Origin of the sequence: Halodesulfovibrio sp., from assembly GCF_015482765.1 — a bacterium.
GTDB lineage: Bacteria > Desulfobacterota > Desulfovibrionia > Desulfovibrionales > Desulfovibrionaceae > Halodesulfovibrio.
Map to the genome: position 1 here is coordinate 57,672 of NZ_JADMLB010000071.1, position 56,005 is coordinate 113,676.

Annotated in this window: 64 protein-coding genes and 1 tRNA gene (2 of these 65 only partly in view); 47 read left to right on the forward strand and 18 right to left on the reverse strand. The window is 45.9% G+C overall.

What is annotated here, in order from left to right; translation table 11 throughout:
• The 4 genes from QZY95_RS13750 to QZY95_RS13765 all read right to left on the reverse strand — a co-directional run.
• On the reverse strand, positions 1-823 hold the 5' portion of the coding sequence (locus tag QZY95_RS13750) for an MlaD family protein (RefSeq protein WP_290924501.1). Its footprint begins 101 nt before the window's first position; only the first 823 of its 924 coding nucleotides appear in the window; the start codon lies at positions 821-823; the stop codon falls past the left edge of the window.
• A 1-nt stretch (position 824) separates the two neighbouring features.
• Positions 825-1,601: an ABC transporter ATP-binding protein gene (locus QZY95_RS13755; protein WP_290924503.1), complete on the reverse strand. Its 777-nt coding sequence runs from the start codon at positions 1,599-1,601 to the stop codon at positions 825-827.
• Positions 1,602-1,603: 2 nt separating this feature from the next.
• Positions 1,604-2,737, reverse strand: a complete 1,134-nt coding sequence (locus QZY95_RS13760) for an ABC transporter permease (RefSeq protein WP_290924505.1) — start codon at positions 2,735-2,737, stop codon at positions 1,604-1,606.
• A 178-nt stretch (positions 2,738-2,915) separates the two neighbouring features.
• A complete protein-coding gene (locus tag QZY95_RS13765) occupies positions 2,916-4,616 on the reverse strand; it encodes a SulP family inorganic anion transporter (RefSeq protein WP_290924507.1) in 1,701 nt (566 codons plus the stop codon).
• Between the two features lie 720 nt (positions 4,617-5,336).
• Here QZY95_RS13765 and QZY95_RS13770 point away from each other — a divergent pair.
• Positions 5,337-6,512, forward strand: a complete 1,176-nt coding sequence (locus tag QZY95_RS13770; protein WP_290924509.1) for an aromatic amino acid transport family protein — start codon at positions 5,337-5,339, stop codon at positions 6,510-6,512.
• Between the two features lie 67 nt (positions 6,513-6,579).
• On the opposite strand, the gene proX is transcribed toward QZY95_RS13770, so the two are convergent.
• The 10 genes from proX to QZY95_RS13820 all read right to left on the reverse strand — a co-directional run bounded on the left by proX (position 6,580) and on the right by QZY95_RS13820 (position 17,151).
• Entirely contained in the window at positions 6,580-7,599 is a 1,020-nt protein-coding gene (proX, locus tag QZY95_RS13775) for a glycine betaine/L-proline ABC transporter substrate-binding protein ProX (RefSeq protein ID WP_290924511.1), read from the reverse strand.
• 45 nt (positions 7,600-7,644) lie between these two features.
• Positions 7,645-8,478 (reverse strand): proline/glycine betaine ABC transporter permease, encoded by an 834-nt coding sequence (locus QZY95_RS13780; RefSeq protein ID WP_290924513.1) that lies wholly within the window; start codon positions 8,476-8,478, stop codon positions 7,645-7,647.
• A gap of 1 nt (position 8,479) precedes the next feature.
• Entirely contained in the window at positions 8,480-9,727 is a 1,248-nt protein-coding gene (gene proV / locus QZY95_RS13785) for a glycine betaine/L-proline ABC transporter ATP-binding protein ProV (protein WP_290924515.1), read from the reverse strand.
• Positions 9,728-10,476: 749 nt separating this feature from the next.
• Entirely contained in the window at positions 10,477-11,640 is a 1,164-nt protein-coding gene (gene dsrP, locus QZY95_RS13790) for a sulfate reduction electron transfer complex DsrMKJOP subunit DsrP (protein WP_290924517.1), read from the reverse strand.
• A gap of 9 nt (positions 11,641-11,649) precedes the next feature.
• On the reverse strand, positions 11,650-12,426 hold the full coding sequence (gene dsrO, locus QZY95_RS13795) for a sulfate reduction electron transfer complex DsrMKJOP subunit DsrO (RefSeq protein WP_290924519.1): 777 nt from the start codon (positions 12,424-12,426) through the stop codon (positions 11,650-11,652).
• A complete protein-coding gene (gene dsrJ, locus QZY95_RS13800) occupies positions 12,426-12,806 on the reverse strand; it encodes a sulfate reduction electron transfer complex DsrMKJOP subunit DsrJ (RefSeq protein ID WP_290924521.1) in 381 nt (126 codons plus the stop codon). The genes dsrO and dsrJ overlap by 1 nt, the downstream gene beginning before the upstream one ends.
• Before the next feature lie 2 nt (positions 12,807-12,808).
• Positions 12,809-14,419 carry a sulfate reduction electron transfer complex DsrMKJOP subunit DsrK gene (dsrK, locus tag QZY95_RS13805; RefSeq protein ID WP_290924523.1) on the reverse strand — a complete coding sequence of 537 codons (1,611 nt, stop codon included), beginning with the start codon at positions 14,417-14,419 and terminating at the stop codon, positions 12,809-12,811.
• Between the two features lie 2 nt (positions 14,420-14,421).
• Complete coding sequence (dsrM, locus tag QZY95_RS13810) at positions 14,422-15,423, reverse strand: sulfate reduction electron transfer complex DsrMKJOP subunit DsrM (protein WP_290924525.1); 1,002 nt, start codon at positions 15,421-15,423, stop codon at positions 14,422-14,424.
• Between the two features lie 30 nt (positions 15,424-15,453).
• Positions 15,454-15,990 carry an RsbRD N-terminal domain-containing protein gene (locus tag QZY95_RS13815; RefSeq protein ID WP_290924527.1) on the reverse strand — a complete coding sequence of 179 codons (537 nt, stop codon included), beginning with the start codon at positions 15,988-15,990 and terminating at the stop codon, positions 15,454-15,456.
• A 243-nt stretch (positions 15,991-16,233) separates the two neighbouring features.
• Positions 16,234-17,151 carry a hypothetical protein gene (locus QZY95_RS13820; RefSeq protein ID WP_290924529.1) on the reverse strand — a complete coding sequence of 306 codons (918 nt, stop codon included), beginning with the start codon at positions 17,149-17,151 and terminating at the stop codon, positions 16,234-16,236.
• Positions 17,152-17,322: 171 nt separating this feature from the next.
• Here QZY95_RS13820 and QZY95_RS13825 point away from each other — a divergent pair, with 171 nt between their 5' ends.
• Complete coding sequence (locus tag QZY95_RS13825) at positions 17,323-18,084, forward strand: YgjP-like metallopeptidase domain-containing protein (protein WP_290924531.1); 762 nt, start codon at positions 17,323-17,325, stop codon at positions 18,082-18,084.
• 109 nt (positions 18,085-18,193) lie between these two features.
• Here QZY95_RS13825 and sat read toward each other — a convergent pair whose 3' ends face one another.
• The gene (gene sat, locus QZY95_RS13830; RefSeq protein WP_290924534.1) at positions 18,194-19,471 is read right to left on the reverse strand and encodes a sulfate adenylyltransferase; all 1,278 of its coding nucleotides are present in this window, start codon (positions 19,469-19,471) and stop codon (positions 18,194-18,196) included.
• Positions 19,472-20,139: 668 nt separating this feature from the next.
• On the opposite strand from sat, the gene rpsL reads away from it, so the two are divergent.
• From rpsL to QZY95_RS14040, 42 genes are all read left to right on the forward strand, one after another.
• Complete coding sequence (rpsL, locus tag QZY95_RS13835) at positions 20,140-20,511, forward strand: 30S ribosomal protein S12 (protein ID WP_020001415.1); 372 nt, start codon at positions 20,140-20,142, stop codon at positions 20,509-20,511.
• Positions 20,512-20,534: 23 nt separating this feature from the next.
• On the forward strand, positions 20,535-21,005 hold the full coding sequence (rpsG, locus tag QZY95_RS13840; RefSeq protein ID WP_020001416.1) for a 30S ribosomal protein S7: 471 nt from the start codon (positions 20,535-20,537) through the stop codon (positions 21,003-21,005).
• Between the two features lie 15 nt (positions 21,006-21,020).
• Positions 21,021-23,096, forward strand: a complete 2,076-nt coding sequence (gene fusA, locus QZY95_RS13845) for an elongation factor G (protein ID WP_290924542.1) — start codon at positions 21,021-21,023, stop codon at positions 23,094-23,096.
• A gap of 730 nt (positions 23,097-23,826) precedes the next feature.
• Positions 23,827-24,144, forward strand: coding sequence for a 30S ribosomal protein S10 (gene rpsJ, locus QZY95_RS13850; RefSeq protein WP_010938597.1), 318 nt, complete (start codon positions 23,827-23,829; stop codon positions 24,142-24,144).
• A gap of 12 nt (positions 24,145-24,156) precedes the next feature.
• A complete protein-coding gene (rplC, locus tag QZY95_RS13855; RefSeq protein WP_290924555.1) occupies positions 24,157-24,786 on the forward strand; it encodes a 50S ribosomal protein L3 in 630 nt (209 codons plus the stop codon).
• A gap of 12 nt (positions 24,787-24,798) precedes the next feature.
• On the forward strand, positions 24,799-25,419 hold the full coding sequence (gene rplD, locus QZY95_RS13860) for a 50S ribosomal protein L4 (RefSeq protein WP_290924557.1): 621 nt from the start codon (positions 24,799-24,801) through the stop codon (positions 25,417-25,419).
• A 12-nt stretch (positions 25,420-25,431) separates the two neighbouring features.
• The gene (gene rplW, locus QZY95_RS13865) at positions 25,432-25,722 is read left to right on the forward strand and encodes a 50S ribosomal protein L23 (RefSeq protein WP_290924559.1); all 291 of its coding nucleotides are present in this window, start codon (positions 25,432-25,434) and stop codon (positions 25,720-25,722) included.
• 3 nt (positions 25,723-25,725) lie between these two features.
• Positions 25,726-26,556, forward strand: a complete 831-nt coding sequence (rplB, locus tag QZY95_RS13870; RefSeq protein WP_066851495.1) for a 50S ribosomal protein L2 — start codon at positions 25,726-25,728, stop codon at positions 26,554-26,556.
• 9 nt (positions 26,557-26,565) lie between these two features.
• Positions 26,566-26,847 carry a 30S ribosomal protein S19 gene (rpsS, locus tag QZY95_RS13875; RefSeq protein ID WP_020001422.1) on the forward strand — a complete coding sequence of 94 codons (282 nt, stop codon included), beginning with the start codon at positions 26,566-26,568 and terminating at the stop codon, positions 26,845-26,847.
• A gap of 15 nt (positions 26,848-26,862) precedes the next feature.
• Positions 26,863-27,195, forward strand: a complete 333-nt coding sequence (gene rplV / locus QZY95_RS13880) for a 50S ribosomal protein L22 (protein ID WP_290924563.1) — start codon at positions 26,863-26,865, stop codon at positions 27,193-27,195.
• A gap of 9 nt (positions 27,196-27,204) precedes the next feature.
• Positions 27,205-27,846, forward strand: a complete 642-nt coding sequence (gene rpsC, locus QZY95_RS13885; RefSeq protein ID WP_020001424.1) for a 30S ribosomal protein S3 — start codon at positions 27,205-27,207, stop codon at positions 27,844-27,846.
• Complete coding sequence (gene rplP, locus QZY95_RS13890) at positions 27,846-28,259, forward strand: 50S ribosomal protein L16 (protein WP_290924566.1); 414 nt, start codon at positions 27,846-27,848, stop codon at positions 28,257-28,259. Before rpsC ends, rplP begins: the two co-directional genes overlap by 1 nt.
• A 1-nt stretch (position 28,260) precedes the next feature.
• On the forward strand, positions 28,261-28,449 hold the full coding sequence (gene rpmC, locus QZY95_RS13895; protein WP_020001426.1) for a 50S ribosomal protein L29: 189 nt from the start codon (positions 28,261-28,263) through the stop codon (positions 28,447-28,449).
• A 1-nt stretch (position 28,450) separates the two neighbouring features.
• On the forward strand, positions 28,451-28,717 hold the full coding sequence (gene rpsQ, locus QZY95_RS13900) for a 30S ribosomal protein S17 (RefSeq protein ID WP_290924569.1): 267 nt from the start codon (positions 28,451-28,453) through the stop codon (positions 28,715-28,717).
• A gap of 9 nt (positions 28,718-28,726) precedes the next feature.
• Positions 28,727-29,095: a 50S ribosomal protein L14 gene (gene rplN, locus QZY95_RS13905; RefSeq protein ID WP_066851506.1), complete on the forward strand. Its 369-nt coding sequence runs from the start codon at positions 28,727-28,729 to the stop codon at positions 29,093-29,095.
• Positions 29,096-29,103: 8 nt separating this feature from the next.
• A complete protein-coding gene (gene rplX, locus QZY95_RS13910; protein WP_290924572.1) occupies positions 29,104-29,427 on the forward strand; it encodes a 50S ribosomal protein L24 in 324 nt (107 codons plus the stop codon).
• An 11-nt stretch (positions 29,428-29,438) separates the two neighbouring features.
• The gene (gene rplE, locus QZY95_RS13915; RefSeq protein ID WP_160716063.1) at positions 29,439-29,978 is read left to right on the forward strand and encodes a 50S ribosomal protein L5; all 540 of its coding nucleotides are present in this window, start codon (positions 29,439-29,441) and stop codon (positions 29,976-29,978) included.
• A gap of 12 nt (positions 29,979-29,990) precedes the next feature.
• Positions 29,991-30,176 carry a type Z 30S ribosomal protein S14 gene (locus tag QZY95_RS13920; RefSeq protein WP_020001431.1) on the forward strand — a complete coding sequence of 62 codons (186 nt, stop codon included), beginning with the start codon at positions 29,991-29,993 and terminating at the stop codon, positions 30,174-30,176.
• Between the two features lie 17 nt (positions 30,177-30,193).
• The gene (rpsH, locus tag QZY95_RS13925; RefSeq protein ID WP_074215182.1) at positions 30,194-30,574 is read left to right on the forward strand and encodes a 30S ribosomal protein S8; all 381 of its coding nucleotides are present in this window, start codon (positions 30,194-30,196) and stop codon (positions 30,572-30,574) included.
• Positions 30,575-30,585: 11 nt separating this feature from the next.
• Positions 30,586-31,122, forward strand: coding sequence for a 50S ribosomal protein L6 (gene rplF / locus QZY95_RS13930; protein ID WP_290924579.1), 537 nt, complete (start codon positions 30,586-30,588; stop codon positions 31,120-31,122).
• Between the two features lie 14 nt (positions 31,123-31,136).
• On the forward strand, positions 31,137-31,493 hold the full coding sequence (gene rplR / locus QZY95_RS13935) for a 50S ribosomal protein L18 (protein WP_290924581.1): 357 nt from the start codon (positions 31,137-31,139) through the stop codon (positions 31,491-31,493).
• Positions 31,494-31,510: 17 nt separating this feature from the next.
• A complete protein-coding gene (rpsE, locus tag QZY95_RS13940; protein ID WP_020001435.1) occupies positions 31,511-32,002 on the forward strand; it encodes a 30S ribosomal protein S5 in 492 nt (163 codons plus the stop codon).
• 8 nt (positions 32,003-32,010) lie between these two features.
• On the forward strand, positions 32,011-32,181 hold the full coding sequence (rpmD, locus tag QZY95_RS13945; protein WP_020001436.1) for a 50S ribosomal protein L30: 171 nt from the start codon (positions 32,011-32,013) through the stop codon (positions 32,179-32,181).
• On the forward strand, positions 32,181-32,630 hold the full coding sequence (gene rplO, locus QZY95_RS13950) for a 50S ribosomal protein L15 (protein ID WP_290924584.1): 450 nt from the start codon (positions 32,181-32,183) through the stop codon (positions 32,628-32,630). The genes rpmD and rplO overlap by 1 nt, the downstream gene beginning before the upstream one ends.
• A 7-nt stretch (positions 32,631-32,637) precedes the next feature.
• On the forward strand, positions 32,638-33,951 hold the full coding sequence (gene secY / locus QZY95_RS13955) for a preprotein translocase subunit SecY (RefSeq protein ID WP_290924586.1): 1,314 nt from the start codon (positions 32,638-32,640) through the stop codon (positions 33,949-33,951).
• 2 nt (positions 33,952-33,953) lie between these two features.
• On the forward strand, positions 33,954-34,721 hold the full coding sequence (gene map / locus QZY95_RS13960) for a type I methionyl aminopeptidase (protein ID WP_290924588.1): 768 nt from the start codon (positions 33,954-33,956) through the stop codon (positions 34,719-34,721).
• Positions 34,722-34,842: 121 nt separating this feature from the next.
• On the forward strand, positions 34,843-34,956 hold the full coding sequence (gene rpmJ, locus QZY95_RS13965) for a 50S ribosomal protein L36 (RefSeq protein ID WP_020001440.1): 114 nt from the start codon (positions 34,843-34,845) through the stop codon (positions 34,954-34,956).
• Positions 34,957-34,974: 18 nt separating this feature from the next.
• Positions 34,975-35,346, forward strand: a complete 372-nt coding sequence (rpsM, locus tag QZY95_RS13970; protein ID WP_290924590.1) for a 30S ribosomal protein S13 — start codon at positions 34,975-34,977, stop codon at positions 35,344-35,346.
• Positions 35,347-35,507: 161 nt separating this feature from the next.
• Positions 35,508-35,897 (forward strand): 30S ribosomal protein S11, encoded by a 390-nt coding sequence (gene rpsK, locus QZY95_RS13975; RefSeq protein WP_020001442.1) that lies wholly within the window; start codon positions 35,508-35,510, stop codon positions 35,895-35,897.
• A 17-nt stretch (positions 35,898-35,914) separates the two neighbouring features.
• Positions 35,915-36,541 (forward strand): 30S ribosomal protein S4, encoded by a 627-nt coding sequence (gene rpsD / locus QZY95_RS13980; protein WP_290924592.1) that lies wholly within the window; start codon positions 35,915-35,917, stop codon positions 36,539-36,541.
• A gap of 13 nt (positions 36,542-36,554) precedes the next feature.
• Positions 36,555-37,598: a DNA-directed RNA polymerase subunit alpha gene (locus QZY95_RS13985; RefSeq protein ID WP_290924594.1), complete on the forward strand. Its 1,044-nt coding sequence runs from the start codon at positions 36,555-36,557 to the stop codon at positions 37,596-37,598.
• Positions 37,588-38,043 (forward strand): 50S ribosomal protein L17, encoded by a 456-nt coding sequence (gene rplQ, locus QZY95_RS13990; RefSeq protein ID WP_290924596.1) that lies wholly within the window; start codon positions 37,588-37,590, stop codon positions 38,041-38,043. The genes QZY95_RS13985 and rplQ overlap by 11 nt, the downstream gene beginning before the upstream one ends.
• 89 nt (positions 38,044-38,132) lie before the next feature.
• A complete protein-coding gene (locus tag QZY95_RS13995) occupies positions 38,133-39,074 on the forward strand; it encodes a selenium metabolism-associated LysR family transcriptional regulator (protein WP_290924598.1) in 942 nt (313 codons plus the stop codon).
• Positions 39,067-40,128, forward strand: coding sequence for a selenide, water dikinase SelD (selD, locus tag QZY95_RS14000; RefSeq protein WP_290924600.1), 1,062 nt, complete (start codon positions 39,067-39,069; stop codon positions 40,126-40,128). Before QZY95_RS13995 ends, selD begins: the two co-directional genes overlap by 8 nt.
• Before the next feature lie 197 nt (positions 40,129-40,325).
• Positions 40,326-40,410, forward strand: a tRNA-Leu gene (locus tag QZY95_RS14005).
• Between the two features lie 81 nt (positions 40,411-40,491).
• Complete coding sequence (tig, locus tag QZY95_RS14010; protein WP_290924602.1) at positions 40,492-41,805, forward strand: trigger factor; 1,314 nt, start codon at positions 40,492-40,494, stop codon at positions 41,803-41,805.
• 264 nt (positions 41,806-42,069) lie between these two features.
• Positions 42,070-42,672 carry an ATP-dependent Clp endopeptidase proteolytic subunit ClpP gene (gene clpP / locus QZY95_RS14015; protein WP_290924604.1) on the forward strand — a complete coding sequence of 201 codons (603 nt, stop codon included), beginning with the start codon at positions 42,070-42,072 and terminating at the stop codon, positions 42,670-42,672.
• 11 nt (positions 42,673-42,683) lie between these two features.
• Positions 42,684-43,934 (forward strand): ATP-dependent Clp protease ATP-binding subunit ClpX, encoded by a 1,251-nt coding sequence (clpX, locus tag QZY95_RS14020; protein ID WP_290924606.1) that lies wholly within the window; start codon positions 42,684-42,686, stop codon positions 43,932-43,934.
• Positions 43,935-44,088: 154 nt separating this feature from the next.
• Complete coding sequence (gene lon, locus QZY95_RS14025) at positions 44,089-46,563, forward strand: endopeptidase La (protein WP_290924608.1); 2,475 nt, start codon at positions 44,089-44,091, stop codon at positions 46,561-46,563.
• 170 nt (positions 46,564-46,733) lie between these two features.
• On the forward strand, positions 46,734-47,552 hold the full coding sequence (locus QZY95_RS14030) for a FlgO family outer membrane protein (RefSeq protein WP_290924610.1): 819 nt from the start codon (positions 46,734-46,736) through the stop codon (positions 47,550-47,552).
• Positions 47,553-47,560: 8 nt separating this feature from the next.
• Positions 47,561-47,854: a hypothetical protein gene (locus tag QZY95_RS14035; protein ID WP_290924612.1), complete on the forward strand. Its 294-nt coding sequence runs from the start codon at positions 47,561-47,563 to the stop codon at positions 47,852-47,854.
• An 11-nt stretch (positions 47,855-47,865) separates the two neighbouring features.
• Entirely contained in the window at positions 47,866-48,510 is a 645-nt protein-coding gene (locus tag QZY95_RS14040) for a FlgO family outer membrane protein (RefSeq protein ID WP_290924614.1), read from the forward strand.
• Positions 48,511-48,804: 294 nt separating this feature from the next.
• Here QZY95_RS14040 and QZY95_RS14045 read toward each other — a convergent pair whose 3' ends face one another.
• Genes QZY95_RS14045 through QZY95_RS14055 form a run of 3 tightly spaced genes read right to left on the reverse strand, consistent with a single transcriptional unit; the run spans position 48,805 to position 51,562 of the window.
• A complete protein-coding gene (locus QZY95_RS14045; RefSeq protein ID WP_290924616.1) occupies positions 48,805-49,605 on the reverse strand; it encodes a metal ABC transporter permease in 801 nt (266 codons plus the stop codon).
• 5 nt (positions 49,606-49,610) lie between these two features.
• Positions 49,611-50,432 (reverse strand): ABC transporter ATP-binding protein, encoded by an 822-nt coding sequence (locus QZY95_RS14050; protein ID WP_290924618.1) that lies wholly within the window; start codon positions 50,430-50,432, stop codon positions 49,611-49,613.
• A 2-nt stretch (positions 50,433-50,434) separates the two neighbouring features.
• Complete coding sequence (locus QZY95_RS14055) at positions 50,435-51,562, reverse strand: zinc ABC transporter substrate-binding protein (protein ID WP_290924620.1); 1,128 nt, start codon at positions 51,560-51,562, stop codon at positions 50,435-50,437.
• Between the two features lie 719 nt (positions 51,563-52,281).
• Here QZY95_RS14055 and ispG point away from each other — a divergent pair.
• From ispG to xseA, 3 genes are all read left to right on the forward strand, one after another.
• A complete protein-coding gene (gene ispG, locus QZY95_RS14060) occupies positions 52,282-53,361 on the forward strand; it encodes a flavodoxin-dependent (E)-4-hydroxy-3-methylbut-2-enyl-diphosphate synthase (protein WP_290924622.1) in 1,080 nt (359 codons plus the stop codon).
• A 2-nt stretch (positions 53,362-53,363) separates the two neighbouring features.
• The gene (locus QZY95_RS14065) at positions 53,364-55,091 is read left to right on the forward strand and encodes a proline--tRNA ligase (RefSeq protein ID WP_290924624.1); all 1,728 of its coding nucleotides are present in this window, start codon (positions 53,364-53,366) and stop codon (positions 55,089-55,091) included.
• Positions 55,092-55,368: 277 nt separating this feature from the next.
• A protein-coding gene (gene xseA / locus QZY95_RS14070) for an exodeoxyribonuclease VII large subunit (RefSeq protein ID WP_290924627.1) crosses the window boundary here: on the forward strand, positions 55,369-56,005 show its 5' portion. The gene runs 758 nt beyond the window's last position; the window shows 637 of its 1,395 coding nt (coding positions 1-637); its start codon is at positions 55,369-55,371; its stop codon lies beyond the right edge, outside the window.

Here is a 56,005-nt window from a genome sequence, read left to right on the forward strand (position 1 = left end):
TGCTTTCATTAATAAGGGAGTTTATGTCATCCAGTCCGCTTTTACTGAACCTTGTTAATCCCGGTTCCATGTTTTTAACCAGCAGATCAATTCGTTTAACCAGCACACCTATTTTGTCCGTTGTCGGTGTAAGTTGCTTCGCAACGTATCCGTCAATAGTAGAAGCGGCATGTTTAGTTTTTTCCATGGCCTGTTCTGTTTGTGCTGCGGCGTTTTTAATGTTCTCAAGAGCAAGCTGGATGTTTTCTTCGCTTTTTACGAGGGTGTCTGAGAACGAGTTGATGTTTGCAAGAAATTCTTTGATGTTCTGGCGGTTTTCCTCATCAACAACTTTCCGTAGATCTTTGAGAAGCTTTTTCCCTGTGGTCAGCATTTCAGGTAATACCTTGAACATTTCTTCGATTGGTGAAGGAACAGTTTTGATAAGGGGAATGTTACCCTTGTAGATAGGTTTCAGCAGAGGACTTGCTGCGGTTCCGCCGGAAATGAAAACTGCCGACTGTCCTGTGATGCCGATAGGTACAAGCTTGGCTCGGGAATCGTCTCTGATAGGTGTCATCGGCTTCACAAGAATACGAACGCGAATATCTTCCGGACGATCCTGACTGAGAATAATATCTGTAACTTTCCCCACCCGTACGCCGTTTAACAGTACAGGGTTAGAAATGGATAGTCCGTCCACACTGTCTTTAAACAGAATGTCATAAGGAATATCCGTTGTTTCTGCTCTGCTTCCGACTCCCCACAAGATGAAAGCAAAACCGAGAATGAAAGAGGCGATAATAAAGGCGCCGACCATAATGTAGTGTGCTCGTGTTTCCATGTTATTTCTCCCCGCACTTCGCCGAATTGGCGCTGCGCCCGCGTGGCCCGTTGAAATAGTCCTGTATCCATGGATACGGATTTTTTGAAAGTTCTTCGACTGTTCCTGTTGCGTAGATGCGCTTTTCCGCTAAAACAGCAACTCTGTCACAAATTGTATTGAGTGTGTCTAAATCGTGTGTGACAAGAAATACTGTAAATCCAAGAGCATGTTGTAGAGTTTTTAACAGGTCATCAAATGCTCCGGCTGTTATCGGGTCCAGTCCTGCTGTAGGTTCATCCAGAAGCAAAATTTCCGGATCCATGGCAAGCGCTCTGGCTAAACTGGCTCTTTTACGCATACCGCCTGACAACTCTGAAGGCATAAGGTTTGCCGACTCAATGGGAAGCCCAGCCATAAATATCTTGAGTAAAGCAATTTCTCTGCGAGTATTGTCGCTGATTTTTGTATATTCCTTCAGTGAAGCATCAACATTTTCTAGAACTGTCAATGAGGAGTAGAGAGCGCCGTCTTGAAAGAGAACTCCCCAACGTTGTTCGACTGAATGTTTTTCTTCAACTGTAAGGGTATGGTATTCTTTGCCGAATATTTTAATGGAGCCGGCTGTATGTTTGTTTAAGCCAAGTATGGTTCGTAATAAAACAGACTTGCCGGAGCCGGAGCCTCCAATGACGCCAAGAATTTCTCCACGCCGGAGTTCTAAATTTACCCCGTCGTGGATAATATTTTTTCCGAACTGTGTTCGGACATTTTCTAAAGAAAGAATAACGTCATTCATGGTTAAATCCCGATGGCGGCGAAGAAGATTGCAAAGCCGGCATCAATAACAATGACAGCGAAAATGGACTCAATAACCGATGTGGTTGTGAGTCTGCCGACAGACTCTGCGCTTCCGGTAACTTGCAGTCCTTGGAAACAGCCGATGGTTGCAATAATAATCGCAAAGAACGGTGCCTTGACCATCCCGACGTAGAAATCCCAAATATTAAGTGTTTGATGAAGACGTACGACAAAGCCGTGGAGGCTGATGTCTAATGTTTGCCATACCATGAGCGCCCCGCCTAAAAGTCCCATGATGTCTGCAATGAACCCGAGAATAGGAAGCATGATGAGAAGTGCTAAAACACGCGGGATGACCAGCGTGTCAACGGGATTTAAGCCCGATGTTTTCATTGCGTAGATTTCTTCATTGGAGATCATTGCACCAATTTGTGCTGTGAAGGCAGAACCGGAACGACCGGCGATGACGATAGCTGTGAGAAGAATTCCCAGTTCACGAAGAACCGAAATTTGAACAAGCTGAATTACAAAAACTTGCGCACCAAATTTTTGGAGCTGCTGTGCTCCCATATACGCGAGCACCATACCGATAAGAAATGAAAGCAGGGCAATAATCGGGATGCCGCGAATACCTACGTGTTCCAGATGATAGAACAGAGCTGTTAAGCGAAAACGTTTTGGGTTGAATATAGAGCGTACCAGTGTGGTCACCACTTCACCAAGAAAGCCGACGATATTAATGGTGATTTTGAGCTGGTCAATAAAGCAACGTCCTGTATCGTAAAATAAGGTGATTATAAACGGGTCGCTTTTATCTTTTGCTTTTTCTTCAGATCGTTTTTCTACGGTGGTCAGCAGAATTTTATCTTTCTCTTTCGCTCCGGTAACGGAACAATCTTTTCCTTTTGCTTTGGCCTGCCGTTTGTACTGCTCAATTATCCATGCACCGTTCGTATCCAGTTTGGTAATATTCGTCAGATTGAGCACAATCGAATGCGCAGCATTCAGCAGGGAGCTCAAAAATAAACGCTCCACTGAATCCAGATGCAAAGTTGTCCAAGTGCCTGAAAGAGATATTGTTGTTTCTTCAGGGTTGCTCAGGACTTCAAAAGAAGGTGATTGCTGTGTAGTCATGGCTCTCGCTGGGGTAATAGTAAAAAAATCTATGAGTACGATAGCATACTCAGTGTGTTAATCGGAATGCTATACACCGAAAAATACAGAATACCCTGAAAAGACAATGACTAATTGGAAGAATGGAACAAAAAAAGCCCTGCACAGTGTTTGTGCAGGGCTTTTTAGGTGTGAGAACTTATGCAACCGCGGGAGTCGTGGTTGCTGTTGACTCAGCGTCTTGAACCAGTTTGTGGGCTTTTTTCCACGCTGTCCCAAAGGAGTGGCAGATGTCATCTTTACTTATGAATTTAAGCAATCCGAAACGAACCATTTGCCGTTGAATAGAGTCATCAACTCCGGAAAAGAGTACATGCACGTTGAGCTGCTGCATTTGCAGAAGAACAAGCTCAATGGCGTGCAGCGCTGTTGCATCAATAGTATGAACATGGCGCATTCTGAAAATGATAACGCGCGGTGGCTTACGCATTAATGAAAAGGTTTGTGAGAAGCGGTCTGCACATCCAAAGAAGAACGGGCCGTTGATTTCATAAATTTCAATTTCACTGTTCCATGAAGGTGCATGTTTAACCGGTGCAGCCTTTGTTCGTTCCCAGTTCTGGAACTGAGTCGCGTCGCTGATTCGACCAATTAACAGCAGCGCAGCGAGAACGACACCGAATTGCACGCCAACTGTAAGGTCAATAAGAACTGTGAGTAAGAAGGTTGAAACCATAACAGCGGCGTCAGACTTAGGAGCTTTGAGGATATGGATGAACTTTGGCAGTTCACTCATGTCCCATGCAACATAGGTAAGAACACCTGCAAGGCTTGCAAGCGGGATGGCAGAAGCAACCGGAGCAAAGAATTTTACAAATAATGCAAGAACGATTGCGTGAACCATACCGGAAACAGGTGAGAATGCACCAGCACGGATGTTTGTAGCTGTTCGGGCTATAGCACCGGTAGCCGGAATGCCGCCAAAGAAAGAAGATGCAATGTTAGCAACACCTTGCCCGATAAGCTCGGTAGAAGAGTGATGGCGTTCGCCTGTCATACCGTCAGCAACAACTGCGCTTAACAGAGACTCAATGGCAGCAAGCAGCGCAATTGTGATTGCATCTGGAAACATGGTGACAGCAAGGCCGGTGAGGTTTTCCGGAAATGCAAATGTTGGCAGAGCTGCGGGAATACCGCCGAATCGGGTTCCGATTGTAGCAACGTCGAGTCCGCCTAAAAGTGCTACCGCAGAGGCAGCAAGAATGCCTGCTATATGCGATGGAAAGCGTGGGAAAAATTTACGGGTAAGGAAAATTGTAACAAGTGTGACACCGGCAACAGTGATGGAATCAATGTGAGCAGTAGGTGATGCTTGTGCCAAAGTTGTAACTTTGGGGATAAAGGACGCCGGAATCTCTGAAAGCTGCAGTCCGAACAAATCCTTAATCTGGGTTGTAAAGATAAGGAGTGCGATACCGGTCGTAAATCCTGTTGTCACAGGGTATGGAATGAATTTGAGCAGTCTGCCAAGACCACAAAATCCCATGACAAGCAAAATAACGCCCGCCATACAAGTGGCAACAACAAGCCCTTCATATCCGTGTCTTGCGATAATGCCTGCAACAATAACAACAAATGCACCTGTAGGACCGCCAATCTGGAAGCGTGAACCGCCAATGGCAGAGATAATAAATCCAGCTACAATTGCTGTAAAAAGGCCTTTTTCCGGAGTACAGCCGCTGGCGATGGCAAAAGCCATAGCTAATGGCAAGGCGACAATGCCTACTGTTGAGCCGGAAACGACATCTTTGACAAATTGTGAAAGATTATAGCCTGAAGAGAGGGTATTGAGTAACGCAGGGCGAAATGTTCGCCTGCTGAAGAGAGCGTGTGAACGCACAGTGTATCCTCCATGAGATAATTAAACACATAGGGTAGGACACAGGCGCGGTCCGTTTGAAATTTCGGATCGGTCTGGAGGTCTTCGCCGTATATTGAATATAAAACAACTTGAAAAACAAGGGGTCTACGATTCAATAACTGTTTGTAATACATTGAAAAAATAAAACAAAAAGTACGCGCGTACTCACTTTTTAAAAGCGAGACGAAGGGTTAATAGTGAGTTTTTCTGAATGATGCAAGGAAGATTTTTGTACAAAAATGACAACGTCGAATTAAACATTAATGTTAAACTGCAAAACAAAAATGTAGATTCACTGTACATTATTGTAAAAAAGACTATTGTACCGCTGCTATGTACGGTTTTCTATAACAGGTTGAAAGTGCTGTTTTTTGTCAGAAACGTAAAAAATATGCATTACAGTGCTTGACCTTGTCTCACCTGAGCGTGTACTTGGTGCTGACTATAAAGATTAATCGCGCAACTGTACAAGCTAGTATCGTTACTGTCTCGCTGCACACAACTTTGTTGGTTTTACATTATAAAATAATAGTAGCCCTGCAAAGAGCGGATAGTGCCGTCACGCTTTTTATTCTTTCAAGTATCACTAGTAAAAGTGTTAACCGCTCTGTTTCAAAAATGGTTGAAGCAGGGAACGGGCACTGTTGTTTGTTCTAAGGTGTAGGCGCGAGCACAAATGACCTATGGGGGTTATACATTATGAAGTCACAATCTCTGGACGCAGTCTGTGTTGTAGCCGGTACCACGATTGGTGCGGGCATGCTTGGTTTACCAATGGCTATTGGTTTTCTAGGCTTTAAAGTCAGCATGGTACTGCTTCTGGTCATGTGGGCTCTGGCATTCTACACTTCGCTTCTTTTGCTTGAAGTAAATCTTCAGCTCGGTGCGGGCTTGAATGTAAATATGATGGTTAAGAAAGTTCTTGGCAGATGGGGGCAGGTAATTGCCGTTGTTTGTCTGGCTTTCCTTTTATATGCAGTTCTTGTGGCATACGTAACAGCAATGGGTGGCATTATTGCCCGTGCAATTGGTGTCAACGGTGATCCGTTCAGCACCGGTGTTTGTGCCGTAGCCTTTGCTGTGGCCATGGCAGTCATTATCTTCCTTGGCACTAATGCTATTGTACGCTTCAACAGCTTGTTCTTCCTGAGCATGCTTGGCGCTATGGCAATTGCTTTTGCGACTCTTAGCACAACTGTTGATGTTCATGTTCTGATGGATGTAGCTCCGGATTACAAATACCTTGTAGGTGCTATTCCGGTTTTATTTGCTTCCTTCTCTTTCCACTTCTGTATCCCTAGCGTGACATCCGTTGTAGGTACAAATACCAAGCAGCTCGTCCGCATTATGTTCTGGGGAACTTTGCTTCCTCTTCTTTGTTACATGCTGTGGTTGTTCCTTTCTCTCGGTAGCGTGCCGATGGATCAGATCGTAAACATGAGCGGTAGCGTTGACTCCTTGATTAAGTCTATGTGCAACGGTTCTGTTGTTATTCAGACTATTCTTTCTGTCTTCGCGGCATTTGCTCTTATTACTTCTTTCTTCGGGGTCGCACTGTCTTTATTTGACCTGATGGCGGAGACCCTGCGTCGCGGTAATACAAGTAAAGAGCGCCTTGGAACAACATTCATTGTATTCATTCCAGTACTGATTGCATCCCTGCTTGCTCCGGGTGGCTTTATTGCTGCGCTGGCTCATGCTGGTGCTGCATTAGCAGTTATTTGTATCTTGCTGCCATGCGCAATGAGTTACAAACTTCGTCGTGAAGCAAAATCTGCTGCAAAGAAGATTGCGTACATGACTCCAGGTGGTAGCATGGGTATTGCAACCGCAGCTGTATGCGGCGTTGTTATCCTTGTTGCAAACTACATCTAGTTCTCTGATATAAAAAAGCAGCCCCGCTTTCTTTTGAAGGCGGGGCTTTTTTTATTTGGGGAAGTCACTAGCGAATGGTACGGCGTGCTTGATCGAGCCAGCTGTTCCAAACGTCTTGGTTCTCTTCAATCCACTTGTTAGCGTGGCGTTCAATATCCCTTGGCGACTTTTCACCTTCCATTAGTTTTGCATACTGGGTGCTTAAGTCAGAAATATTGATAGTGAACAGTTCAAGAAATTTTCGTGCAGGAGGATTCTGTTCAAGGAATTTATTGTTTGCCACAACACGGATGTCTGCAACGCTGAATCCCATATTAATCGGGTTAGTTGCTGCACCGTCGACATCGTTTAAGCGCATAAGTTTTTTGGCATCCTTGTCGTCAGATGTCGGGATATTAAATGGAACATTGATCCAAACAACATCCTCACCCGGTTTGAGTTTGTATACTGTCCAGCTTGGAGTCCATGTGTAGTAAAAAATAGGTTCACCGCTGTTGAATGCGGCAATGTTTGCTGCCATGCCTGCTTCGTACGAAGCACTGACTTGTTCGACATCGTCTTTAAGACCATATTCTTCAAGGTGCCTTTTTATAACTTTAACGCTTTCCCAACCATGAGGGGCACCTGTGAGGTCTGCCTTCCCGTCACCGTCTTTATCGAAAGCTTTGCGAACTTCTGGACGTTTAAAGTCTTCCAACGATTTAATATTAAGAGCGTCTGCATGCTTTTTATCGACCATATAGCCTTGTAGAGCCTGTTTTTCGAGAACATAGCCGATGGGAGAGATCGTATCTTTAAAACGCTCTAAGTGATTGTTTTGAAGCGGAAGCCATGCGTTTGCCCAGTAGTCAACATCGCCGAGAGAGAGTGTTTTGTAAAACAGCGCTACAGGAAGTTCTTTAGGCTTTTTTACGGTGTAGCCAAGTTCTTTCAAGCCTTTTTCAACAATAAGGGCATGAAAGTAGCCTGTAGACCATGTAGCACGTGCTGGCCGGATCGTAATGCCTTTACCAGGGTGCATGTTAATGGCGAATGCAGGAACCGCCAGACATACAAAGAGTACTGTGAATGCAATTTTTTTTAACATAGGGGACATCCTCCAAAGAAAGTGTTTCTCCGTAAAAAATACAGCTTAGTATCGTTTTTTTGCAGCAGCTTGAGTGATTCTATCGAGCATGACAGCCATGAGTACGATTCCAATACCACCGATTGCAGCAATACCAATGTCCAATGAGTTAAGTCCCAGTACTACCGGTGAGCCAAGACCGCCTGCGCCGATAAGAGCAGCCACAACAACCATGGACAGTGCCATCATGATAGTTTGGTTTAATCCTGCCAGTATTGTTGGAAGTGCCAAAGGGATTTGTACTTTAGCAAGTACCTGCCAGTTTGTTGCGCCGAAGGCTTCAGCTGCTTCAACAAGTTCTCGTGGAACTTGTCGTATGCCGAGTCCTGTTAAACGGACAATTGGTGGTAGCGCGAAAATAATGGTGGCAAGAACACCGGCGGCGTTGCCGATAGAAAAAAGCATTACAATAGGAACAAGGTACACGAATGACGGCGTCGTTTGCATTGCGTCGAGAATTGGTCGAATAATTCGTTCAAAACGGTCATTTTTCCCAGCACAGATGCCGAGGGGAACCCCCGCGATAATGCAGAAAAGTACAGACGATACAACCATAGCTAACGTGGTCATTGTATCTTCCCATAGTCCTAGTAATCCGACAAAGACTAGTGACAGAACAGAGAATAGGGATACTCTCCATCCGGCAATACGCCACGCAATGAGTAATACAGCCGCAATAATGATGAGGGGGTGAAGTGCGTTCAGCCCATGGTCAATACCATTAAGAGTTTGTTCAACCGGCCATTTAAGTTTGAGGAAAAGAGCCCTGTGATTATCCACGAGCCAGTTGATGCCGTCGGTTATCCAGACATCCAGCGGAATAACTTTATCTTCAAACATGCTAGGCTCCTTCTGTTGTCAGTATGTCCGTATTATCTGTGTTGTCACTGCTTCGATGCAAGGTGTTCAGGAAGCGCGCCTTGGAAACAACACCTTTAAACTTGTTGTTACTATCTGTCACAGGCACAGGGTTCTGGCTTTGTGCCACCAGTGGAAGAATATCTTGCATGCTGTCATCTTCGTTAACAGCCTCAATATTTTGAAGGAAGGCATCCCGCAGTGTTCTGTCGGGATTTTTTTCTTTGAGCAGTTCGACGATTGAATCTGTAGAGACAACCCCTTGCAATCTGTGTTGCGGGTCGAGCACAAACGCATAGTCACGTTCACTTGCACTAAGTATTTCATGTGCAGCTCTTAAGTTTCCGCCCTTTGTAATGATAATAGTAGGGTGGGACTTTGATACTATGTCTTTTGCGCTGAGAACACTGGTGGGATCTACCCCTTTGAAGAATGCCTTTACATAATCGTTGGCTGGATTTTGCAGGACGTCTTCAGGTGTTCCCACTTGAATGAGCTTGCCGCCTTCCATGATGCCTATGCGGTCACCAATGCGAAGAGCTTCATTAAGGTCATGCGAAATGAAGATAATTGTTCGTCGGTATTTTTCTTGAAGCATTAAAAGCTCGTCCTGCATTTCAGTACGAATGAGGGGATCAAGAGCAGAAAAAGCTTCATCCATGAGCATAATTTCTGGATCAACAGCCAGCCCACGGGCAAGCCCGACACGTTGTTGCATGCCGCCGCTAAGATTCTCTGGCTTACAGTTTTCCCAACCGGATAAACCAACTTGCTCTAACGCTTGAAGAGCTCTTTTAGAACGTTCCTGTTTTGCCACTCCGGCAAGCTCAAGGCCAAACGCTGCGTTTTCTAAAACAGATAGGTGCGGCATAAGGGCGAAGGATTGGAACACCATACTCATATTATGGAGTCTGAACTGAACCAGTTCATCATGCGTCATGGTAGTAATATTTTTTCCACGCATGGTAACGCTTCCGGAGTTTGGTTCAATCAGCCTATTCAGCATACGGACGAGTGTAGATTTTCCCGAGCCAGAAAGCCCCATTATGACGAAAATTTCTCCTTCATACACTGAAAATGATGCGTCATGAACGCCTACGGTTAGTCCTGTTTTTTGAAAAATATCTTCTTTAGAGATGCCTTGTTCTAGTAACGGCAAGGCTCGTTTAGGATTCGCTCCAAAAATTTTAGTAAGATGTTCAACTTCAAGCATCACCTGTGGGGATGTCATTTAACTTCCTTTGTCTTACAAACCGTAGAAAGAGCCTTGATTCATAATAGGTTCGTTATACACCTGAGCCAGAAAAAGCATATTTGCATTTAAAAAAAGGCACTATGCAATGCGGGTGTCTCATTTTACCCCGAAAATATGCAACTTCATACAAGGTAAGCAGCAGCAATTGTAATACGCCGCAGGTTCTGGAGTTCGGAGGGGGGGGAGCGTGAGTTGAAAAGGAAAACGAGACATATTGCCGCATTTTTAGGCGCTTATATGAAAGCCATATTGCTCTGCTGCTTATAAACTAGGTAGCGTAGTCTAAAACATGCTCGATGTGTATTAAATTCCAAAGAAAAATTATGTCATTATAGGTGGGACTGAAATGAACAAAGACTTTGAGCTGGGAAGGAATTACGAAGAAAATATTGAGTGTAAAACAGAACGCAATGCTGCTTTATTCTGTTTCTTTTGATTGCGGGAGGGTGACATAGCATCAATATTGCGTTGTGCTAGTGTGTTGATCAGGTCAGGAAGTTCTACAGGAGTCCTTTCATGGGTTGCCAGATCATTGTTATAGAAAGGGGAAGGAAAAGAAGTAGGGGCATTGTCATTAGAGGAGCTACAATGACGTGCGTGTTGTAATAATGTGGTTGGGATATATTTTTTCATAATGTGTTAAAATTGAACGAATAAAAAATTTGTATGTATAAAAAAAGGGTCTGTCTAAAAGACAGACCCTAATTTTTCTTGGAAAAGAAAGATTACAGAGTGCCTGCTTCTTTCTTAACGTCGATAGCGATTTTCCAAAGGATGGACACAATGAATGCACCCACACCGAAGATGCCGAGAGAGATCAGCAGCTCAGGTACAGTAGGAGCGTATGTTGCCCAAGTCTCAAATGGTGATGGTGCGAAACCACCAACGATGAGACCAAGACCTTTGTCAATCCAAGTTGCGAGAACGAGCATGCCGAGAGCCCATGGAAGGATCTTCATGTTTTCGCGCAGGGAAGTAGGAATGAGCAATGCAAGGCTAGCGATAGCGAAGATTGCGCCAATCCACATCCAGTAAGTTACCCAAGGAAGACCCTGTTCTGTACCTGCGAAGAGGTAGTGAAGCGGGTGCATGTGACCTGGGATGTTGGAGTAGAATGCGGTGAATACTTCACAGAGGAAGAAGAACACGTTGATGCACATTGCGTAGGTAATGATAATGGTAAGAGTTTTAATAGCTTCTTTACCAATTTCAAATTTAGCAAGTTTCTTCACAACCATAAGGAGGAGAAGAAGAAGTGCTGGACCTGCGCAGAATGCAGACGCGAGGAAGCGAGCAGCCAGAATAGCAGTGAGCCAGTAGTGACGACCCGGAAGACCCTGTGAAAGGAACGCAGTAACGGTGTGGATAGAGAACGCCCAAATTACAGAGGTGTAAATGAGGTATTTTACCCAGTTAGGGTAAGCAACCTGGAAACGTTCGCACTCAAGAGTTTTCCAACCGATGATAGCGTTAAGGCAAAGGTACCCGATAAGAACCAGCATGTCGTAGAACATAACGGAGTTCGGAGTCGGGTGCAGCATTACGTTCAGCATACGCTGAGGCATACCCATATCAACAACGATAAAGAGCATACACATAACAACTGCGCCGATTGCCATGAATTCACCAAAAATGATGATCTTTTTAAAGTGCTTGTAGCCGTGGAAGTATGCTGGGAGAACCAGCATAACAGCGGAAGCAGCAATACCTACAAGGTAGGTAAACTGGGCAATGTAGAAGCCCCAGGTTACGTCACGGTTCATGCCTGTAAGGCCGAGACCGTATTTAAGCTGGAACAAGTAGGTGATTACACCAACGCCGATAATACCGCCAAGGAAAGCCAACCACATGTAGTACTTTGGAGATCCTTTCAAAACTTTTTCGAGCATGATGGCCTCCTAAATTATGTAGAATACACCAGGCTCAGTGCCTAATGCAGGTTTACGACGGAGGGTGTAGTTCTCTTCAAGCAACTTACGAACTTCAGACTCAGGGTCGGAAAGGTCGCCGAAGTGAATTTTACCCGGAGCGGCTTCAACACAAGCTGGAAGCTTGCCTTCATCAAGACGTTCAACGCAGAAGTTACACTTTTCAACTACACCGATCATACGGGTAGGGAACTTAGGGTTGATGTCTTTGATGTAAGGACGAGGATCAGTGAAGTTGAATGAACGCGCGCCGAATGGGCAGCCAGCCATGCAGAAACGACAACCGATGCAGCGATGGTAGTCCATAGCAACGATGCCGTTCTCAAGCTTGTAAGTAGCCTGAGTTGGACATACGCGAACACATGGAGGGTTTTCGCAATGGTTGCAGAGCATGAAGTATTCGCGATCTTCAATTTCTTTAGACTGATACTTGTTTTTAGTTTCAGTGAAGGTGTGCTCGTATGCGTCTTTCCAAATCCACTTGATTTCAGATTTACCTGGAATGTTCGGGATGTTGTGCGCATGGTTACAAGCATTGATGCAAGCATCAAAGTCTTCTTTAGAAGCAAACTCACGAGTATCGATAACCATAGCCCAGCGCTTAGCTTTAAGCGCAAGAGCGTCTTCTTTATAACTAGGTTTAACAGCAGCAGCTGCTTTGGTCATGCCACCAGCGGCAAGCTGAGCACCAAGACCTGCAACAGAAAGGCTGGCAACCTTAAGGAATTGTCTTCTGCTACGTTTCATTATTCATTCCCCTTAGGCGGAACGTGGCAAGTCCAACAGTATGGTTCCACGGCGTTCTCAAGGTGACAGGTGTCACAGAACTCAGCCTTATTGGTATGACAGCTCATACAGGTTTTCTGCAGGCTTGCTTCCCATGTTGCACCGTTAGATGCAACATAAACACGCTTGCCGTCACGAAGTGCAGAGTCGCGCCACTGGTTCAGAAGAGTCATGTGCTCAGCGCGCATAAACTCAACAGGCTCAATGCACTGCTTTTGGTCAGCAGGCAGGCTCAGTTTAGGACCATTGTAGTCTTTGGAAGCCAGATTGCCCCAGAAAGGGTAAGAAAAAACGGCTAAAAAGATTACCAGTCCGGAGATAACATACTTGCTGTTATACATGATTATTCATCCTCCATTCCTGGCAGTTCTTCCTGCCTGAGGTCCATGGTACGCTTTTTCTCGCCTTTCATTACGAGGGCGTTAGCGACAAGCTCGTGTACGCCGGCAATATCTACGCCCGGTGCCCAGTAATCAGCAAGCGGAGGCAGAGTTGCACGGTCAATAGCACAAACACAAGACATCATGTTAACACCATGTTTTTCCTGTACGTAACGCAGAGCGTTACCACGAGGAAGAGCACCACGCATGCGGATTTCCATAATCTCATCAGTGTTGAGACCGGAACCAGCGCCACAGCAGAAGGTCTGCTCGCGAATGGTGTTTTCAGGCATTTCGTAGAAGTTATTACAAACTGCGCGCATGATTTCACGTGGTTCTTCAAGAAGACCCATAGCACGAGCCGGGTTACAGCTATCGTGGAATGTTGTCTTGAGATGATCGTTACGTGAAGGATCAAGGCGAATTTTGTTGTGCTTAATGAGGTCAGCGGTGAACTCAGCAATGTGAACCATTTTGGTTTCACGTGCGTTTTCAAACACGGTACCGGTAATTGGGCTTACTGGTGTTTCCATGCAAGAAGGAGTTGGGCCGTTCATAGTAGACATGTACTGGTTGATAACACGCCACATGTGACCACACTCACCACCGAGAATCCACTTGGAGCCTAAGCGTTCTGCTTCAGCGTACATCTTAGCGTTCAGTTTCTTCATCATGCTGGATGATGTGAAGAGACCGAAGTTACCGCCTTCAGATGCGTATGTGGATAAGGTGTAATCAAGCCCGATTTCTTCGAAGAGCATCAGGTAACCCATAAAGGTGTAGATGCCCGGCTCCGCAAATGCGTCACCAGAAGGGGTGATGAAGAGAACTTCATGACCAGGTTCGTTGAAAGGAGGGTTGATTGAGATACCGGTAACTTCTTCAATGTCTTCACAAAGGAATTCTACAATTTCTTTGAAAGCATGAGGAGTAATACCAAGGTGGTTACCTGTACGGTTACAGTTACTTACAGGGTCCATGATCCAGTGCAGACCAAGACCGAGTTCATGCAGCAACTCACGAGCCATCATGGTAACTTCAGCGGTATCAATACCGTATGGGCAGTACAGGGAACAGCGACGACATTCAGTACACTGGTAGAAGTAGTAGAACCACTCTTTAATTACGTCTTTGTCGAGCTTGCGTGCACCGGCAAGTTTACCAAGGATTTTACCGGCAGTGGTAAAGTCTTTACGGTAAACAGAACGGAGCAGCTCTGCACGCAGTACAGGCATGTTTTTAGGGTCGCCGGAACCGATGAAGTAGTGACACTTATCAGCACAGGCACCACAGCGAACACAGATGTCCATGAAAAGTTTAAGAGAACGATATTTTTCAAGACGTTCTTTCAAACCATTGTAGATGATCTCTTCCCAGTTTTCAGGGAGATGCCAATCTTCCTCAAATGGATTCCAATCGTGTGGATTAGGCATTCCAAGAGGTTCCATGGTTGCTTTTTTAGCTGGATAAGCCACTGCGCCTTCAGTAATTTCAGGCTTAGTGTCCATCCAGTTTTCACTTGGCATATCGTAGCTGACTTTAATCAGCTCTTCTGCGGATGGTATGTTAGACATAACTACTCCTTATCCTCCGGCTTTTTCACTACCGGGAGACCTGCCTCAAACATAGGCACCCTGAACTCGTTTTCGTATTCTTCGTATGTGCGGTACACTTTTTCCGGGTTCCATGGGTTCACGTGCAGCTTCATACGAGTGTCGTTTGCCATGTTACGGGTTGGGCTAAGGAATACGCCGCCAGCATGCATAAGCTTACTGAACGGGAAGTACATAAGGAGTACTGTGAGGAAGAACATGTGCACGTAGAAAATGCTGCCGATTTTTGCCAGAGCTGCTGTGTCCGGTGCGAAGTGGAGCAAGCTCATAACGAAAACTTTAACAGTAGCAATGTCTACTTTCAGGAAGTAGCGCATTGCAACGCCGGTAGCACAGAGGCCGAAAATCAGGAAAAGTGGGAAGTAATCGCTCAAAAGAGAGATGTAACGCACTTTCTGATTAAAGAGACGGCGACCGATCAGGTATGCAAGCGCTACAAGAATCAGTGGACCAGTCATGTACAGACGTGGAGCACCAATCTGCAGGATGCCGTCGAACATTTCGATAGCGTTTACGAAAAACGGTACCGGCTCGGCGAAGAACCTGAAGTGACGTACAAAAATAATAAGGAAAGAGTAGTGGAAGATGAGTGCGAAGAGCCACAGGAACTTTGAGGACCAGTAGACTACGCGGTCGCCTTCGATTGAAACGTTAGTGTTGCGGAACAGGGAGCGAAACATAAGTACTTCAAGGATCATGCGTCCCCAAACACCCTTGCTATTGCTAGGGTTATCGAGGGTGGCAGGCTTAATCCAAGGAAGGGACTTCTGTTGGCCACCTGTAGTAGGAATGCTGAACGGAACAGGGCGCTTTGCCCAGTCGATAATCCGCCATGCGAAACCTACAAGGAATACGATTACTGCAGTGTAAGGTAAACAAACTGCCAGAACATATTGGAATCCCATCATTGATCCCATCCAGGCAAGTATACCTAAAGCAATAACCGCGAGAAGTGAAATAATCATTCCGTTACCTCGCTGCTAGGCTATTGGTTGTTACGATTCCGGTTCCCCAACCGGTTTCTCCAATATACGTTCTGCTCTCTTCAAGAGCTGAAAGTGCTTCCTTTTGAATTCATCAACGCGCATTCTCTGCACTTTATCTCGGCATTCCGAATAAATACGGAATCCCACAAGTGCCAGAGAATCTATTTTAGATTCTAGTTCCAGAAGATCAGCAAATTCTTCGGACTTAGAAAGTTTGGGGACAATGTGTTTTCGGATGATGTTTTTTAAAACGAACAGAACAGACATTGCCTGATCCGCATCGAATTTTTGGATAGCGCGAACCTGAATAAGTTCGTTTACTGCCGGTGTAACGACATCGCTGTCCATGTTGTCATCCACGAGTGCATCAATAAGTGCGGCAGTTGCTATTTTCGTTTTGTTACCCACAGGGTTTGAAAAAGCATTCTCCTGACTACGCAGAAAGCCGACTGTGTCAATTTCGTAGGTACCGAAGATGGCAGATACCCATGCATCGGTAATCTCTTGTTTATGTTCAGATAAAAGAGCTTGTAACTGGTGTCGCATAGACATACTTCGCTTGGTCTAAAAGGATTCCAGCGGGAGACCCTATAAAGCGTTTTTCACTATTTGTCCAAGTAATTTGCCAAAAAAAAGTGTGACAACAGGGGACGATAGTGCTTACCCGCTGACCCTCGGTTTCAAATGATTTTTTTCACATAATGTGATTATATGGTTGCGTCAACATATTCAAATGAATTGATTGGACAACCAGCCTGCCAAAAAAAGAAAATAACTAAGGAATGTTACCTACTCGCATGGGATGTTTCCGTCATCAGTGCAGCCGGAAAAGTCATCCGTGAAATCAAGCACATCCCCCTTAGTTTCTTGTGTTTGTTGGTTAGAAAGTAAATTACTTGGCACACCGTTTGTTATGAGTACAGGAATGCGCGTAACGCCCATGGAGGCAAGTTTTGATTTATTTCTAAAAAGATTCCATTGAAGTTTAAATCGGGTAGTTAATGGTAGTGAGATTGAGTCAGATGAAGATCGTGCCGCGCGGTTGAATGCGACATACATTGATGATCCATCAGCAATGGCTTGCTGCATGATAAATATTTTTTCGATGTCAGCATCTTCTTCGGCGATGGGATAGTAGGCAATTTTTCCGGAATCTTTTTGAGAAAGTTTCGGAACCAGTTTTAGGCAGGCTTGGCAGCTAGGAGAGAAGAAAACTTGAACGTCTGGTTGTTGCTCGCCATAAATTGTCCATGTGCCCATTTCTTCATTAACCGTGGCAAAAATATTTGGTGTGAATACCAGTGTCCAAACAATAAAAATTGGAAGGACGAGTGCTGCACGGCGTTTGAGGGTTGCGCATTGCAGAAAGAATACTAAAAAGAGAATGATCGCAAAACCAAGACACGGTACACACGGTGCTGTAAATACCATGAGCAAAAGAAAGCCGAGATCAATAATAACGGCGACTAAAGCAAGTATGAGTGCGGTTGTGTGAAGTTTGAAGAGGTTTAATAGTGCAAGAGTGGTGAACAGTGCTGTTCCGATCCACCATAACGAAATTCCGAATACTGAAATGTCTTTGAAAACTTCGCAACCTGTTGTGATACAAATAGCATCGAAGTTTTGTGTGGCATTCAGTGCGCAAAAAATTGCTCCGGCAATTGCAACAATTGCAGGGCCGAAAGCAGGTCGCTTGGAAAGGGACATGCAAAAATCTCCAGATGGTTGCAGTAGATCATTAAGTCCTGCGGCTAGAATTTTCTAATGAGCAGGCATCGTGCCGTGAGCCTGATTAGCCGCAAGATTTTGGAGACTGTACTGTGATTGCAAATGCGGGTAAAGAGATTAGCTGTTTTTTTACGTTTAAGGAGTCGTGTTTTGATTTTTTGTGCTGATGGAACAATAAAATATACTGTAATTCGAAGCAAAAGAGCGAAACACGTTCGACTAAAAGTTTCTAGAAACAGCGGACTTCAAGTGGTAGTTCCCTTGAGTTTCAAAGAAAATTTATTACCTCAGATCGTAGAAAAACGGGCTGATTGGATTAGAAATGTTGCTGAGAAACTTGAGATTCCAGAAGATGTTTCCTCATTACCGCCGATGATTCCTGATGAGATAGATTTACTTGCTATCGGAGAAAAATATAGCGTCCGGTACATGTCTGAAGAAGAACTTTCGGAAAAAAGAGTTGATGCAGATAAAATAATCCGCACATCAAACAATCATCTTTCGGTTGAAATGGAGAACTGTATTTACCTGCCGGAAGGGCTTGCAGAAGAGGGCTGTGTTGATCTTCTCCAATCTTGGCTCATCAGGAGTGGGAAAGAATGTTTACCAGATTTGCTGGATAAGGCTTCTGAAGCACATGGTATTCCGTATAAAAAGCTTCAGGTGCGCATGCAGAAAGGTCGGTGGGGGAGTTGTTCAGGCAGAGGAACAATTTCATTGAACGCTCGACTGTTGTTATTACCAGCCGAGTTGCTGGAGTATATTTTATTGCATGAACTTGCGCACGTGCATCATCCTAATCATTCACAAGCTTACTGGAGCTACCTTCAAAGTTTAGACCGACAGGCATTAGGTCATGATGCCGATATGGTAGATGCCTGGCGCTATATTCCTAGATGTTTTTCTATGTAAGATCAGGGTAGAGACTCTTCGCACTATATATAATGATAAGTTGAGGTAGAAAAGAAAAAGGGGGGGATCGGAAATCCGATCCCCCCTTTTATAGTCAGTGCAGTTGAAACTACATGGAGTCGCCAGAAGCAGCGCCCTGCATTTTAACTTCAACTTTTTCAGTAAGACCTTCGTAGTATTCGCGAAGGATAACGAGAACTTCGTCACGACCAAAGTGATCTGGAATTTCTGCGCCTTCGGAAAGAGCTTTACGGAGTTTAGTACCGGAAAGAATTACGCGATCTTCTTTAGTGTGTGGGCAAGTACGCAGGGAAGCCATGCCGTCACACTTGTAGCAGTAGAAGGTCCAGTCAATTTTCATTGGCTTACAAAGCAGTGCTTTGCCTTCTTCAGCTGGGGTAGGAATACGATCGAAGATTTCCTGAGCTTCGAAGAGACCGTAGAAGTCACCAACGCCAGCGTGGTCACGACCGATGAGCATGTTGTTAACGCCGTAGTTCTGACGGAAAGTAGCGTGAAGCAGACCTTCACGTGGGCCAGCGTAACGCATGTCGAGTGGGTAGCCAGCCTGAATTACGTTGTCTTTTACAAAGTAGTGCTCAACGAGAGTGTCGATAGCTTTTACACGTACGTCTGCAGGAATGTCACCTGGCTTGAGGTTACCGATGAGGGAGTGAATGAGTACGCCGTCACAAACTTCGATAGCGATTTTTGCGAGGAATTCGTGAGAACGGTGCATTGGGTTACGGAGCTGGAGAGCAGCAACTTCAGACCAACCACGTTCTTCGAACATTGCACGAACTTCTGCAGGACGGAGGTAAACACCTTTGTACTCTTCTGGGTATTCGCCTTCAGAAAGAACTTTAACTGGACCAGCAAGGTTCACTTCTTTCTGAGCCATAACCATTTTTACGCCTGGGTGATCTTCAAGAGCGATTTTCCAGAAAACGTCGTCAGCAGACTCTTCGCCTTCACCTTTGAAAACTTTGTCGCATTCCCATTTTTTGTCTGCTTCGGTCATTTCAAATTTTTCTTCTACTTTCATAGTAGCGAAAACAATACCGTTGCGAACGAGAGCGATTTCTTCACCAACTGCGATTGCGTCAGCTTCTTCTTTGGAAGCGTCAAGGGTAACTGGTACAGGCCAGAAAGTACCGTCTGCGAGAGTGAAGTTTTCACATACGTTCTTCCAGTCTTCTTTACCCATGAAACCGTTCAGTGGGGAGAAGCCACCGATACCCATCATGATAAGGTCGCCTTTTGCACGAGCGGAGATGTCGAGCTTTTTGAGGCCTTCAGCTTTTTTTACTTCAGCTTCGAGTTCTGCGCCTTCGAGCAGGCAACAAACGAGACCTTTACCACCATGTGGGGCTACCAGTTTAGACATAACTTCCTTCCTCCGGAATATAAAAGTTTGTAACTTGTGAATTACCGATTTGGTTTTTCATAAAGCCAATCTTGTAGTCACACCAAGTAGATAGACGATTGCGCTTGTGTCTGTAAAATTCTATTTAGTGCTTGAGAATGGTTTGTGAAAAAATAGACAAAAAGTCAAGGGTAAAAATTGACCTTTTTTATTCTTTTAAAAACAATAGGTTAAGATAGTGCTCATGTGTCAAGAAAAAATAAAATAACAGGTAAAAAGTCGTCGCTTGAGAATAATAGTACAAATGAAGATAAAAAACGGGTGTTTTCTGATAGTTGTCGGTAGGTATTTTTTGTGAAAAAGAGAACAAGCAGGCAAAAAAGGTTGTTAGAACGATTTGCTAGGTCGTTAACATTATTATATGCGAAAAAAATAGTAAAAATCACTTGAACCCCACAAGAAAAAGACGTAAGTACCTGATTCGAAATTTCACGGGTCTGACTGTCGATGCCGAGCGGGCTGCTGGGCTGCATCGGGTCCCCGTTTGGAATAGATGAGCTGCTAGCTAACTTTTAGTTCTCCACTGAAGGTTGGTTGGTGCTTTTGTTGTGATTTGAGTTGCACCACACAACGGGGCTGCTCATCCTGTACTAAGCGAACGACTTTGATTAATTCCCATTGGAGGAAAAATGCCCACTATCAACCAACTTATCCGTAAGGAACGTAAGAAGGTTGTAAAACGTAAGAAAACCCCAGCGCTGCAGGCTTGTCCACAGCGTCGTGGCGTTTGTACTCGTGTTTACACCACTACACCTAAGAAACCTAACTCCGCGCTGCGTAAAGTAGCTCGTGTACGCCTCACTAACGGCATCGAAGTAACTGCCTACATTCCTGGTGAAGGTCACAACCTGCAGGAACACTCTGTAGTTATGATCCGTGGTGGTCGTGTAAAAGACTTACCAGGTGTACGTTACCATATCGTACGTGGTACTCTCGATACCGCGGGTGTTGCAGATCGTCGCCAGGGCCGTTCTAAGTACGGCGCTAAGCGTCCTAAGTAAGTAGTTAATGGAGTAATATAGATATGCCTCGTAAAGGACCCGTACCTAAGCGTGAGATTTTGCCAGATCCAGTTTATGGAAGCCGTCTGGCCGCTCGTTTTGTAAACCGTCTTATGCTTGACGGTAAAAAGAGCACCGCAGAAAAAATCTTCTACAAAGCACTCGACGTTCTCGCTGAGAAAACCGGCGAAGACGCAATCCGCGCTTTCGAGAAGTCAATTGAAAATGTAAAACCTCATCTGGAAGTTAAGTCTCGCCGCGTTGGTGGTGCAACTTACCAGGTTCCAGTTGAAGTTCGTCCTGACCGTCAGGTTTCTCTCTCCATCCGTTGGATCATCACCTATGCACGCGGTCGTGGCGAGCAGGGCATGGTTGCACGTCTGTCTGGCGAACTGCTTGACGCGTTCAACAGCCGTGGTGGTGCTGTGAAGAAGAAAGAAGATACCCATCGTATGGCAGAAGCTAACAAAGCTTTTGCTCACTTCCGTTGGTAATCTGAGGAGCTTGCTGTGTCTGCTAAAGTAGCTGTATCAAAACAGAGAAACATTGGTATCATGGCCCACATTGATGCGGGCAAGACTACCACTACTGAACGTATTCTTTACTACACCGGCGTGTCTCACAAAATTGGTGAAACACATGACGGTGAGTCCAACATGGACTGGATGGAGCAGGAAAAAGAGCGTGGTATTACTATTACCTCTGCTGCTACTACCTGTTTCTGGAAAGATTACAGAATTAACATCATTGATACACCGGGCCACGTTGACTTCACTATGGAAGTAGAACGTTCCCTGCGTGTTCTTGATGGCTCCGTATGTGTATTTGACGCTGTTGCTGGTGTTGAGCCTCAGTCTGAGACTGTATGGCGTCAGGCTGACCGTTATGGTGTACCTCGCATCTGCTTCATCAACAAAATGGACCGTATCGGTTCCGATTACTGGCGTGCAGTAGGCATGATCTCCGATCGTCTCGGTGCTAAGCCTATCTCTCTCCAGATTCCAATCGGTGCTGAAGACCACTTTGAAGGTATCATCGACCTCGTAACCGGCGAAGCTATCTACTACGATAAAGCTACCAAAGGTGCTGAGTTCGAAATCAAGCCTGTTCCTGCAGACCTGCAGGACCTGTTTGACGAAAAACGCCTTGAAATGATGGAAGCAGCAGCAGAAGAAGACGAAGAACTCTTCGAAAAATACCTCGGTGGCGAAGAACTCTCCGCTGAAGAGATTAAATCTGCTTTGCGTAAAGCTACAATCGCACGTTCTATCGTGCCTGTATTCTGTGGCTCTGCATTCCGTAACATGGGTGTTCAGCCATTGCTTGACGCGGTAGTAGACTTCCTCCCAAGCCCAGTTGATATCCCAGCAATGGAAGGTAGTGACCCTGATAACGAAGAAGTGAAAATTCCTTGTCCATGTGACGACAAAGAACCTTTCTCCGCTCTCGTTTTCAAACTCGCTTCTGACCCATACATCGGTCACCTTTCCTTCAGCCGTATCTACTCCGGTAAAATTGAAACTGGTATGACCATTTTCAACGCTAACACCGGTAAGAAAGAGCGTGTTGGTCGTCTTCTTAAGATGCATGCTAACAAGCGTGAGGATATCAAAGAAGCATACGCTGGCGACATCGTAGCTGTTGTTGGTCTGAAAAACGTATCTACCGGTGACACCATCTGCGCGATGGATCGTCCAGTAGTTCTCGAGTCTCTCGATATTCCAGATCCAGTTATCGAAGTTGCTATTGAGCCTAAAACAAAAGCTGACCGTGACGCTCTGTCCGCAGCTCTTGCTAAGCTCGCTAAAGAAGATCCATCCTTCCGTGTTAAAGGTGATGACGAAACTGGTCAGACCCTTATTTCCGGTATGGGTGAGCTTCACCTCGACATCATCGTTGACCGTCTTACCCGCGAATTTAGCGTTAACGCTAACGTTGGTAAGCCTCAGGTAGCCTACCGTGAAACTATCACTAAGGTTGCTAAAGAAGATCACAAGTACGCTAAGCAGTCTGGTGGTCGTGGTCAGTACGGTCATGTTGTTATTGAAATCGAGCCTAACCCAGAGAAAGGTTACGAATTCACTAACTCCATTACCGGTGGTGTTATTCCTAAAGAATACATCCCAGCTGTTGACAAAGGTATTCAGGAAGCACTCAAAAGCGGTGTTTACGCTGGATTCCCAACTGTTGACGTTAAAGTTAACCTCGTATTCGGTTCTTACCACGATGTTGACTCCTCTGAACAGGCATTCTACATCGCTGGCTCTATGGCGATTAAAGCTGCTTGTAAGAAAGCTGGTCCTCAGATCCTTGAGCCTATCATGGGCGTAGAGGTTGTTACACCTGAGGAATACCTTGGCGACGTAATGGGTGACCTTAACGGTCGTCGTGGTCGCGTACAGGGTATGAACACCCGTGCTAACGCTCAGGTTATTGATGCGATGGTTCCGCTTTCCGAAATGTTCGGTTACGCAACTGACCTTCGTTCAAAAACTCAGGGTCGTGCGAACTTCACCATGCAGTTCGACCACTACGAGCCTGTTCCTAACTCTATTGCTGAAGAAATCGTAAGCAATAAAGATTAGTACCTGAGAACTCAGGCGATATAATGCTCCGGTCACCGTAAGGTGGCCGGAGCTTTTCTGGTTAGAAGGGGTAGGCTCAGTATATTTCTTCACTTCGTAAAAAAAATGCGAAAAAGGTGTTGACGTTAGAGCCTGTCTCACATATAAGTCTTTCTCGCTTGAGGGGAACAACGTTTTTCTCAAGCACAAAACTCCTCCTCACAAATTTGGAGGTTAAGGATGGGTTGAGCCCATTCTGCTGTTTTTTGACATTTGCAGGCGTTTCATGATGCTGCATTATGTCGTGCCGTTCCAGTAAAGACCGTGTTTTACTGTAAGGTGCACATACAACTTAAAGTGTATTTAATCACTTGCATCTTGGAACCCCTGCGGGCCCCCTGTGTATATTGTATCTATCAATCATACTCAGGCTAGGCTGACGACATTTGGGCGTTCTTCGCAAATAGTGGAGTAGAGGTCTTTTGATGTTGTCAGGCTAGGCTGGCTTGTCACTCATCACAATCCCTCTCTTCTTTTCTCCATTATTTACGAATAACAAATTTCGGACTCATAACGAGTTCACCTGTCCTCTGTCGTTACTAGGACAAGATGCATCTGTTCAGCCGTTACTTTACAGAGATTTCATCTTGTACCGTCGTGAGGAAATTTCTGCTTATTGCAGTTTGGATCATTCCCCTCACGGAATGATCACAGGTAAGGGTCTCGTATCCCTAATATGGAGTAATAAACTATGACAACTGTTAGCAGTGATCGTATCAGAATTAAGCTTAAAGCTTACGATTACCGCATCCTTGATAAGGCTGTGGCTGAGATCGTTGATACGGCGCGCAACACGGGTGCAGGGGTTGCTGGTCCAATCCCACTCCCAACAAACATTCACAAGTTCACGGTCAACCGTTCTGTACACGTAGACAAAAAGTCTCGCGAGCAGTTCGAAATGCGCATCCACAAGCGTCTTATGGATATCCTTGAGCCGACTCAACAGACCGTTGACGCTCTCGGAAAGCTCAGTCTACCTGCTGGCGTGGACGTTGAGATTAAACTCTAGCGAGAGGTAATCATGACTGAGAAATTAGGAATCTTGGGCCGCAAAGTTGGCATGACCCGTATTTTCGCTAACGATGGTTCTGCTGTTGCAGTTACTGTTATCGAAGCTGGTCCATGCCCAGTAATCCAGAAAAAAGATGCGGCTACTGACGGATATAATGCAGTACAGATTGCTTTCGGTGAAGCTAAAGAAAAGCACGTAACCAAAGCAATGCGCGGTCACTTTGAAAAAGCTGGTCGTGGTCTGTTCCGCAATACTTGCGAAATTCGTCTCGAGGAAGCACCAGAACTGGAAGTTGGTCAGGATCTTTCTGCAGACATGTTTGCTGCAGGTGAAAAAGTTCGTGTGACCGGCACTACAATTGGTAAAGGCTTCCAGGGCGTAATGAAGCGCTGGAACTTCGCTGGTATGCCTGCATCCCACGGTCACGAAAAAGTGCACCGTTCCCCAGGCTCCATTGGTCACGCAACATTCCCAGGTAAAGTGTTCAAAGGCAAAAAAATGCCTGGTCACATGGGTAACGTTCGCCAGACCACATCTAACCTCGAAGTCGTCGCTGTTCGCGCCGATGAGAACCTCATCCTGGTTAAGGGTGCAGTACCTGGTCCTAAGAACGGCCTCGTACTGGTACGTAAGCAGTAAAGGGGTACTACAGTGGCTGTTGTAAAATTATACGATCAGAACAAAGCAGAAGCTGGTGAAATCACCTTGGCTCCTGAAGTGTTCGAGGTCGAGGTAAAACCCGAGATCCTGAACCTTGTTGTACGCGCTCAGCGTGCAGCTAAGCGTGCAGGCACCCACGCAGTTAAGGGCCGCTCCGATGTTCGTGGCGGTGGCGCTAAACCTTGGCGTCAGAAAGGTACTGGCCGCGCTCGTGCTGGTTCTTCCCGTTCCCCAATCTGGCGTGGTGGTGCTGTGACTTTTGGTCCTCAGCCCCGCGACTATGGGTTTAAGGTAAATAAAAAGGTTCGTCGCCTTGCTATTAAAATGGCTCTGTCTTCCCGCCTTGCTGGTGAGAATCTCATGGTTGTTAATAGCATCGAACTGCCTGAAGTAAAGACTAAGCTCATGGCTGGTGTTACTGAAGCACTCGGTCTGAACAAAGCACTCATCGTAGCGAAAGACCTCGATGAAAAGCTCGTTCTCTCCGCACGTAACCTTCCAGGTATCACTGTACAGTCTGTTGAGCAGCTGAACGTATACGACGTGCTCCGTCATAAGCAGCTTGTTCTGCTCGAAGGCGCAGTTGAATCCGTTCAGGAACGACTGAAGTAGAGGTAGGGTCACATGAATTATACTAAGATCCTCATCAAGCCGCTTGTCTCAGAAAAAGCTACCTTCCTCAAAGAAGAAGCTCAGCAGGTTACTTTTTTTGTAGCACCATCTGCTAACAAAATTGAGATCAAGAAGGCTGTAGAAGAAGCCTACAACGTAAAAGTTGCAGGTGTTAACGTAGTGAAACGTCGCCCACAGCCTAAAGTGCGTCATGGCCGTACTGTCGGTCAGACTTCTGGCTTCAAAAAAGCGTACGTGACTCTGGCCGCAGGCGAAAAAATCGAATTCTTCGAGGGAGTGTAAGCAATGGCTGTTCGTAAGCTTAAGCCTACTTCTCCGGGTCGTCGCTCCCAGACTATTTCCCTTTTCGAGGAAATCACTCGTAGCACCCCAGAGAAGTCTTTGACTGAAGGCCTGTCCAAAAAAGCAGGTCGCAACAACTACGGTCGTATTACTCAGCGTCGTCGTGGCGGTGGACACAAGCGTCTTTACCGTATCATCGATTTTAAACGTAACAAGTTCGATATCCCTGCAACTATTGCACACATCGAATACGACCCTAACCGTTCCGCTCGTATCGCACTTCTGCACTACGCAGACGGCGAGAAGCGTTACATCATTGCTCCAGTTGGCGTAAAACAGGGTGATGTTATCATCGCAGGTGAAACTGCAGACATCAAACCTGGTAACGCTCTTCCAATGAGCAAGATTCCGGTTGGTACCATCATTCACAACATCGAGCTTGCTCCTGGCCGTGGCGGACAGTTCTGCCGTGCTGCTGGTGCATATGCACAGCTCGTTGCTAAAGAAGGTAAATACGCACTGTTGCGCATGCCTTCCGGTGAAGTTCGCAAGGTTCTGTTAACCTGTATCGCAACTGTTGGTCAGGTTGGTAACGTAACTCACGAAAAAATTCGCATCGGTAAAGCTGGCCGTAACCGCTGGCTCGGTAACCGTCCGAAAGTTCGTGGTGTTGCAATGAACCCTATCGATCACCCACTCGGTGGTGGTGAAGGTCGCAGCTCTGGTGGTCGCCATCCGGTTACCCCATGGGGCGTACCTACCAAAGGCTACAAGACTCGCGACAAGAAGAAAGCTTCCAATAAGCTTATCGTTAAGCGTCGCGGTCAGAAGTAGGAGTAGAAAATGCCTAGGTCTCTTAAAAAAGGTCCTTTTGTCGACGACCATCTTCTCCGAAAAGTTGAGAAGGCTCAGGAAAGTGGCGATCGCCGCGTGATCAAGACTTGGTCCCGTCGTTCCATGATTCTTCCTGAAATGGTAGGCCTTACCTTTGCGGTTCATAATGGTAAGAAATTCATCCCTGTATTCGTGACCGAGAACATGGTTGGTCACAAATTCGGTGAATTCTCCCCGACCCGCACTTACTACGGCCATGCTGCCGACAAAAAGAGCAAGGCTAAACGCTAGGGCAGGTGAAGTAATATGCAAGCTCAAGCTACCGCCAAGTTCGTACGCGTATCTACACGCAAAACCCGTCTTGTTGCTAAAAACATCGTGGGTCTGCCAGTAGAAGACGCTGTAAATATCCTGAAGTTCACCCCGAACAAAGGTGCAGCCGTTATTTACAAAGTGCTGCACTCTGCAATCGCCAACGCCGAACAGGTGCCTGGCTCTGATGTGGATGCTCTCGTGGTGAAACAGGTTATCGTCAACGAGGGTCCAACCTGGAAACGCTTTATGCCTCGTGCACAGGGTCGCGCAACTCGCATCCTGAAGCGTACCAGCCACATCACTGTCATTCTCGAAGAAAGTTAGGATACAGTTATGGGACAAAAAGTACATCCATATGGTTTCCGTCTTGGTTTTAACAAGAACTGGAGATCTCGCTGGTTCAGCAAAAAAGAATATCCTGCCTTTGTCTTCGAAGATAGCAAAATTCGTAAGTACGTAAAAAAGGCCCTGTATCATGCAGGTATTGCTGACATTGAAATCGAACGCGCTGGCGGAAAAGTTCGTCTTATCCTTAGCACAGCACGTCCGGGTATTGTCATCGGCCGTAAGGGCGTAGAAATCGAAAAGCTTCGTGCTGATCTTCGTGGTAAATTCCAGCGTGAATTCTCCATCGAAGTTAACGAAATCCGTCGCCCTGAAACCAATGCACAGCTTGTAGCTGAAAACATTGCTATGCAGCTGGAACGCCGTGTTGCTTTCCGCCGCGCTATGAAACGCACTGTTTCCATGGCTCGCAAGTTTGGTGCAGAAGGTATCAAAGTGTCTTGTGCTGGCCGTCTGGCAGGCGCTGAAATCGCACGTACCGAATGGTACCGCGAAGGTCAGGTTCCGCTTCAGACTCTCCGCGCTGATATCGATTACGGTTTTGCAGAAGCTTCTACCACTTACGGTATCATCGGTGTTAAAGTCTGGATCTACAAAGGCGAAATCCTTGACAGTGAGGTAGGGCAGTAATGCTTCAGCCTAGAAAGACTAAATTCCGTAAGCAGCAGACTGGCCGCCTTAAAGGCAAAGCCACTCGCGGTAATACCATTGCTTTCGGTGACATCGGTTTGAAAGCGCTCGAACATGGCAAGATCTCCAACCAGCAGATTGAATCTGCTCGTATTGCGATGATCCGTCACATTCGACGCGGTGGTAAAGTTTGGATCCGCATTTTCCCGGATCACGTGAAAACCTCTAAGCCTCTTGAAGTTCGTCAGGGTAAAGGTAAGGGCGCACCATGTGGTTGGTACGCACCTGTTAAGCCTGGTCGTATCTTGTACGAAATCAAGGGTGTTGATATCGAGCTTGCTAAAGAAGCGCTGAAACGTGCATCTTACAAGCTCCCTATCAAGACTACTATCGTGGTTAAGGAGGGGCTCTAGAATGAAAGCCGCAGAACTTAAAAAACTTAGCGTTGAAGAACTCAACACTAAGCTGGAAGAAGCACGCAAGGAACTTTTTGACTTGCGTTTCAAGCATGCAACTGCACAGCTTGATAACACTTCCGGTATTCCTGCTACAAAACGTGCTATTGCACGTATTTTGACCATTTTGAAGGAAAAGGGAGCGTAAAATGTCCGAAGCTATTGAACAGCGGAAGGGTCGCGCGCTCGTTGGTACTGTTGTGAGTGACAAGAACGACAAAACTATTGTTGTTCGCGTTGAGACACTCGTGAAACACCCACTTCTCAAGAAGTACATTCGTCGTCGTAAGAAGTTTACTGCTCACGACCCTAACAACGAATGCAAAATGGGTGATAAAGTAAAAATCATCGAGTTCCGTCCACTCAGTCGCAACAAACGCTGGCATCTCGTTTCTGTTTTGGAAAAAGCCGTTTAGGGGTTTGCTATGATTCAGGTAGAATCTACTCTTGAAGTAGCGGACAACTCCGGTGCCAAAAAAGTTGCTTGTATTAAAGTTCTCGGCGGTTCTAAACGCCGTTACGCTTCTGTAGGCGACATCATCGTAGTATCCGTGAAAGAGGCTATGCCTCATTCTAAGGTGAAAAAAGGTGACGTGATGAAAGCTGTTGTTGTGCGCACGAAGAAAGAAATTCGTCGCGTTGACGGCACTTACATCAAGTTCGACACCAACGCAGCAGTTGTGCTGAACAAACAGGGCGAACCTGTAGGTACACGTATCTTCGGTCCAGTAGCTCGCGAACTCCGCGGTAAAGGCTACATGAAGATTGTATCTCTCGCACCTGAGGTATTGTAGGAGTAACCATGAAACAGTATCGTATCCATAAAGACGACAAGGTCATGGTAACCTCCGGTAAGGACAAAGGCAAAATCGGCAAAGTTACCAAGATCCTTCGTAAGAAAGATCGCGTAATTGTCGAAGGTGCTAATATGGTTAAACGCCACACTAAGGCGAACCCATATGCACAGCAGCCTGGTGGAATCGTCGAAAAAGAGATGCCAATTCACGTTTCTAACGTTATGGTTCTCTGCGGTGCATGTGCTGAGCCTACTCGTGTAGGTTACCGCCGTACCGAAGACGGTAAAAAAGTGCGCTTCTGCAAGAAGTGTAACGAAATCCTTGGGTAGGGTGAAAGACGATGACCCGTCTGAATAAGATCTATAATGAAAACGTGGTGCCGGCCTTGCAGAAAGAGTTCCAGTACAAAGGACCTATGCAGGTTCCCGGGCTGGAAAAGATCTCCCTCAATATCGGCCTTGGTGAAGCAAGCACAAACAACAAAATCCTCGAAGATGCTGTTGTTGCACTTACCGCCATTGCCGGTCAGAAGGCCGTTGTTACTCGTGCTAAGAAGTCTATCGCTGCATTTAAACTGCGTGAAGGCATGCCTATCGGCTGCCGTGTAACTCTTCGCGGTGCAGTAATGTGGGATTTCCTCGATAAGCTCGTTAACTTTGCACTGCCTCGTGTACGTGACTTCCGCGGTATCCCTGATCGTGGTTTTGATGGTCGTGGTAACTTTACTCTCGGTATCAAAGAACACACCATCTTCCCTGAAATGGAAGCTGACCGTGTTGACAATGCCTTTGGTATGAACATCACCATCGTTACTACCGCTTCCTCTGACAAAGAAGGCAAATTCCTGCTTGATCAGCTCGGAATGCCTTTCAAGAAGTAAGGAGAACCAAAGATGTCTCGTAAGTCTCTTGAAGTAAAAGCTGCGCGCAAACCTAAGTTTAGCGCGCGTGCATACAATCGTTGTCCTATTTGTGGACGCCCGCGCGCATTCATGCGTCGCTTCGGCATTTGCCGTATCTGCTTCCGCCAGATGTCTCTGCGCGGTGAGCTCCCAGGCGTTCGTAAATCGAGCTGGTAAGTCACAAGGAGTTTTAGATGCTGACTGATCCTATTGCTGACATGCTTACACGTGTCCGCAACGCGCACTTGGCCCTTCATAAGGAAGTGAGTGTGCCGCGCTCGAAGATGAAGGAATCCATTGCCTCCATCCTCAAGGCTGAGGGATACGTAAACGACTACACTGTTGAAGATCGTGAAATCAAGATCACTTTGAAATACGTTAAAGGTAAAGCTGTAATCGCTGGCCTTAAACGTATCTCTAAGCCAGGACGTCGTGTTTACGTTGGTGCTCAGGATGTACCGTCCGTTCAGAACGGTCTCGGTATTTGTATCCTGTCCACTTCCCGTGGTGTACTAGAAGGAAACGCTGCCAAAGAAGCTAATGCTGGCGGCGAAATCCTCTGCGAAATCTGGTAGCGGGTGCAGTCATGTCACGTATTGGTAAGCAGCCAGTAGCAATTCCTTCCGGCGTTGAAGTGAAAATTGCTGGCGAAGCTATTAATGTAAAGGGCCCTAAGGGCAGTATTTCTACTCCTGTGGAAGCTACCCTCAATTACGAAATTGCTGACGGCAACGTAGTAATTACCCGCAAAGATGAGTCCCGCGTAGCACGTGCACAGCACGGCCTGCGTCGTACTCTCGTTGCTAACTGCATCGAAGGTGTAAGCAAAGGCTTCTCCAAAACTCTCGAAGTTAACGGTGTTGGTTACAAAGTTGCGGTAAAGGGAAAAAATGTTGAACTTGCAGTTGGGTTCTCCCATCCTGTTGTTATGCCTCTTCCGGAAGGTCTCGAGGCTAAAGCAGAGGGTAACAAGCTGACAATTAGCGGCATCGATAAGCAGCTCGTAGGTGAGTTTGCAGCTACCGTTCGTCGTGTACGTCCGCCAGAACCTTACAAAGGCAAGGGCATTAAATACGATAATGAGCAGATCCGCCGCAAAGCCGGTAAATCTGCAGGTAAATAGGCAGGTGTAGACAGATGAAGTCCAAGAACGAAAAAAGGCTGCGTCGTAAAGTTCGCATCCGGAAAAAGATTTCAGGCACTGCTGAATGTCCGCGTCTCGTTGTCTTCAGGTCTAACCTGCATATCTACGCTCAGCTCGTGGACGACTGCAAAGGTGCAACCATTGCAGCAGCATCCACGCTGACTCTTAGCAAAGACGGCGAAGCTCTTAAATCCAACAAGGCTTCTGCAGCCAAGGTTGGCACAGAAATCGCTCGCCTTGCTAAGGAACAGAAAATCGAGCGCGTAGTGTTCGACCGTAACGGCTACATCTATCATGGCCGCATCCAGGCAATTGCTGATGCAGCTCGTGAAGCAGGCCTGAAATTTTAACAGGTATAGGTATAGTCATGGAACAAAACGAACTCGGTTTGATTGAAAAGATTGTCTATCTCAACCGCGTTGCGAAAGTTGTAAAGGGCGGACGCCGTTTCAGCTTCTCCGCATTGGTTGTTGTTGGCGACGGTCAGGGCAATGTAGGTTTCGGCCTCGGTAAAGCACAGGAAGTTCCTGAAGCTTTGCGTAAAGCCTCTGAGCGTGCAAAAAGAGACATGGTTCAGATCTCATTGGTTGACGGTACCTTGCCTTATGAGGTATTAGGACGATTCGGCGCTGGTCGTGTACTTTTGAAGCCTGCTTCAAAAGGTACTGGTATCATTGCCGGTGGCCCGGTACGTGCTATTATGGAAGCTGTTGGTGTAACTGATATTCTTGCAAAAGCTATCGGTACCAACAACCCACATAACGTACTCCGTGCAACCATGGCTGGTCTGACATCCCTGCGCAGTGCTGACTATGTTGGTTCATTGCGTGGTAAGAAGCTCGAAGCTCCTAGGAAGTAGGTATAGCCATGATCAAGGTTAAACTTGTACGTAGCCGGATCGGCTCTCTCCCTAAACAGCGTGCTGTATTGGACGCTCTGGGCCTGAAAAAGATCCGTCAGGAAAAACAGTTTAAGGACAATGCTGCAGTGCGCGGTATGATTGCTAAAGTTTCTCATATGGTGGAGGTTACGGAGTAATGCAACTTCACGAACTTTTCCCATTTAAAGAGGAACGCAAGCAGCGTCGTCGTATCGGTCGTGGCTCCGGCTCAGGCTGGGGTAAGACTGCAGCAAAAGGTCATAAAGGTCAGAATGCTCGCTCTGGCGGCGGCGTTCGTCCAGGTTTCGAAGGTGGCCAGATGCCTCTGGCTCGTCGTCTGCCTAAGCGTGGTTTCTCCAACGCTAAGTTTAAAGCAGAATACGACGTGATCAATCTTGATCGCCTTGTTGAAGCATTTGAGGGTCAGAAATCTATCTCCCTCGAGGACATCTACGCACGCGGTCTTGCTAAGAACGGTGCAGCTGTTAAAATTCTCGGTCGCGGCGAAATGACTGCTGCGCTGACAATTGAAGCTCACAAGTTCACTGCTTCTGCACTTGAAAAAATCCAAAACGCCGGCGGCGAAGCCAAGGCGCTTGAAGGGTAGGTAAAACGTGGCGCTCAGTGGTGTTGATAATCTGGCGAAACAGCCAGAACTGAAAAAGAAATTGTTGTGGACCTTCTTCTTACTCGCTGTATACCGTATCGGTATTCATGTACCTGTTCCAGGTGTTGACACGGCAGCGTTGTCTGATTTCTTTGCCAGCGTTCAAAACACCCTGTTCGGCCTGTTTGACATGTTTTCCGGGGGCGGACTTCGAAATCTGTCGATTTTCGCCCTCGGCATCATGCCCTATATTTCTGCCTCTATTATCGTGCAGCTTTTGCAGGTAGTTTCACCTGATCTTAAGCGTATGGCAAAAGAGGAGGGGGCTTCTGGTCGCCAGAAGATTACCCAGTACACTCGATATGGTACTGTTCTCATTACTATTATCCAGGGTCTGGGTATTGCTGTTGGTCTGGAAAGTATGACCAGTCCAATTGGCGCACCAGTTGTACTTACAGCCGGATGGGCTTTCCGACTCACCACTATCATCACGCTTACCGCAGGTACCGTTTTGATTATGTGGATTGGCGAGCAAATTACTGAAAAAGGTGTTGGGAACGGAATTTCCTTAATCATCTTTGCCGGTATTATTGCTGGTCTTCCGGGTGCCCTGCTTAGATCCTTTAACCTCGTTGGCGCGGGTGAACTCAGCATTTTTGTTGGTATTCTCATCCTTGCCATCATGGCTGCCGTACTGGCATTTATTGTCTTCATGGAGCGTGGTCAGCGCCGTATCCCTATTCATTATGCTAAGCGTCAAATGGGTAGGAAAATGGTCGGCGGTCAGACAACACACCTTCCACTGCGAATTAACACAGCTGGTGTTATTCCTCCAATTTTTGCTTCTTCACTGCTTATGTTCCCGGCTACAATCGGTACATTCGCACCTGATGTAGAATGGATTCAGCAGTTCTCAGCATGGTTCGCTCCGCAGACAATTATATATAACATCATTTTCATCGCTCTCATTCTGTTCTTCTGTTTCTTCTACACAGCAATTGTTTTCGATCCAAAAGACATTGCTGAAAACTTGAAGAATTCAGGTGGATTTATTCCCGGTATTCGTCCGGGTGTAAAAACAAAAGAATACATTGATAAGGTTCTTTCCAGAATCACTCTCTGGGGTGCCTTTTACATCGCAGCTATCTGTGTTCTTCCGATGCTTCTCATTGCAAAACTCAACGTACCGTTCTACTTTGGTGGAACAAGTCTTCTGATTATCGTTGGGGTAGCAATGGACTTCATGTCACAGGTAGAGTCTCACATGATCTCTCGCCAATATGAAGGGCTTATGAGTAAGTCCAAAAAAGGTAGAAAGTAGAAGTGAAAAAATACCGCGGTGTTTTTTTAAAAAATGAGAAAGAAATTGGCCTCCTTCGGGAGGCCAATCGAATTGGTGCTATCATTCTTGACGTCCTGGGTGAACATGTTCGCCCAGGCGTTAAGACTATCTTTTTCCATGAACTGACAATGAACTTGTGCAAACAGTTCAATGTTAAGCCAGCATTTCTTGGTCTCTATGGTTTCCCATATTCTTTATGTTGCTCCGTTAACGAAGAAATCGTTCACGGTTTCCCATCTGATCGGGAGCTTAAAGAGGGCGACATCGTTTCTTTTGATGTTGGTGTACTCTACGAAGGTTTTTATGGTGACAACGCCAGGACTTTTGCGGTAGGTACTGTTTCGGAAAAAGCACAAAAGCTTATCGATGTAACTCGTGAATCTCTCATGAAGGGCATCGAGCAAGCACGTCCTGGAAATAATCTTAATGATGTTTCCAGAGCAGTTCAGGAACATGCTGAATCTCATGGATTCGGTATCGTCCGTCGATTTGTGGGGCATGGTGTTGGCCGTAAGCTTCACGAAAAACCGGAAGTCCCGAACTTTGTTCCGCAGGGTAATGCGGGACTCCCACTGAAAGCAGGAATGGTTATTGCCATTGAGCCAATGGTTACTGAAGGTTCATATGAAGTTGATATTCTCGACGACAAATGGACTGCTGTAACTAAGGACAGAAAGCTTTCTGCTCATTTTGAGCATTCTATTGCTATTACATCAGGCGGCCCAGTTATTCTGAGTTTGTCTGATTAATTGAGTCAATACTTGTTATTTGTGTTGACTACTTGTGGAACTTGGTGTTACTGACCTCAGTTCTGGGCTTGTTAAAGCTCAGTTTTTGTTGTGTCAGAAGATCCAGACTATGGAGTCAAAGATGAAAGTCAGGCCTTCAGTTAAGAAAATGTGCTCTAAGTGCAAGGTTATCCGGCGCAAGGGCATCCTGAGAGTCATTTGCGAAAATCCCCGACATAAACAGCGTCAGGGCTAAGCATACCAGGAGTAAATTGTGGCTCGAATTGCAGGTGTAGATCTCCCAAGAGGCAAGCGCGCTGATATCGCTCTTACCTACATCTTCGGCATTGGTCGTTATACAGCTCTCCAGATCCTCGACACCGTAGGTGTTGACTGGACACGCAACATTGACGACGTGACTGCTGAAGAAGTTAACGAGATCCGTAAAGTTATTGAGCAGGACTACAAGGTAGAGGGCGACCTCCGCCGCGAAGTTTCTTCCAACATCAAACGTCTTATGGACTCCGGTTGTTACCGTGGTCTGCGTCACCGTCGCGGTCTTCCTGTGAGCGGTCAGCGTACTAAGACCAACGCACGTACCCGTAAAGGTCCACGTCGCGCTGTTGTTGGTAAGAAGAAGAAGTAAGTCCATCCTCATGTAGGATCAGGCGTGGAATCTCTCCCGAGCTAAGGATGCTTTCATATGATGCAACTCCTTAGACCCGGCGTATCACGGCTTAGTCATACTAAGCTCGTATGAGGTTCCCAACCCCATCTATCAATTAATCTAGTTGAGAGAGTATAGTTATGGCTAGACCCAAGCGTACGGGCAAGAAAAAAGAAAGAAAGAATATTCCCGTAGGGATCGCCCATATCCAGGCTACCTTCAACAATACCATTATTACCTTTACCGACACCCGTGGTAACGCAGTAAGTTGGGCATCCGCAGGCCAGTCCGGCTTTAAAGGTTCCCGTAAGTCTACTCCGTTTGCTGCTCAGGTTGCAGCTGATACTGCAGCTAAAAAAGCACAGGAAAACGGAATGCGTACTGTCGGTATCTACGTCAAAGGTCCAGGTACCGGTCGCGAAGCCGCCATGCGTGCTATCAACGCTGCTGGATTCAAGGTTGCGTTCATTCGTGACGTAACCCCGATCCCTCACAATGGCTGCCGTCCACCTAAGAGACGTCGCGTCTAATACAAGAGGAGATTGTTTTGGCTAAATATAATGGTGCTAAGTGTCGCATTTGTCGACGCGAAGGTTCAAAGTTATTCCTGAAAGGCGATCGCTGTTACACTGATAAATGCGCATTTGACCGTCGTCCATACGCACCTGGACAGGCTGGTCGTGCTCGCAAGAAAGTAAGCGATTACGCAGTTATGCTGCGCGAAAAGCAGAAAGTTCGTCGTATGTACGGCATTCTCGAAAAGCAGTTCCGCAGCTACTTTAAAAAGGCTGACATGCAGAAAGGCGTTACTGGTGAAAACCTCCTCGCTCTTCTCGAACGTCGCCTTGATAACGTGGTATACCGTCTGGGCTACGCTAACTCACGTCAGCAGGCTCGTCAGATGGTTCGTCACGGCGTATTTACACTCAACAACCGTCAGGCAAACATTCCTTCTATGCAGGTGAAAGTTGGCGACGAGATCGTTGTTGTAGAAAAACATCGTAAAGATCCAGTTCTGGCGGAAGCTCAGGAAGTTATCGCTCGTCGCGGTTGTCCAAATTGGCTGGAAGTTGACGCCCCTAACTTCAAGGGTTCCGTTAAGGCTCTGCCTCAGCGCGAAGACATTCAGTTCCCAATCAACGAACAGCTGATTGTCGAGCTCTACTCCAAATAAGCGGGTTTAAAGCATGCTCATCAAACAAGGCGACAGAACTATTAATACTCGCAACTGGTCTGAGTTGGTTAAACCGGACACCATTGCGCGTATCGGCGAAGGCAACACCCAGTACGGTAAGTTTGTATGCGAACCTCTCGAACGCGGATACGGCAATACCATTGGCAACTCGTTGCGTCGTGTATTGCTCGCATCCCTTCAGGGCGCTGCCGCTGTTGCAGTGAAAATGTCCGGCGTACATCATGAGTTCACTACCATTGAGGGTGTACTTGAAGATGTTACCGACATTGTACTGAACCTTAAGTCAGTACGTTTTGCTATGGATACGGAAGAGCCTCAACGTATTGAGTTCACCGTGAACAAGCAGGGCGCTGTAACTGCCGAAGCCATTCAGGGCAACCAGCACGTGATGGTTCTTAATCCGGATCAGCCGTTGTTCACTCTGACCGAGGACAAAGAAGTAACTTTCGAACTCGAAATCAGAATGGGTAAAGGCTACGTGCCAGCTGACATGCATGAAGGACTTAGCGATGAGATTGGTCTTATCAAGCTTGACGCAAGTTTTTCTCCAGTTCGCAAGGTAGCCTATACTGTTGAGCAGGCCCGTGTCGGCCAGATGACCAACTATGACAAGCTCATCCTCGAGGTTTGGACTGATGGTTCAGTTTCACCTGAGGATGCCATTGCCTACAGTGCGAAGATCATTAAAGAACAGATCTCTGTATTCATTAACTTCGACGAACGTATCTCTGAAGAAGAAAACGAACAGGCTTCTGCTGACAGCGGCCTGAACGAAAACCTCTTCAAAGGCATTGACGAGCTCGAACTTTCCGTTCGTGCTACTAACTGCCTCAAGAGTGCAAACGTTGCTTTAGTTGGTGAACTTGTACAGCGCACTGAATCTGAAATGCTCAAAACCAAGAACTTTGGCCGTAAGTCTCTTGACGAAATTCGTCGAGTACTGGGCGAAATGGAACTTGATTTTGGCATGCAGGTTGATGGCTTTGAGAAGAAATACCAGGATTGGTTGAAGAGGAAGCAGCAAAATGAGGCATAGAAAATCTGGAAAGAAATTCAGCAGAACCCCTGCACATCGCAAGGCTATGTTCCGTAACATGGCAACGGCTCTGTTGACTCATTACTCCCTTCGCACCACCGTGGTTAAAGCTAAAAGCCTGCGTGGCGTTGTTGAGCCCCTGATTACTCTTGCTAAACGCAACGATCTTCATGCTCGCCGTCAGGCTTACAAAGTTCTTGGTTCTCACCAGCTCGTTAAGGTTCTGTTCGATGAAATCGGACCGCTTTTCGAAGGTGTACCAGGCGGCTACACACGTGTTATCAAGCTCTCTACTCCACGTAAGGGCGATAACGCACCTATGGCTGTTATTGAACTTATCCGCAAGCCCGGTGCAGAAGAATCTGAATCCGCAGCTCCTATGAGCAAGGAACAGAAAGACGAAGCAGTTAAGCAGGCTGTTGAAGCTGCTACCGCAGCTGAATAATCAGCGCGAACTGAATCGTACTATGCATATTAAGGCCGTTGCTTTTGCAACGGCCTTTTTTTGTGTCTGTTGCAGTATTTTGTTTTTCGATGTATTCAATAGAAATGATTGATTACAGAAAGTTAGAAGCGTTTTGTAAGGTCTATGAGTTACAGAGTTTTTCCCGTGCAGGAAAAGATCTTTTCTTATCACAACCTACAATAAGCGCACATGTTTCAGCTCTTGAGTCTGAGTTAAACGTCCCGCTTCTTGATCGTATGGGACGTATTGTTTTGCCCACAGAAGCGGGCACTATTCTGTATAAATATGCAAAAAAGGCTTTTGCATCGATTGATGCCGCCAAGGCTGAGATAGCTCAGTTGCATGATGAGATTGCAGGCGAAATAGTCATTGGTGGGAGTACTATTCCTGCGCATTATTTATTGCCCCGTGTTATGGCTAAATATATGCTCAAGAACACCAATGTGGATGTTTCACTTAAGGTTGCAGATTCTGAAGCCGTTATTCAAATGCTTTCAGAAGGGAATCTTTCAGTCGGTGTTGTTGGAGCCTATGAAAACGATCCTGAATTGACATTTATTCCGATTGTAGATGATGAGCTTGTTGTAATTGCTTCACCCGAATATGCATCACCAAACCAGCCATTGTCGGCTGAGTCTTTAGAAGATCATAGCTGGGTTATGCGAGAACGTGGTTCTGGAACACGAAAGGCTTTCGCGAATGCACTTGCGGAACATAATGTTGATATTCGGGCGTTGCCTTCTGTTGTTCAGGTAGAGTCTACGAATGCCGTCATCCAGTTTGTCAAAGCAGGAATGGGGCTTTCAATTACATCGCGACTTGCTGTTTTGGCAGAAGTGGAACGTGGCGATCTTGTAATTCTTCCAGTTTCAAATATGAAACTTAAACGACAATTCTTTTGTGTATATCATAACCGTCGTCACTATTTTCCGGCGATTCATAGTTTTATTCAATTCTTAAAGGACGAAACCCGCGCTATGCGGGGAGAAGCAGGTATAGGTAATGACTAAGCCAACTGTAAAGATGGTGGATACTGTTAAAGCTGCCGGTTGAGCAGCTAAAATTGCTCCAGGGGACCTGGAGGAGATTTTGCAGTCTTTGCCCCGTAATGCTGAAAGTGAGCAGGGCAGAGTGCTCACCGGAACTACGAATAATGAGGATGCAGCAATTTTGTCTTTCCCAGCGGGAAAGGCCATCGTGCAGACTCTTGATTTCTTTACACCAATAGTTAATGACCCATATCGATTTGGTCAGATAGCTGCTGCGAACTCCTTATCAGATGTTTACGCGATGGGGGGGACTCCATGGTGTGCTATGAATATCGTTTGTTTTCCAGTGAAAAGTATGTCGAAGGATATGCTGAGTGAAATTATTCGCGGGGGATACGATAAAATTGTTGAATCAGGTGCTGTACTGGCGGGCGGTCATAGCGTAGAAGATGCAGAAATCAAATACGGACTTTCTGTAACAGGCTATGTTGAGCCGGATGCGTATACATCTAATGCGGGACTCGCTGCGGGTGATGTGCTGATTTTGACCAAACCAGTAGGTACCGGTGTCTTGGCAACGGGCGTTAAAGCCAGTTGGGATGGTTGCGATGAGATGGAAGAGCAACTTTACCAATGGGCTGCCAAGCTGAATAACATTGGTGGCGAATTAATTCGGGAAATGGGTCTGAAAGCAGCGACCGATGTTACCGGATTTGGGCTAGGCGGCCATGTCTTAGAGATGGCTCAGGCATCAAAAGCACTGGTTGCTATTGACTCCAAGGCCGTTCCCGTGCTTGATAAGGCGCTTGAGTTGGCAAGTATGGGGTTAGTTCCAGAAGGAAGCCATGCAAATAAGCACCACTGTAAAAATGCAACAGAAGTTGCTGAGGGTGTTGACTCTTTGCTGGTTGATCTTATATTTGACGCTCAGACTTCCGGCGGGTTGGTTCTAGCTGTGCCGGAAGCACGTGTCGATGAGGCTGTAACCTATCTTTCTGAAAGAGGTGAGATGGCCTCGGTTATAGGCAGTGTGTTAAAAAGTGGTTCAGATTGCGGAACATTACTTATTCGCTAAAAAATGTTCTGCATGAGGTTTGTAAGTACCTTCATCTACTTAGAGCTTTTTTTCACAAGAAATGCAAATAAACGCATTTTAATGCTTGAACTCTGTGCGCAGCAATGGTAAATGTCTGCGCCTTCGACATGTTACCAACCAAGCAAACAAGAACAGACAACTTCTTGTTTCGGTAAATGTCATACATATGAATGAATGCGAGAGTGGCGGAATTGGTAGACGCACCAGATTTAGGATCTGGCGGTTAATCCCGTGAGAGTTCGAGTCTCTCCTTTCGCACCATATATTTCTATCCGGTACTTAACAGTGTTGATGGCCGGAGAATTTTTCTAATTTTCCACTGGACAAGAAGGAGCGTGTGCCATGGAATATAAAGTAGAAGATCTGTCTCCGGTTAAGAAACAGATTAATATTACTGTTCCTGCGGACGAGGTTAATGCTGCACTTGCTGCAACAATCGCAATGTACCGTACCAACGTAGACCTCAAAGGTTTCCGTAAAGGTAAAGTACCTTCCAGCGTAATTGAAGGTCGCTTTAAGAAAGAAGTTTACTCTGAAGCAACTCAGGACCTCGTTAACGTACACATCAACGAAGTTATCGGTGAAGGCGAATTTTCTCCTGTATCCCGTATCGACTTCGATGGTGGCGAGCTCGTTCGTGACGAAGAGTTCACCTACTCAATCTCCTTCGAAGTAATGCCTGCTTTTGATCTTCCAAACTACGAAGGTATCGAAGTTGAAGAAGAAAAAGTAGTAGTAGACGACAAAGAAGTTGATGAAGTTATCGACCGCATCCGTGGCAACATGGCTGAAAACGTAGTTATCGCGGAAACCCGCGCTGCTAAAGACGGTGAAATTGCTGTAATCGACTTTGCTGCTTACGAAGATGGTGAGCCTCTTGAAGGTGTATCCGCTGAAAACTTCCAGATGACTCTTGGTGACAAGCAGGCTCTTGAAGATTTCGAAGCACTCGTAAAAACAATCACTGTTGGTGAGTCCGGTGAAGGTGAAGTTACCTTCCCTGAAGACTTCATCAACCCTGAGTTCGCAGGCAAAACTGTGACTATGAAAGTGACTGTACACGCTATTCAGGAGAAAAAACTCCCTGAACTCGACGACGAACTCGCTAAAAAAGCTGGCGGCTTTGATTCTGTTGAAAAAATGCGTGAAGCTGTTGTAGAATCCTACAAAAGCAGTCGTCTGCAGCTGAACAAATCTCAGGCTCAGAAAACCATGCTTGATTCCCTCCTGAAAACTGTAGATTTCCCACTTCCGGAAACTATGGTGACTGGTCACGTAGACAGCCTTATTCAGGAACGCATCGAACGCCTCGAGCGTCAGGGTAAATCAATTGAATCTCTTGGTAAAACTCCTGAAGAACTCCGTGAAGAAGTTCGTCCAGAAGCAGAAGAGATTGCAAAAACTCAGGTTTTCCTTATCGCAGTAGCGAAGAAAGAAGGCGTAGAAGTAACTGATCAGGAAGTTGATATGCAGCTTCACCAGATCGCAATGCGCGCTGGTCAGGAATTCCACGTAGTTAAAGATTACTACTCTAAAAACAACCTTCTCTTCAGCCTTCGTGACCGTCTCCTCGCTGACAAAGCTATGGACGCAATCTACGAAAAAGCGAACGTTACTGAAGTTGAGCCAAAGAAAGAAGAAGAAAAAGAAGACTAAGTTCTTTTTTCTCTTTCTTCAGTCTGGACAATATAAGCGGGGCGGCATCTATGCTAGCCCCGTTTTTTTTGCTTTATATTGTAAGTTATCACAAATTGAGTCTCTTTGCTCCTTGAGCAGTTGGGTCAACTTCTGCTAGGTTGCTATAAGTCCGTTTGTTTGGACGGGTGGTACGTACCTGTTATATTTTAGTACGTGCTTTCGCTGCCCTTTCCTTTTCCATACCTACAACACATACTTTTTTACCACTGTTAGGAGTGCGTTATGGCAGTGCCTATTGTTATTGAAACCACCGGTCGGTCTGAACGTGCCTACGATATCTACTCCCGTTTGCTTAAAGACCGGATTATTCTTCTTGGAACTCCAATTGATGATCAGATCGCTTCTTTGATTTGTGCTCAGCTTCTGTTCCTGGAATCAGAGAATCCTGAAAAAGAAATTTATATGTACATCAACTCTCCTGGTGGTTCTGTAACTGCCGGGATGGCAATCTATGATACCATGCAGTACATTTCCGCACCTGTTGCGACATTGTGCATGGGTCAAGCTGCAAGCATGGGTGCATTGCTGCTCGCTGCCGGTGCTGAAGGCAAACGTTATTCTTTGCCGCACAGCCGTATCATGATTCATCAGCCACTTGGCGGAATTCAGGGGCAGGCTACGGATATTGATATCCATGCCAAAGAAATCTTGCGGTTAAAAGATTCCTTGAACGGTATTCTTGCTCATCATTCAGGAAAACCGATTGAGACTGTTGTCGAACACACAGAACGTGATTACTTCATGGGTGCGGAACAAGCTAAGGACTTCGGCATTATTGACGAGATCCTCGTATCCCGTAATGACATTCTCAAAAACGAGAAATAGTGGAATAGCCTATGGATAAAAACACTGTTGACCAAAATGAAGAGCTGAATTGTACATTCTGCGGCAAAAGTCAGGAGCAAGTTGCTCGTTTGATCGCCGGTCCGGAAGTCTACATTTGTGACGAGTGCATCGCTCTTTGTAACGAAATCATTGCGCAGGAAGGCGCTGAGGTCTCTGAAGATGACGGTCAGCTCCTTACTCCTGAGGAAATTAAAAGCAAGCTCGATGAATATGTTATCGGTCAGCATCAGGCGAAAAAAATCTTGTCTGTAGCTGTGCATAACCATTACAAGCGTGTGTTCTACGAGCACAAGCTTGGTGATGTTGAGCTTGAAAAAAGTAACATACTTCTTGCCGGTCCATCCGGTAGCGGTAAAACTTTGCTTGCTAAAACACTTGCACGTGTTCTTAACGTTCCATTTGCTATTGCAGATGCTACAACCCTTACAGAAGCAGGGTATGTAGGTGAAGATGTTGAGAATATTCTTGTGCAGCTTTTGCAGAATGCTGATTACGATATCGAATCTGCTGCAAAAGGTATCATCTACATCGATGAGATTGATAAAATCTCCCGTAAAGGTGACGGTCCTTCCATCACTCGTGATGTATCCGGTGAAGGTGTACAGCAGGCACTGCTTAAAATTATTGAAGGTACTGTAGCGAACATTCCTCCTAAGGGTGGTCGTAAGCATCCACAGCAAGAGTTTATCCGCATGGATACCTCTAACATCCTCTTTATCGTAGGTGGTGCGTTCATCGGTCTTGATAAGATCATTGAAACACGCATGAGCGGTAAAGCAATGGGCTTTGGTGCAACAATCACCACCAAGGAAGATATGTCATACACTTCCTTGCTGACGCAGGTTCAGCCGAACGACCTCGTGAAGTTCGGTCTTATTCCTGAATTTATCGGCCGTATTCCGGTAATTACTTGCGTTGAAGAGCTTGGTGAAGACGATCTTGTTCGTATTCTTACTGAGCCTAAAAATGCTCTTGTACGTCAGTATCAAAAACTCTTTGAATTCGATAAAGTTTCATTACGTATTACCACCAATGCGCTTAAAGCTATTGCGCGTCAGGCAATTGATCGCAAGACCGGCGCAAGGGGACTACGTAACGTTATGGAATCAATGATGCTCGAGATTATGTACCACCTTCCTTCCTTGAAAGGGGTTAAGGAGTGCGTCGTAAACAGGGCGGTAGTTGAAGAAGGAAAAGAGCCAATGCTCATTTATGAGAATGAGGCTAAAACTGCTTCTTAATCAGATGGTTATCAAAATGCATCACATGTATTTGTGATGCATTTTGAGTATATTCAGCTGAAGCAATTGACAATACGGCACCGAGACTTAACTATCTCGTTGTGCCTCTTGTCTTCCTTGCGGAAGAGTGCATGGCACGAAACGAGGAGGATATATGACTGAGATTGGATCAAGCGACGAAAAGCGACTTGCTACCATTCAACTCCCACTGATGTCCCTGCGGGAAGTGGTAATGTTCCCGCGTTCGATTATTCCTTTGTTTGTAGGTCGTGAGGCCTCCATCAAAGCTATCGAGCATGCAATTGCTGATAGCAGTAAAGAAATCTTTCTTGTTGCCCAGCGTGAACCGGAAATGGAAGTGCCGGAAGCAGAAGACCTCTTTGAAGTAGGTACTGTTTCTAAAGTGCTCCAAATGCTCAGGCTTCCGGATGGTACCATCAAAGTTTTATTTGAAGGTTTGTACCGTGCCCGTTGGACGTCTGCCGGTGTTGAAAAACTGGAGACAGAAGAAGAAGGCGAAGAAGAAGTTTCTTTCGCTCTCGCCAATGTAATTCCTGTTGATGAAAATGATATCGAGGGCACAGAAGCGGAAGCGCTTGCCCGTGCCTGTCATGAATCACTGGAAGAATACGCAAAAATTAATAAAAAACTTGCTCAGGAAACCCTGCTTGCTATCAACGCTGTAAGTTCTGTCGGTAAATTGGCTGATGCCATTATGCCGCACCTTAAAGTTGATTACCGTATGAAGCAGGAAGTTCTTGAGCTTACAGATCCTGTTCAGCGACTTGAGAAAGTGTATGAACTCCTTCAGGGTGAAATTGCGATTACATCTATGGAAAAGCGCATTAAAAATCGCGTAAAGCATCAGATGGAACGTAACCAGAAAGAGTACTATCTCAACGAGCAGATCAAGGCGATCAACAAAGAAATGGGTCGTGATGATGACCCTCAAGAAGAGCTTAATGAGCTTGAAGCGACACTTCGCGCGAAAGATATGCCAGACGAAGCCCGCGACCGCGGTCTGCGTGAGCTTAAAAAATTGCGCGGAATGCCGGCATCTTCAGCAGAGTACACAGTTGTACGTAACTACATCGATTGGATTGTAGATCTGCCATGGAATAAGCTTAAAGATACGCCTATTGATATTGAAGAAGCGCGCACTATTTTGGATCAAGATCATTTCGGTCTTGAAAAACCGAAAGAGCGTATTCTTGAATTTCTTGCAGTGCAAAAGCTGGCTACAAAGCTTAAGGGACCTATCCTTTGTCTTGTCGGCCCTCCGGGGGTTGGTAAAACTTCACTTGCACGTTCTATTGCTCGCGCAACAAATCGTGAATTTGTTCGTCTCTCTTTGGGTGGCGTGCGTGATGAAGCAGAAGTTCGCGGCCATAGACGTACCTATGTGGGAGCTCTTCCGGGCAAAATCATTCAGTCTTTGAAGCGTGTAGACTTTAACAACCCGCTTTTCTGCCTTGATGAAATTGATAAGATGAGCACAGACTTTAGAGGTGACCCTTCCGCAGCATTGCTTGAAGTGCTTGATCCGGAACAGAACGGCACCTTTAATGATCATTATCTTGATCTTGATTATGATCTTTCTCAGGTGTTCTTTATCACTACAGCCAACAGCTTGCAGTCCATTCCATTACCTCTTCAGGACAGAATGGAAATTATTCAGCTGCCTGGCTACCTCGAGACAGAAAAGAAACGTATTGCACGTGACTTCCTGTTGCCGAAACAGATTGATCAGCACGGTATCAAGAGCGATAACCTGCGTATGTCCGATAACGTGATTATGGATATTATCCGTTACTACACACGTGAAGCCGGTGTACGTAGTCTTGAGCGTGAGATTGCATCCATTTGTCGTAAAGCGGCAATGCGTGTGGTTGAAGCTGATGATATGGAAAAACTTGTTTCCATTACAACGCAGAATCTTCCTAACATGCTCGGTGTTAAAAAATACCGGTATGGCGAAAGAGAAGATGAGGCTCAGATTGGTGTAACAACCGGTCTTGCATGGACAGAGCTTGGCGGTGAATTGCTGCTTGTAGAAACAGCAATCATGCCGGGTACCGGTAAAGTATCTACAACAGGTAAGCTGGGTGAAGTTATGACGGAGTCTGCACAGGCAGCACTGTCATACATTCGTTCCCGTTCCGGCCTGTTTGGTCTTAAACCGGACTTCCATAAAACGATTGATATTCACGTTCACGTGCCTGAAGGAGCAACTCCTAAAGACGGCCCGTCTGCCGGTATTACACTGTGCACCTCTATGGTTTCTGCACTGCTTGGCATTCCGGTTCGTAATGATATCGCAATGACTGGTGAGATTACTCTTCGCGGACGAGTTCTTCCAATCGGCGGATTACGTGAAAAGCTTTTGGCTGCCCGCCGTGGTCTCATCACAACAGTGCTGATTCCAAAAGATAACGAAAAAGACTTGAAAGACATCCCTGCTGATGTTCTCAGAGGAATGACAATTGTTCCTGTTGAGAATGTTGATGAAGTGCTTCCATACGCTCTTACAGGTGAATCTGCGGAGATTTACCAGGGAAAGTGTCAGACTAGAGAGTTGTTAGACTCTCTAAAGATTTGTGAACCTGAAACAGCACAGGTTACACATTAGACTTTGTCTTTAGATAAAAGAATAAAAGACCGTCCATTGGGCGGTCTTTTTTTTTGCGGCTGATATGCGTGATTATCTATTTAAGTTTTCCTGTCCAACGCCGATAGTGATTGTAACTCGGCAAAAAATGAACGCACCTGAACTGGTACGAACTGATATGGAGGACTGGCATGTCTAATGCTTTTCGTGGCGTAGGTATTGCGCTCTTGGTTATTATGGTTGGCGTCCCGAAAGTATGGGCAGATGAACAGCCGCAGCAGAAACTCTACGGTGCTGTAGAAAGCATGGTTCCAGAGTCGGCTGATGCTACGTATCAGGAAGATACTTCTCTGACCTCTGTTACAACAGTAGTAAACTACGATAATGGTGTTATGTTACCGGACGGAACAGGTGGAATGCTTTGGCGTCAGGGAAGCATGCAGCCTGATGTGCCTGCTGTGGATAACGCCCGTGAGGTTAAACTCAAGGTTCGTGAACTGGCAGATCAATTGTTGACCGATTTGGACTGGGAAGCATTCAAGAGTGCCAGCATACTTCCGGTGACTTTTGTAGAGCAGGATAATTTTGAACGCAGCTCTGCTTTTGGACGATACATTGCAGAAGCACTTATTTACGAATTCAACCAGCGTAATGTGCCTGTAAAAGAGTATCGCATCGGTAATGAAATTAAAGGACGCAGGGGCGAAGGAGAGTTTATGCTGACTCGTAACCATCGCACCTATGTTAAAAACAGACGCTCGTTGGCAGTTGTCGGAACATATTATCAGGTAAAGGGCAGTGTGTTTGTGAACGCACGTATGGTCAGAGTTTCTGATAATTCTGTGCTTAGAACTGCGCAGCTTGTTTTTCAGCAGACTGATGTTGTGCGTAGAATGCTCGCAGATACGGGGCCTAAGTTAAGTTCAGGTTTTGTTTCAATGCGTGACTTTGAAACTATGACTCGAGCGAATGATTTGACCGCCATCGACCTTGGCGAAGACCTGCACTAGGAGCTGACATGAAACGTGTATTGATACTCATGATGATGCTTGCTCTTACGGGCTGTGCTTTAAAGAAGAAAGAGCCTGTCACGGTGCAGCGTCCTGTAGAATATAAGGTTGTTGCTTCACCATACAGCAGCAATTCAATGCAAAATTTATATATTGGCAGACAATATGTTGCCCAGCAGAGATACGAGCTGGCTCGGGAGCATTTTCTCTTGGGCTTGGCATCTGCTGAGCATGAAAATATGCGTGAACAGCTTGTTTCAGAAATAACAGCTGTAAACCGCTTAATTGAAACACTTCGGTAGAGGAGGCTAACATGATTCGTTGTATTCTTACCGCACTGGTGATGTTCGTGTGCTTGCTGCTTCCATTTGCTGCCTCCGCCGGAACATATGAAGATTTTATTGCTGCAAAGCAAAAAGAAGCGCAGCAGCCAGCTGCCCCAGTTGTTCATAAAACAATCCCTGTTGTTGCAGATATAATTTCTGAACAGCTGGATGCACAGCTTCGTCAGCGTCTTGATTTGGATGAAGGAGACGTAGAAGGGTACGGAGTGATAGTAACAACTCCTGTAGCACTTGAAGACTTGGAAGAAACCAGCTCCTTAGCTCGTCAGATGAGTGAAGAAGTCTCACGCTGGTTGGTAAATTCCGGCTATAAAGTTCAGGAAATCCGTAAAGGGCGCTCCGTTCTTTTTGAACCTCGTGGTGGAGAGTTTTTGTTAAGCCGTCGTACACATGTTCTTGCAAATGAAAATGTACAGGCAACCATTATTGTTGCAGGCACTTATACACAAACTTTGAATAGAGTCCGTTTTAACATGCGTTTTATTCATGCTCCTACAAATGAAGTTTTGGCAATGGCGACACAAACATTGCCACTGAATGCAGAAATGCGTTTGTTGACTGTAGGGAGTAACGAGCCTAGAGGCGTTATTCCAAGTGTCGGCACAAGCTTCTAATAGAGCGTAATAAAAAAGCCCCCTGTTCGTAAGAATAGGGGGCTTTCTTTTTTACACCATGTTACTTTTTTCTCGATGCTTGAGAGCAACTAACATTTCGTAACAAACCCTTAACTAAACCTTTTTCAAAAACTCTTTAGTAGGAGCAATATCCTAACAAGAATAACAGATAGCGCTCATTGAGCCATGAATGGCTTATTTATGAAAAGCTCGTTTCGAATGTTGCCAGTCGAGAGAGCTTCTCTCGCGGGGTGGAGGGGCAGAGCCCCCCTCGCCGAAGGCATCTCATTGAAGCTATTTGCGAAGCTGTTCAAATCCAACCATGAGGAAGAAGGTGACGGAAGCAACAGCAATGATACTTGCACCAGAGGTGAGGTTAAACCAGTAGGCAAGGCCGAGGCCGATAATACAAAAGAACATACTCCAGAAGATAGCAGCAGCCATCATGCCTGCAAGGTTCCGTGCTCTTCGTTCTGCAATAAACGGCGGGATTGTGAGTAGCGCGATAACAAGAATCAGCCCGACAACGCGAATGATCATAACAATAGAAAGAGCAGCCATACACACGAGCAGTGTGTGGAGTAATGATGCTGGAAGCCCACGGGATTTAGCATACTCTGCATCAAATGAAATACTAAGTAGCCCTGGATAGGCAACAATAGTCGCTCCGAGAATAAAAATATCCAACCCGAACATAAGCCAGAGGTCGTAGGAAGAAACAGTGAGGATTGAGCCGAAAAGAAAGCTCATAAGATCCACGTTGTATCCTGGGGTCAGGTCAATCAGGATAATCCCGAAAGCCATACCTGCCGCCCAAAGAACGCCGATAACGGTATCTGCTTTTTCTTTATATTTTCTGGCGATTGTAGACATTAAGACGGAAGAGCCGAGGGTAAAACCCAACGTACATGGCAGTACTGGCAATCCACAATAGAATGCAAGACCGACGCCGCCATATGCCGCGTGAGCGACACCTCCGGCTAAGAAAACAAGTCGGTTAAGAACAACCAGTGTGCCGACGATACCGCATGCGATAGACGCGAGCAGAGAAGCTGCAAGGGCATTTTGCATGAAGGGGAGAGTGAGTATGTCCATTCTGCTTAATCCTCAGTATCCGGAATGGTAACTGGTTCGGTAAAAGGCTTGAAAGAAAGTATCTGCGGAACATTATGCATAAACGCTCCCATCGGGCATGTGCTGTCATGTGTGCCGTACAGATGTGCAAGAAAGTCTGGAGTAAAGTCGTTTCCTTCATGGTACGACAAGCTTTTATTTACAACAGCTATGCCGGTAAACGGAGATGCGGCAATCGATATGTCGTGGCTTACGACAATCGTGGTAATGTCATCAGGCAACTCTGCAAGGAATTCGTAAAAGCAGAATTTACCACTCGGATCAAAGTTCGCAGTCGGTTCATCAAGCAGCAACAATTTTGGATCAGCCATTAACGCGCGTGCAACAATAACTCGTTGACGCTGCCCGCCAGAGAGATTGCAAAGCTTTTCCTTTTCTCTTCCTGCAAGACCTACCTTTTGCAAGGCATCAGCTGCCTTTTCTTCATTCCGTTTTCTTGTGTTTCGTGAGAACGGAAAGAGCAGTGGACTCGTGATTGCACCCATCATGACAACATCAAGCAGGTTTGCCGGGAAAAGATCTTTTGTTGTAGCGTATTGCGGAACATACCCTATATAACGGACGCTTTCCGATGGTTTTCTGCCAAATACATTGATATTGCCTGCTTGCGGGGTGAGTAACCCCAGTATGCATTTCAATAATGTTGTCTTCCCACCACCGTTAGGTCCTAAAATTGCGATGTACGCACCTTGCTTCACTGTAAAGTTGAGATTGTCCAACACAGTGATTCCAGAAGAAGCCGGGTAGGCATAGGTAAGGCCTGAGATATCGATAACTGGCTGATTCATGGTTATTCAGAGAGGATAAAGGATGCAGCGAGTTTTTTAGAAACTTCGCGGAGATTTTCTACCCAGTTTTCTGCCAGAGGATCCGCAACAACTACAGAACCGTTAATGGAGTTTGCAATGGTCTTTGCGCTTGATTGTGCAAACTGAGGCTGCACAAAGATGGTACGCAGGTTGCGTTTCTTGGCGATTGTTGCAATTTGTTCCATGACTTTCGGGGTTGGAGCTTTGCCTTCAAATTCGATTGGAATCTGAATGAGGTTGTACGTCATTGCGTAGTACCCCCATGAAGGATGGAAGGTCATAAAAGCACGCTTTTCCGGTGGAATAGGAGCAAATATTGCGTTGATTTCTTTATCAAGTTCATCAAGCTGCTTAATAAAGTTACGTGTATTAATTCGGAACTGTTTCGCATGTTCGGGAGCCACTTTATTTAACGCAAGGCGAGTAGGCTTTGTCATGGCCTTTACCCAGCGTGGTGAAAGCCACACATGCGGGTCAAGCATTCCTGCGTGACTGTGGCCATGGCTGTGGCCGTGATTGTGGGTAGCATGCTCGTCACCGTGGTTATGTGTGTCATGCTCGTGCTTGTGTTCATGCATAGCATGGTCGTGATGGTCCTTATCAGCATGCGTATCATGGTCATCGTGCCCATCGTGTTCTTTTGCGGGGTGCTTTTCGTGACCTTCAGTGTGCTCTTCGTGTCCGGCTTCGTCACCGCGGTAGTCATGAAGTAAGGTTCCACGAGGATTAGCATCAACTTCCATGGCACTGGCGGCCATAGGGAGCTTACGAAGTGACTTATCGATATGGACAACTCTTAAGTCTGGATTTGTGGCTTTGATACGTGGAAGCCATGTGCGTTCGAAAGGAACCCCAATAGCAAGGTACGCATCAGCTTTTGCGAGCATGGCCATTTGGCGTGGACGAGGTTCATATGTGGCCGGACTGGCTCCGGGCATAACCATGACCTCAACATCCACTGAATCACCCGCAATTTGTTCCACAAAATATTTTTGTGGAACAATACTTACAAAGACTACGGGTTTTTTAGCCAGAGCGATTGTTGAAAAAGACATGATTAGCAACAATGCGAAAAGCAGAAGTGCCAGTGCTTTTTTAGGTAAGTGCATAGGACTCTCTTTGTTCTGTAAGAAATTTTGAAAAGCTTGCGGGTACAGCCTGTTAGCAATTATAGCGTATTTTTTAATTCTAAGGCAATGCGGTCAAGTAATCTATCACCTTACGATAATAGAAAAAAGAAGATCTTGGATCTACTTTTTTTATGGAACACTGTTTTTCTTTTTATAAAACGACAGAGGTTCCTGATGGTAGGGACTTGTTTGCAATTGCGCATATCACAGCTGAATACGGAGCAATAACATATGCTCCTTATTGTTAAATGATGCTATCGTTAGTTCTGGTTGATAATAGTATTCACTCTTGTTTTGTCAATACAAAATCAGCAAAGCATTCCCTCTTGGCTTGCCATATGAAATGCAGTAATAAAAATGGATTGTTTTTGAAACATTCCTTGGGAAATTACGATAGTAAAGTAGAGCCTGTAAAATAAAACAGTTGTTTTTTGGTAAGCCTTTTATTTCTGTCATAGGATATGTTGCGTAATTGGTGTTGAGCAAAGACAGCTTCGGGCAAGGTGTAGTTTGGGTAAAGAGATTGAAAAGCGTATTTGTTACGTTAAATCTTTTTATTCATAATGCAGCGGATGATAGCTGTCGGTTGTAAGACATCGATACGTAACAGTTCTTAAAAGCGCTGGTAGGAATATGCATAGGCATGACAACGTAGTTGTTTTTGAGCAGCTCTGCATAGTAAGGAGTAAAAGGAAGCTATGTCCTTAGAAAGAAGAAAGACTCGGGAAGTGACTGTAGGGTCACTTAAAATCGGTAGCGAGCACCCTGTTGTTGTGCAGAGCATGACAAACACAGACACTCGTGACGTAGAGTCAACCGTTGCTCAAATTGAAGAACTGGTGCAGGGCGGGTGTGAACTCGTGCGTGTTGCAGTTCTGGATGAGCAGGCAGCATGGGCAATCTCCCGAATCAAAGAGCAGATTTCGGTTCCATTGATTGCTGATATTCACTTTGACCATAGACTTGCCATTAAATCCCTTGAAGCCGGTGTTGATGCGTTGCGTATTAATCCCGGTAACATCGGCGGCGAGAAAAATGTGGATAAAGTAGTAGATGCTGCAAAAGCACACAATGCAGCTATTAGAGTCGGGGTCAACAGCGGTTCTGTAGAAAAAGCATTGCTGGACAAATTTGGTGGTCCAACTCCTGAGGCAATGGTAGAAAGTGCTATGCACCATGTTGCCATGCTTGAAAAACGTGAATTTTATAACACCAAGATTTCATTAAAATCTTCTTCTGTACTGCACACTATTGATTCGTATAGATTACTTGCCGGCAGATGCGATTATCCGCTGCACATCGGCGTTACAGAAGCCGGCACATTATTGCGCGGTGCAATAAAATCTTCAGTCGGTCTTGGTGTATTGCTCTGGCAGGGCATTGGTGATACTTTGCGCGTTTCCCTGACAGACGATCCTGTTCAGGAAATGACTGTCGCATGGGAACTCTTGCGTTCTCTTGGTTTGCGTCATCGCGGCCCTGAGATTATTTCCTGTCCTACCTGCGGAAGAACAGAAATCGGTCTTATCAACCTTGTAGAGGTTGTTGAAAAACGTCTTGAAGGCGTTGTTGATCCCGTTAAAGTGGCTGTTATGGGCTGCGTAGTTAACGGTCCGGGCGAAGCTCGGGAGGCTGATATCGGTATTGCCGGTGGTAGAGATAAGGGTATTATTTTCCGTAAAGGAAAAGTTATTAGAACGGTAAAAGGCGGAGCAAACTTGCTTAACGCCTTTATGGAAGAATTAGATAATTTTCTTATAGAACGAAATAAAGGATAGCTATGCGCTGGAGTCGTTTCTACATTCCTACGCTTAAGGAAGCACCAGCTGATGCTGAAGTTGTCAGTCACAAGCTGCTTACCCGTGCGGGTATGATTCGTAAACTTACATCTGGTATCTATACATATATGCCGCTTGGTTTACGTTCCATTACTAAAGCCTCTGCAATTGTCCGTGAAGAAATGGATAAAGCAGGCGGTAACGAAGTAAGTATGCCAATGGTGCAGCCTGCCGACTTGTGGCAGGAATCTGGACGTTGGGACTTTTATGGCAAAGAACTGCTTCGAGTTAAAGACCGTCACAACCGTGACTACTGTCTTGGCCCGACACACGAAGAAGTAATTACTGATGTCGTGCGTGGTGAAGTACGTTCTTACCGTCAGCTGCCTATGAATCTATATCAGATTCAGACTAAATTCCGCGATGAGGTTCGCCCTCGTTTCGGTCTTATGCGTGGCCGTGAATTCATCATGAAAGACGCCTACTCTTTTGATAAAGATCAGGAAGGTCTGGATGAAAGCTACAAAGCCATGTATGCAGCATACAATGCTATTTTCTCCCGCATGGGACTCAAGTTCCGTCCTGTAGAAGCAGATAGCGGCTCCATTGGTGGCAGCTTCTCTCACGAGTTCATGGTGCTTGCAGAAACAGGTGAAGATACTATCGTAGTGTGTGATGCTTGTTCTTACGCAGCAAACGTTGAGCGTGCAGAAATCATGTGTTCCGGTGAAGAGCCGGCAGCGCTTGAAATTCCGATGGAAGAAGTTGCAACACCGAATGCGCATACAATTGAAGAAGTTTCCGCATTCATGAATGCTCCAGCTACAGCGTTCATCAAAACTCTGCTTTTTGATGCAGACGGTGAGCCTGTTGCAGCGCTTGTACGCGGTGATAGAGAACTTAACGAAGTTAAACTCAAGAACCTGATTCAGGCAGACACTCTTGAGTTGGCAACTCCGGAACAGGTTCGTGAATGGACAAATGCTCCTGTAGGCTTCGCAGGTCCTGTGAAGCTTAACGTGAAGCGTATCTTTGCAGACAACGAATTGCGCTATGCAACCGATTGGGTTGTAGGTGCAAACAAAGCTGACACTCACCTTCAGCACGTATGCTTAAAGCGTGATGTTGAAGTTACTGAATACGCAGATCTTCGTGTCATTACTGAAAGTGATGTATGCCCTAAGTGTGGCAAAGAGATCAGCCTCACTAAAGGTATCGAAGTAGGTCACGTTTTCAAACTCGGTACCAAATATTCTGAAGCTCTTGGCTGCACATTCCTTGATGAAAACGGCAAGGATAAAGTAATGCTTATGGGTTGTTACGGTATTGGTGTATCCCGAGTTGTTGCTTCCTGTATTGAACAGAACCACGACGAAAACGGTATTTGCTTCCCGCCTCCGATTGCTCCTTTCGAAGCGCTTGTTGTAAACCTCGACATTAAGAGTGACGAAGTTAATGACAAGGTAGACGAAATCTACGCGTTCTTGAAAGAGCAGGGCATCGACGTTCTTGTTGATGACCGTAAAGAGCGTCCGGGTGTTAAATTCAAAGATGCAGACTTGATCGGTATCCCTATGCAGATTGTTGTAGGTGGTCGTGGTCTTAAAAATGGCATCCTTGAAGCAAAAGACCGTCGCACTGGTGAAAAAACAGAACTTCCAGTTGAAGGCTTCGCAGAAGCATTCAAAGAATGGAAAGAGAAAGTATACGCAGGGTGGAACATCGGCTAGCTCGCTGTTCTCTGCCTATGTATTTCCCGTTTGCGTACTGGCGCAGTAAGCATCGTGGTATTTGCGTAGTGTTACCTGAGTGAAAAATAAAGCTCCTGTTGCGCCTGTGCGCAGCAGGAGCCTTTTTCTAACAAAAAGGTTTGTGCGTTAATAAGTAGTTGTGTGACTGGAGTTACGACTAACTTATACGACGGGGTTTTTGAGAAAGTACGATAGGGTGTAGACTCTGCGTATCTATAGTTACATGTCCCGAGATCCGTGGGAGACCTAGCAAGCGATGAGCCAGATTTTTACAGTCAGAGAGTTAACAGACGCCCTTAAGAAGACTCTTGAAGGTGCGTTTCCGTTTGTTTGGGTTCGTGGGCAGGTTTCCAACCTTTCACGTCCTGCCTCCGGTCATATGTATTTTTCGTTAAAAGATGCAGACGCAGTCTTGAACTGTGTGTGGTTTAAGGGGAACCAACGCGGCGATGAGCGGTTCGATCCCCTGACCGGTGAGGTCTTTGAAGATGGTCCTCGACCGAGTCTTGCCCGAACTCTGCAAAACGGTACAGAAATTATGTGTGCCGGACGGCTTAACGTTTACCCTCCACGCGGCAGTTATCAGTTGGTGGTTGAGCTGGCGCAGGATGTAGGACTCGGAAAACTCTTTATGGAGTTTGAAGAGCTCAAGAAAAAGTTGACGGCTAAAGGCTTTTTTGAATCTATGCGTAAGCGCAAATTGCCGTATCACCCGCAGAAAGTCGCGGTGATCACAGCACCTTCAGGCGCAGCTATTCAGGATTTTTTGCGAATTTCCGGAACACGGGGCTGGGGAACACAAATTCGTATTTATCCTGCTTTGGTTCAAGGAGATCTTGCCGCAGGTCAGCTCGTAGCACAGATGGATAGAGTTAACACAGAAGGATGGGCGG

Coding starts and splice junctions, on each gene's coding strand:
- QZY95_RS14050 (WP_290924618.1), bottom strand. CDS start 50,432: ATGAATCAGCCAGTTATCGATATCTCAGGCCTTACCTATGCCTACCCG.
- QZY95_RS13985 (WP_290924594.1), top strand. CDS start 36,555: ATGCTCATCAAACAAGGCGACAGAACTATTAATACTCGCAACTGGTCT.
- rplW (WP_290924559.1), top strand. CDS start 25,432: ATGAATTATACTAAGATCCTCATCAAGCCGCTTGTCTCAGAAAAAGCT.
- dsrO (WP_290924519.1), bottom strand. CDS start 12,426: ATGAAACGTAGCAGAAGACAATTCCTTAAGGTTGCCAGCCTTTCTGTT.
- dsrP (WP_290924517.1), bottom strand. CDS start 11,640: ATGCTCGAAAAAGTTTTGAAAGGATCTCCAAAGTACTACATGTGGTTG.
- rpsL (WP_020001415.1), top strand. CDS start 20,140: ATGCCCACTATCAACCAACTTATCCGTAAGGAACGTAAGAAGGTTGTA.
- rplC (WP_290924555.1), top strand. CDS start 24,157: ATGACTGAGAAATTAGGAATCTTGGGCCGCAAAGTTGGCATGACCCGT.
- QZY95_RS13820 (WP_290924529.1), bottom strand. CDS start 17,151: ATGTCCCTTTCCAAGCGACCTGCTTTCGGCCCTGCAATTGTTGCAATT.
- sat (WP_290924534.1), bottom strand. CDS start 19,471: ATGTCTAAACTGGTAGCCCCACATGGTGGTAAAGGTCTCGTTTGTTGC.
- rpsH (WP_074215182.1), top strand. CDS start 30,194: ATGCTGACTGATCCTATTGCTGACATGCTTACACGTGTCCGCAACGCG.
- QZY95_RS13760 (WP_290924505.1), bottom strand. CDS start 2,737: ATGACTACACAGCAATCACCTTCTTTTGAAGTCCTGAGCAACCCTGAA.
- QZY95_RS14035 (WP_290924612.1), top strand. CDS start 47,561: ATGAAACGTGTATTGATACTCATGATGATGCTTGCTCTTACGGGCTGT.
- rplN (WP_066851506.1), top strand. CDS start 28,727: ATGATTCAGGTAGAATCTACTCTTGAAGTAGCGGACAACTCCGGTGCC.
- rpmD (WP_020001436.1), top strand. CDS start 32,011: ATGATCAAGGTTAAACTTGTACGTAGCCGGATCGGCTCTCTCCCTAAA.
- rplE (WP_160716063.1), top strand. CDS start 29,439: ATGACCCGTCTGAATAAGATCTATAATGAAAACGTGGTGCCGGCCTTG.
- clpP (WP_290924604.1), top strand. CDS start 42,070: ATGGCAGTGCCTATTGTTATTGAAACCACCGGTCGGTCTGAACGTGCC.
- lon (WP_290924608.1), top strand. CDS start 44,089: ATGACTGAGATTGGATCAAGCGACGAAAAGCGACTTGCTACCATTCAA.
- QZY95_RS13815 (WP_290924527.1), bottom strand. CDS start 15,990: ATGCGACACCAGTTACAAGCTCTTTTATCTGAACATAAACAAGAGATT.
- rplX (WP_290924572.1), top strand. CDS start 29,104: ATGAAACAGTATCGTATCCATAAAGACGACAAGGTCATGGTAACCTCC.
- QZY95_RS14065 (WP_290924624.1), top strand. CDS start 53,364: ATGCGCTGGAGTCGTTTCTACATTCCTACGCTTAAGGAAGCACCAGCT.
- rpsC (WP_020001424.1), top strand. CDS start 27,205: ATGGGACAAAAAGTACATCCATATGGTTTCCGTCTTGGTTTTAACAAG.
- dsrK (WP_290924523.1), bottom strand. CDS start 14,419: ATGTCTAACATACCATCCGCAGAAGAGCTGATTAAAGTCAGCTACGAT.
- ispG (WP_290924622.1), top strand. CDS start 52,282: ATGTCCTTAGAAAGAAGAAAGACTCGGGAAGTGACTGTAGGGTCACTT.
- QZY95_RS13770 (WP_290924509.1), top strand. CDS start 5,337: ATGAAGTCACAATCTCTGGACGCAGTCTGTGTTGTAGCCGGTACCACG.
- QZY95_RS14030 (WP_290924610.1), top strand. CDS start 46,734: ATGTCTAATGCTTTTCGTGGCGTAGGTATTGCGCTCTTGGTTATTATG.
- rpmC (WP_020001426.1), top strand. CDS start 28,261: ATGAAAGCCGCAGAACTTAAAAAACTTAGCGTTGAAGAACTCAACACT.
- dsrJ (WP_290924521.1), bottom strand. CDS start 12,806: ATGTATAACAGCAAGTATGTTATCTCCGGACTGGTAATCTTTTTAGCC.
- proX (WP_290924511.1), bottom strand. CDS start 7,599: ATGTTAAAAAAAATTGCATTCACAGTACTCTTTGTATGTCTGGCGGTT.
- dsrM (WP_290924525.1), bottom strand. CDS start 15,423: ATGATTATTTCACTTCTCGCGGTTATTGCTTTAGGTATACTTGCCTGG.
- tig (WP_290924602.1), top strand. CDS start 40,492: ATGGAATATAAAGTAGAAGATCTGTCTCCGGTTAAGAAACAGATTAAT.
- QZY95_RS13780 (WP_290924513.1), bottom strand. CDS start 8,478: ATGTTTGAAGATAAAGTTATTCCGCTGGATGTCTGGATAACCGACGGC.
- rplB (WP_066851495.1), top strand. CDS start 25,726: ATGGCTGTTCGTAAGCTTAAGCCTACTTCTCCGGGTCGTCGCTCCCAG.
- proV (WP_290924515.1), bottom strand. CDS start 9,727: ATGACATCCCCACAGGTGATGCTTGAAGTTGAACATCTTACTAAAATT.
- QZY95_RS13920 (WP_020001431.1), top strand. CDS start 29,991: ATGTCTCGTAAGTCTCTTGAAGTAAAAGCTGCGCGCAAACCTAAGTTT.
- rpsG (WP_020001416.1), top strand. CDS start 20,535: ATGCCTCGTAAAGGACCCGTACCTAAGCGTGAGATTTTGCCAGATCCA.
- rpsK (WP_020001442.1), top strand. CDS start 35,508: ATGGCTAGACCCAAGCGTACGGGCAAGAAAAAAGAAAGAAAGAATATT.
- rpsS (WP_020001422.1), top strand. CDS start 26,566: ATGCCTAGGTCTCTTAAAAAAGGTCCTTTTGTCGACGACCATCTTCTC.
- rplR (WP_290924581.1), top strand. CDS start 31,137: ATGAAGTCCAAGAACGAAAAAAGGCTGCGTCGTAAAGTTCGCATCCGG.
- QZY95_RS13995 (WP_290924598.1), top strand. CDS start 38,133: ATGTATTCAATAGAAATGATTGATTACAGAAAGTTAGAAGCGTTTTGT.
- rpsE (WP_020001435.1), top strand. CDS start 31,511: ATGGAACAAAACGAACTCGGTTTGATTGAAAAGATTGTCTATCTCAAC.
- rpsJ (WP_010938597.1), top strand. CDS start 23,827: ATGACAACTGTTAGCAGTGATCGTATCAGAATTAAGCTTAAAGCTTAC.
- clpX (WP_290924606.1), top strand. CDS start 42,684: ATGGATAAAAACACTGTTGACCAAAATGAAGAGCTGAATTGTACATTC.
- rplF (WP_290924579.1), top strand. CDS start 30,586: ATGTCACGTATTGGTAAGCAGCCAGTAGCAATTCCTTCCGGCGTTGAA.
- QZY95_RS14055 (WP_290924620.1), bottom strand. CDS start 51,562: ATGCACTTACCTAAAAAAGCACTGGCACTTCTGCTTTTCGCATTGTTG.
- rplP (WP_290924566.1), top strand. CDS start 27,846: ATGCTTCAGCCTAGAAAGACTAAATTCCGTAAGCAGCAGACTGGCCGC.
- rplQ (WP_290924596.1), top strand. CDS start 37,588: ATGAGGCATAGAAAATCTGGAAAGAAATTCAGCAGAACCCCTGCACAT.
- rpsQ (WP_290924569.1), top strand. CDS start 28,451: ATGTCCGAAGCTATTGAACAGCGGAAGGGTCGCGCGCTCGTTGGTACT.
- rplV (WP_290924563.1), top strand. CDS start 26,863: ATGCAAGCTCAAGCTACCGCCAAGTTCGTACGCGTATCTACACGCAAA.
- rpmJ (WP_020001440.1), top strand. CDS start 34,843: ATGAAAGTCAGGCCTTCAGTTAAGAAAATGTGCTCTAAGTGCAAGGTT.
- QZY95_RS14045 (WP_290924616.1), bottom strand. CDS start 49,605: ATGGACATACTCACTCTCCCCTTCATGCAAAATGCCCTTGCAGCTTCT.
- QZY95_RS14040 (WP_290924614.1), top strand. CDS start 47,866: ATGATTCGTTGTATTCTTACCGCACTGGTGATGTTCGTGTGCTTGCTG.
- QZY95_RS13755 (WP_290924503.1), bottom strand. CDS start 1,601: ATGAATGACGTTATTCTTTCTTTAGAAAATGTCCGAACACAGTTCGGA.
- rplO (WP_290924584.1), top strand. CDS start 32,181: ATGCAACTTCACGAACTTTTCCCATTTAAAGAGGAACGCAAGCAGCGT.